The sequence below is a fragment of the Arthrobacter sp. ES3-54 genome (assembly GCF_029504395.1).
GTDB lineage: Bacteria > Actinomycetota > Actinomycetes > Actinomycetales > Micrococcaceae > Arthrobacter.
Genome location: NZ_JAQFIF010000002.1, coordinates 343,641 through 399,409 on the forward strand (window position 1 = coordinate 343,641; position 55,769 = coordinate 399,409).

Annotated in this window: 57 protein-coding genes and 3 pseudogenes (2 of these 60 cut by a window edge); 38 read left to right on the forward strand and 22 right to left on the reverse strand. The window is 63.7% G+C overall.

Annotation, left to right across the window (positions count from 1 at the left end; all coding sequences use genetic code 11):
* Together M2428_RS04675 and M2428_RS04680 are read right to left on the reverse strand one after the other, a co-directional pair.
* Positions 1-9 carry the beginning of an NAD-dependent epimerase/dehydratase family protein gene (locus M2428_RS04675; RefSeq protein WP_277524174.1) on the reverse strand. Its footprint begins 936 nt before the window's first position, so only the first 9 of its 945 coding nucleotides appear in the window; its start codon is at positions 7-9; its stop codon lies beyond the left edge, outside the window.
* Positions 6-1,412 (reverse strand): DUF4386 domain-containing protein, encoded by a 1,407-nt coding sequence (locus tag M2428_RS04680; RefSeq protein WP_277524176.1) that lies wholly within the window; start codon positions 1,410-1,412, stop codon positions 6-8. The genes M2428_RS04675 and M2428_RS04680 overlap by 4 nt, the downstream gene beginning before the upstream one ends.
* Before the next feature lie 99 nt (positions 1,413-1,511).
* Between M2428_RS04680 and M2428_RS04685 the strand changes: the two genes are divergently transcribed.
* Positions 1,512-2,231: a TetR/AcrR family transcriptional regulator gene (locus tag M2428_RS04685; RefSeq protein ID WP_277524178.1), complete on the forward strand. Its 720-nt coding sequence runs from the start codon at positions 1,512-1,514 to the stop codon at positions 2,229-2,231.
* A gap of 152 nt (positions 2,232-2,383) precedes the next feature.
* On the opposite strand, the gene M2428_RS04690 is transcribed toward M2428_RS04685, so the two are convergent.
* Positions 2,384-3,271, reverse strand: a complete 888-nt coding sequence (locus M2428_RS04690; RefSeq protein ID WP_277524181.1) for a helix-turn-helix transcriptional regulator — start codon at positions 3,269-3,271, stop codon at positions 2,384-2,386.
* A gap of 124 nt (positions 3,272-3,395) precedes the next feature.
* Here M2428_RS04690 and M2428_RS04695 point away from each other — a divergent pair, with 124 nt between their 5' ends.
* From M2428_RS04695 to M2428_RS04710, 4 genes are all read left to right on the forward strand, one after another.
* On the forward strand, positions 3,396-4,412 hold the full coding sequence (locus tag M2428_RS04695) for a zinc-dependent alcohol dehydrogenase family protein (protein ID WP_277524182.1): 1,017 nt from the start codon (positions 3,396-3,398) through the stop codon (positions 4,410-4,412).
* A 179-nt stretch (positions 4,413-4,591) separates the two neighbouring features.
* Positions 4,592-5,791, forward strand: coding sequence for an MFS transporter (locus tag M2428_RS04700; RefSeq protein WP_277524184.1), 1,200 nt, complete (start codon positions 4,592-4,594; stop codon positions 5,789-5,791).
* A gap of 560 nt (positions 5,792-6,351) precedes the next feature.
* Entirely contained in the window at positions 6,352-7,494 is a 1,143-nt protein-coding gene (locus M2428_RS04705; RefSeq protein WP_346780713.1) for a globin domain-containing protein, read from the forward strand.
* A complete protein-coding gene (locus M2428_RS04710; protein ID WP_277524188.1) occupies positions 7,481-7,996 on the forward strand; it encodes a DivIVA domain-containing protein in 516 nt (171 codons plus the stop codon). Before M2428_RS04705 ends, M2428_RS04710 begins: the two co-directional genes overlap by 14 nt.
* Before the next feature lie 64 nt (positions 7,997-8,060).
* Here M2428_RS04710 and M2428_RS04715 read toward each other — a convergent pair.
* A pseudogene (locus M2428_RS04715) lies at positions 8,061-8,234 on the reverse strand (phosphate acyltransferase); the annotation flags it as partial.
* 175 nt (positions 8,235-8,409) lie between these two features.
* Complete coding sequence (locus M2428_RS04720) at positions 8,410-8,838, reverse strand: transposase (protein ID WP_346780714.1); 429 nt, start codon at positions 8,836-8,838, stop codon at positions 8,410-8,412.
* A gap of 68 nt (positions 8,839-8,906) precedes the next feature.
* On the opposite strand from M2428_RS04720, the gene M2428_RS04725 reads away from it, so the two are divergent.
* A complete protein-coding gene (locus tag M2428_RS04725; RefSeq protein WP_277524192.1) occupies positions 8,907-9,455 on the forward strand; it encodes a hypothetical protein in 549 nt (182 codons plus the stop codon).
* A gap of 125 nt (positions 9,456-9,580) precedes the next feature.
* Entirely contained in the window at positions 9,581-9,706 is a 126-nt protein-coding gene (locus tag M2428_RS04730; protein ID WP_277524194.1) for a hypothetical protein, read from the forward strand.
* On the opposite strand, the gene M2428_RS04735 is transcribed toward M2428_RS04730, so the two are convergent.
* A complete protein-coding gene (locus tag M2428_RS04735) occupies positions 9,703-9,969 on the reverse strand; it encodes a DUF1876 domain-containing protein (protein WP_091256422.1) in 267 nt (88 codons plus the stop codon). The two genes, M2428_RS04730 and M2428_RS04735, sit on opposite strands and share 4 nt — an antisense overlap.
* A 977-nt stretch (positions 9,970-10,946) precedes the next feature.
* Between M2428_RS04735 and M2428_RS04740 the strand changes: the two genes are divergently transcribed.
* Positions 10,947-11,387, forward strand: coding sequence for a CBS domain-containing protein (locus M2428_RS04740; RefSeq protein WP_229992321.1), 441 nt, complete (start codon positions 10,947-10,949; stop codon positions 11,385-11,387).
* Positions 11,388-11,463: 76 nt separating this feature from the next.
* On the opposite strand, the gene M2428_RS04745 is transcribed toward M2428_RS04740, so the two are convergent.
* The 3 genes from M2428_RS04745 to M2428_RS04755 all read right to left on the reverse strand — a co-directional run bounded on the left by M2428_RS04745 (position 11,464) and on the right by M2428_RS04755 (position 12,786).
* Positions 11,464-11,937, reverse strand: a complete 474-nt coding sequence (locus M2428_RS04745; RefSeq protein ID WP_277524198.1) for an FAD-dependent monooxygenase — start codon at positions 11,935-11,937, stop codon at positions 11,464-11,466.
* Positions 11,934-12,152: a hypothetical protein gene (locus M2428_RS04750; RefSeq protein ID WP_277524199.1), complete on the reverse strand. Its 219-nt coding sequence runs from the start codon at positions 12,150-12,152 to the stop codon at positions 11,934-11,936. Before M2428_RS04750 ends, M2428_RS04745 begins: the two co-directional genes overlap by 4 nt.
* Before the next feature lie 202 nt (positions 12,153-12,354).
* The gene (locus tag M2428_RS04755; RefSeq protein ID WP_277524201.1) at positions 12,355-12,786 is read right to left on the reverse strand and encodes a DUF309 domain-containing protein; all 432 of its coding nucleotides are present in this window, start codon (positions 12,784-12,786) and stop codon (positions 12,355-12,357) included.
* Between the two features lie 210 nt (positions 12,787-12,996).
* On the opposite strand from M2428_RS04755, the gene M2428_RS04760 reads away from it, so the two are divergent.
* From M2428_RS04760 to M2428_RS04770, 3 genes are all read left to right on the forward strand, one after another.
* Positions 12,997-13,200 carry a hypothetical protein gene (locus M2428_RS04760; protein WP_277524203.1) on the forward strand — a complete coding sequence of 68 codons (204 nt, stop codon included), beginning with the start codon at positions 12,997-12,999 and terminating at the stop codon, positions 13,198-13,200.
* A gap of 147 nt (positions 13,201-13,347) precedes the next feature.
* A complete protein-coding gene (locus tag M2428_RS04765; protein ID WP_277524205.1) occupies positions 13,348-16,197 on the forward strand; it encodes a BTAD domain-containing putative transcriptional regulator in 2,850 nt (949 codons plus the stop codon).
* Positions 16,198-16,688: 491 nt separating this feature from the next.
* The gene (locus M2428_RS04770) at positions 16,689-18,095 is read left to right on the forward strand and encodes an FAD-binding oxidoreductase (protein ID WP_277524207.1); all 1,407 of its coding nucleotides are present in this window, start codon (positions 16,689-16,691) and stop codon (positions 18,093-18,095) included.
* A gap of 62 nt (positions 18,096-18,157) precedes the next feature.
* Here the strand turns inward: M2428_RS04770 and M2428_RS04775 are convergent, their stop codons facing one another.
* Positions 18,158-18,631, reverse strand: a complete 474-nt coding sequence (locus M2428_RS04775; protein ID WP_277524534.1) for a GNAT family N-acetyltransferase — start codon at positions 18,629-18,631, stop codon at positions 18,158-18,160.
* 265 nt (positions 18,632-18,896) lie between these two features.
* The gene (locus M2428_RS04780) at positions 18,897-21,278 is read right to left on the reverse strand and encodes an alpha-amylase family glycosyl hydrolase (RefSeq protein WP_277524209.1); all 2,382 of its coding nucleotides are present in this window, start codon (positions 21,276-21,278) and stop codon (positions 18,897-18,899) included.
* Between the two features lie 134 nt (positions 21,279-21,412).
* Between M2428_RS04780 and M2428_RS04785 the strand changes: the two genes are divergently transcribed.
* The 6 genes from M2428_RS04785 (at position 21,413) to M2428_RS04810 (ending at position 27,179) form a co-directional block, all read left to right on the forward strand.
* Complete coding sequence (locus M2428_RS04785) at positions 21,413-21,538, forward strand: hypothetical protein (protein WP_277524211.1); 126 nt, start codon at positions 21,413-21,415, stop codon at positions 21,536-21,538.
* A gap of 47 nt (positions 21,539-21,585) precedes the next feature.
* Positions 21,586-21,912, forward strand: coding sequence for a hypothetical protein (locus M2428_RS04790; RefSeq protein ID WP_277524213.1), 327 nt, complete (start codon positions 21,586-21,588; stop codon positions 21,910-21,912).
* Positions 21,905-22,207, forward strand: a complete 303-nt coding sequence (locus tag M2428_RS04795) for a hypothetical protein (RefSeq protein WP_277524215.1) — start codon at positions 21,905-21,907, stop codon at positions 22,205-22,207. Before M2428_RS04790 ends, M2428_RS04795 begins: the two co-directional genes overlap by 8 nt.
* A gap of 955 nt (positions 22,208-23,162) precedes the next feature.
* Complete coding sequence (locus M2428_RS04800) at positions 23,163-23,990, forward strand: sulfurtransferase (protein WP_277524217.1); 828 nt, start codon at positions 23,163-23,165, stop codon at positions 23,988-23,990.
* A gap of 524 nt (positions 23,991-24,514) precedes the next feature.
* Positions 24,515-24,751 carry a hypothetical protein gene (locus M2428_RS04805; protein ID WP_277524218.1) on the forward strand — a complete coding sequence of 79 codons (237 nt, stop codon included), beginning with the start codon at positions 24,515-24,517 and terminating at the stop codon, positions 24,749-24,751.
* A gap of 1,306 nt (positions 24,752-26,057) precedes the next feature.
* Positions 26,058-27,179 (forward strand): EAL domain-containing protein, encoded by a 1,122-nt coding sequence (locus M2428_RS04810; RefSeq protein WP_277524220.1) that lies wholly within the window; start codon positions 26,058-26,060, stop codon positions 27,177-27,179.
* A gap of 196 nt (positions 27,180-27,375) precedes the next feature.
* Here M2428_RS04810 and M2428_RS04815 read toward each other — a convergent pair whose 3' ends face one another.
* Both M2428_RS04815 and M2428_RS04820 read right to left on the reverse strand, forming a co-directional pair.
* On the reverse strand, positions 27,376-27,561 hold the full coding sequence (locus tag M2428_RS04815) for a hypothetical protein (RefSeq protein ID WP_277524222.1): 186 nt from the start codon (positions 27,559-27,561) through the stop codon (positions 27,376-27,378).
* Positions 27,562-27,765: 204 nt separating this feature from the next.
* Positions 27,766-28,035, reverse strand: a pseudogene (locus M2428_RS04820) (IS30 family transposase); the annotation flags it as partial.
* A 150-nt stretch (positions 28,036-28,185) separates the two neighbouring features.
* Between M2428_RS04820 and M2428_RS04825 the strand changes: the two are divergent.
* From M2428_RS04825 to M2428_RS04855, 7 genes are all read left to right on the forward strand, one after another.
* On the forward strand, positions 28,186-29,169 hold the full coding sequence (locus tag M2428_RS04825; RefSeq protein WP_277524223.1) for a LysR substrate-binding domain-containing protein: 984 nt from the start codon (positions 28,186-28,188) through the stop codon (positions 29,167-29,169).
* On the forward strand, positions 29,159-30,259 hold the full coding sequence (locus M2428_RS04830; protein ID WP_277524226.1) for an enolase C-terminal domain-like protein: 1,101 nt from the start codon (positions 29,159-29,161) through the stop codon (positions 30,257-30,259). The genes M2428_RS04825 and M2428_RS04830 overlap by 11 nt, the downstream gene beginning before the upstream one ends.
* Before the next feature lie 68 nt (positions 30,260-30,327).
* Positions 30,328-30,606, forward strand: coding sequence for a muconolactone Delta-isomerase (gene catC / locus M2428_RS04835; protein WP_277524228.1), 279 nt, complete (start codon positions 30,328-30,330; stop codon positions 30,604-30,606).
* 193 nt (positions 30,607-30,799) lie between these two features.
* A complete protein-coding gene (gene catA / locus M2428_RS04840; RefSeq protein ID WP_277524230.1) occupies positions 30,800-31,648 on the forward strand; it encodes a catechol 1,2-dioxygenase in 849 nt (282 codons plus the stop codon).
* Between the two features lie 160 nt (positions 31,649-31,808).
* Entirely contained in the window at positions 31,809-33,176 is a 1,368-nt protein-coding gene (locus tag M2428_RS04845) for an MFS transporter (RefSeq protein WP_277524232.1), read from the forward strand.
* A 74-nt stretch (positions 33,177-33,250) separates the two neighbouring features.
* Entirely contained in the window at positions 33,251-34,024 is a 774-nt protein-coding gene (locus tag M2428_RS04850) for a 1,6-dihydroxycyclohexa-2,4-diene-1-carboxylate dehydrogenase (protein WP_277524234.1), read from the forward strand.
* A gap of 38 nt (positions 34,025-34,062) precedes the next feature.
* On the forward strand, positions 34,063-34,647 hold the full coding sequence (locus M2428_RS04855; protein ID WP_277524236.1) for a flavin reductase family protein: 585 nt from the start codon (positions 34,063-34,065) through the stop codon (positions 34,645-34,647).
* Positions 34,648-34,790: 143 nt separating this feature from the next.
* On the opposite strand, the gene M2428_RS04860 is transcribed toward M2428_RS04855, so the two are convergent.
* The 3 genes from M2428_RS04860 to M2428_RS04870 all read right to left on the reverse strand — a co-directional run bounded on the left by M2428_RS04860 (position 34,791) and on the right by M2428_RS04870 (position 37,692).
* Positions 34,791-35,015: a hypothetical protein gene (locus M2428_RS04860; protein ID WP_277524237.1), complete on the reverse strand. Its 225-nt coding sequence runs from the start codon at positions 35,013-35,015 to the stop codon at positions 34,791-34,793.
* Between the two features lie 1,412 nt (positions 35,016-36,427).
* Positions 36,428-37,084 carry a hypothetical protein gene (locus tag M2428_RS04865; protein WP_277524239.1) on the reverse strand — a complete coding sequence of 219 codons (657 nt, stop codon included), beginning with the start codon at positions 37,082-37,084 and terminating at the stop codon, positions 36,428-36,430.
* Complete coding sequence (locus M2428_RS04870) at positions 37,081-37,692, reverse strand: RNA polymerase sigma factor (protein ID WP_277524241.1); 612 nt, start codon at positions 37,690-37,692, stop codon at positions 37,081-37,083. The genes M2428_RS04865 and M2428_RS04870 overlap by 4 nt, the downstream gene beginning before the upstream one ends.
* A 948-nt stretch (positions 37,693-38,640) precedes the next feature.
* On the opposite strand from M2428_RS04870, the gene M2428_RS04875 reads away from it, so the two are divergent.
* Together M2428_RS04875 and M2428_RS04880 are read left to right on the forward strand one after the other, a co-directional pair.
* Positions 38,641-38,925 carry a hypothetical protein gene (locus M2428_RS04875; protein ID WP_277524243.1) on the forward strand — a complete coding sequence of 95 codons (285 nt, stop codon included), beginning with the start codon at positions 38,641-38,643 and terminating at the stop codon, positions 38,923-38,925.
* A 101-nt stretch (positions 38,926-39,026) separates the two neighbouring features.
* On the forward strand, positions 39,027-39,269 hold the full coding sequence (locus M2428_RS04880; RefSeq protein ID WP_277524245.1) for a hypothetical protein: 243 nt from the start codon (positions 39,027-39,029) through the stop codon (positions 39,267-39,269).
* Positions 39,270-39,759: 490 nt separating this feature from the next.
* On the opposite strand, the gene M2428_RS04885 is transcribed toward M2428_RS04880, so the two are convergent.
* Entirely contained in the window at positions 39,760-40,032 is a 273-nt protein-coding gene (locus tag M2428_RS04885; RefSeq protein ID WP_277524247.1) for a DNA gyrase subunit A, read from the reverse strand.
* 165 nt (positions 40,033-40,197) lie between these two features.
* Between M2428_RS04885 and M2428_RS04890 the strand changes: the two genes are divergently transcribed.
* Complete coding sequence (locus tag M2428_RS04890) at positions 40,198-41,073, forward strand: hypothetical protein (protein WP_277524250.1); 876 nt, start codon at positions 40,198-40,200, stop codon at positions 41,071-41,073.
* A gap of 169 nt (positions 41,074-41,242) precedes the next feature.
* On the opposite strand, the gene M2428_RS04895 is transcribed toward M2428_RS04890, so the two are convergent.
* From M2428_RS04895 to M2428_RS04905, 3 genes are all read right to left on the reverse strand, one after another.
* Positions 41,243-42,496, reverse strand: coding sequence for a hypothetical protein (locus tag M2428_RS04895; protein ID WP_277524252.1), 1,254 nt, complete (start codon positions 42,494-42,496; stop codon positions 41,243-41,245).
* Between the two features lie 302 nt (positions 42,497-42,798).
* Positions 42,799-42,963 carry a hypothetical protein gene (locus M2428_RS04900; RefSeq protein ID WP_277524253.1) on the reverse strand — a complete coding sequence of 55 codons (165 nt, stop codon included), beginning with the start codon at positions 42,961-42,963 and terminating at the stop codon, positions 42,799-42,801.
* A gap of 302 nt (positions 42,964-43,265) precedes the next feature.
* Entirely contained in the window at positions 43,266-43,769 is a 504-nt protein-coding gene (locus M2428_RS04905) for a MarR family winged helix-turn-helix transcriptional regulator (protein WP_277524535.1), read from the reverse strand.
* 67 nt (positions 43,770-43,836) lie between these two features.
* Here M2428_RS04905 and M2428_RS04910 point away from each other — a divergent pair, with 67 nt between their 5' ends.
* From M2428_RS04910 to M2428_RS04945, 8 genes and pseudogenes are all read left to right on the forward strand, one after another.
* Complete coding sequence (locus M2428_RS04910; protein WP_277524255.1) at positions 43,837-44,481, forward strand: LUD domain-containing protein; 645 nt, start codon at positions 43,837-43,839, stop codon at positions 44,479-44,481.
* Positions 44,482-44,483: 2 nt separating this feature from the next.
* Positions 44,484-45,611 carry a Gfo/Idh/MocA family oxidoreductase gene (locus tag M2428_RS04915; RefSeq protein ID WP_277524257.1) on the forward strand — a complete coding sequence of 376 codons (1,128 nt, stop codon included), beginning with the start codon at positions 44,484-44,486 and terminating at the stop codon, positions 45,609-45,611.
* 25 nt (positions 45,612-45,636) lie between these two features.
* A complete protein-coding gene (locus M2428_RS04920; RefSeq protein ID WP_277524259.1) occupies positions 45,637-46,101 on the forward strand; it encodes a hypothetical protein in 465 nt (154 codons plus the stop codon).
* Positions 46,094-47,159: pseudogene (locus M2428_RS04925) on the forward strand (LLM class flavin-dependent oxidoreductase). The gene M2428_RS04920 and the pseudogene M2428_RS04925 overlap by 8 nt, the downstream one beginning before the upstream one ends.
* A gap of 219 nt (positions 47,160-47,378) precedes the next feature.
* Complete coding sequence (locus tag M2428_RS04930) at positions 47,379-48,320, forward strand: DUF5996 family protein (RefSeq protein WP_277524261.1); 942 nt, start codon at positions 47,379-47,381, stop codon at positions 48,318-48,320.
* A 125-nt stretch (positions 48,321-48,445) separates the two neighbouring features.
* The gene (locus M2428_RS04935) at positions 48,446-48,793 is read left to right on the forward strand and encodes a UBP-type zinc finger domain-containing protein (RefSeq protein ID WP_277524263.1); all 348 of its coding nucleotides are present in this window, start codon (positions 48,446-48,448) and stop codon (positions 48,791-48,793) included.
* A gap of 209 nt (positions 48,794-49,002) precedes the next feature.
* Positions 49,003-49,557 (forward strand): GAF and ANTAR domain-containing protein, encoded by a 555-nt coding sequence (locus M2428_RS04940; protein WP_277524265.1) that lies wholly within the window; start codon positions 49,003-49,005, stop codon positions 49,555-49,557.
* A 420-nt stretch (positions 49,558-49,977) separates the two neighbouring features.
* Complete coding sequence (locus M2428_RS04945) at positions 49,978-50,268, forward strand: hypothetical protein (RefSeq protein ID WP_277524266.1); 291 nt, start codon at positions 49,978-49,980, stop codon at positions 50,266-50,268.
* Positions 50,269-51,915: 1,647 nt separating this feature from the next.
* Here M2428_RS04945 and M2428_RS04950 read toward each other — a convergent pair.
* Entirely contained in the window at positions 51,916-52,440 is a 525-nt protein-coding gene (locus M2428_RS04950) for a MarR family winged helix-turn-helix transcriptional regulator (protein WP_277524268.1), read from the reverse strand.
* Between the two features lie 66 nt (positions 52,441-52,506).
* On the opposite strand from M2428_RS04950, the gene M2428_RS04955 reads away from it, so the two are divergent.
* From M2428_RS04955 to M2428_RS04965, 3 genes are all read left to right on the forward strand, one after another.
* On the forward strand, positions 52,507-53,559 hold the full coding sequence (locus M2428_RS04955) for an LLM class flavin-dependent oxidoreductase (protein ID WP_277524270.1): 1,053 nt from the start codon (positions 52,507-52,509) through the stop codon (positions 53,557-53,559).
* 46 nt (positions 53,560-53,605) lie between these two features.
* On the forward strand, positions 53,606-53,980 hold the full coding sequence (locus M2428_RS04960; RefSeq protein ID WP_277524271.1) for a DoxX family protein: 375 nt from the start codon (positions 53,606-53,608) through the stop codon (positions 53,978-53,980).
* A gap of 1,349 nt (positions 53,981-55,329) precedes the next feature.
* The gene (locus tag M2428_RS04965; protein WP_277524273.1) at positions 55,330-55,626 is read left to right on the forward strand and encodes a hypothetical protein; all 297 of its coding nucleotides are present in this window, start codon (positions 55,330-55,332) and stop codon (positions 55,624-55,626) included.
* Positions 55,627-55,703: 77 nt separating this feature from the next.
* Here M2428_RS04965 and M2428_RS04970 read toward each other — a convergent pair whose 3' ends face one another.
* Positions 55,704-55,769, reverse strand: partial view of a hypothetical protein gene (locus tag M2428_RS04970; RefSeq protein ID WP_277524275.1) — the 3' portion only. It continues 63 nt past the right edge of the window; the window shows 66 of its 129 coding nt (coding positions 64-129); its start codon lies off the right edge, out of view — the gene reads right to left on this strand; it ends in the stop codon at positions 55,704-55,706.

Here is a 55,769-nt window from a genome sequence, read left to right on the forward strand (position 1 = left end):
CGCGCTCATGCTGTTGCCTTCGCGGCAGGCTGTTCCGGGCGATGTTCCGTGGCGGGCCGGACGGGTATGAGAATCTGGAGCAGGAGGCCGGCGATTGCGGTGACGACGATTGCTCCGCTGGCGCCGAAGACGATGAATTGCTGGCCGACCTGAATCATGGCCAGGGTGGTGACAGTCCACCCCAGGGCCCATAACGCTGGCATGGCCGCGGCCCAGATCCAGCGCAGGTGCGCCCGGCGGGGCAGCGCCAGGGCCTGGTGGCAACCGAGGACGAGTCCGTTGATGGCGCCCATGAGGACAAGATCGGCGAGGGAGGTGCGGTAGCTGACGGCGGCGGCGCCGAGGAATAGTCCTGCGCTCATGCCGATGGTAGTGGCGGGGATCCATTTTCGTGCCTGCAGCCGGCGACTGCTGGTGAGTGTCTGGCCGGCACCGAGGATGAGGCCGGCGATGGCTCCACCGGCCAGGGCGGCCAGAGGGCCGTCCACGCGTCCTATGACCGCGCTTCCGGCGAACCCGGCCAGCGGCAGCGCAAGGAATCCGGCGGTCCAGAGTAGCCAACTGCGGAGGAACGTCGTTCGGGATGCTTTGATGCGGTTCATGGCGATCAATTCCTTTTCCCGGTCGTTGAACTGTCGGGGTTCTGTGGGTGCTGACGGGGAGGGAGTAGCGGAGGGGGTCGTGGCTGTGGAGCTGCGGCGGGCGGAGCGCACCAGGATGCAAACGCCCAGAGCGGCCACCCACAATCCCCAGCCCGTGCTGCCGAGGAGGCCGGCCAGGTCCCAGACGGGGAATCCAGGAACGGCGGTGGCAAGGATGTCGCCCTGATTCAGTAGGTAGACGATGCTGACGAGGAGCCCGGCGGCACCGAGCCAGCGCGGGAGGATCCCGCTGCGCAGGATGATCACGCTGAGTGTGACTGACCACGCGATGATAAGCAGCTGGCCCAGGTGTTCTCCCAGCAGCGCCCCGCCGAACTGGTGCTGGGCTGTCCAGGCGGCGTCCACCGCCGCACGTGTCGTTGCATCACCCGTCACGTAGGAGCCGGCCAGGGGCGGAACGACGAACACCCAGCGCAGGAACCCGATCAGAGACAGGAGCACCGAAGCAGCACCGACGTAGGTGGCGACCCGCAGGGCCGGATTTTCGCGGAGGCCGAGAGCTGCGGGCAGCAACAGGACCGGTACGGCAAGGAGCCCGTAGGTCCAGGCCAACGCAAACCAGGTCCATACCAACGTGGGTCCGCCGGCAGCGAAGGCCGGCAGCACAACGCTGGCCGGTTCCCGCAGGATGTCCGGCCAGTCAAACGTCACCGAGAGGGTCGTAGCTGCTGCCGCGAACGTAAGGGCGCTCAGGACGAACAATCCGCCGGTAACCCGTAGGAGGTTCCTGTCCGGGTAAGTGGTTGTCATATGTCTGTCTTTCAGAGAATGTTGCACGCCGTACAATTAGTGTACGATGTGCAAATACTGTACGGCGTACAGCAAATTGTCAAGAGAGGATCCGAAAAGATGACGTCACCAGCCAGGAAATCCAGGCCCGGACCCCGCCGCGCCCTCACGGAGGAGGAGATCCTGGAGGCCACTCTGAACCTTCTGGATGAGGGCGGCATGAAGGCGGCATCGATCCGGGGCATCGCCGCGCGGGTCGGCGTCGCCCCGAACGCGGTCTACACCTACTTTCCTGACAAAGCCGCGGTGGTCCAGGCGATTGTCGAGCACCTGCTCGGACAGGTCGACCATGCCGTCTTCGCGGACCGCGACGTGCCATGGCGCCAACGAATTGAAGCTCTCGCCCTGGAGCTGCGGGAACGTCTCACCGCGCACCCGGGCGCGGTCAACCTGACGATTGGCGGCCCCATGAACGGCCCGCACGCACTCGCCCTGAACGAGCGACTCATGGGGATTCTCGTGGATACCGGCCTCACGCCAGGGGACGCTGCCAAGGCGGCCTATCTGCTGATCGTTTACGTCTTCGGCTCGATAGCCCTGGAAGTCGCGGAGTCCGGAGAAACACACAGGTTGCCTCCGGAAGCAGAACGGATAGCAGCACGCCAAACCGGCTTTTCGGCCATCCCGACCGAAACCCACCCGCTGTCCGCCGCCGCGGCAGGCACAATGGCCGGCTACATATCTACCGAGCAATACATATGGGGACTCCGCAAAGTGCTCGACGGCATCACTGCAGGGCCCATTTCAGAGGCAGACACATCCAAGGCATTTGCCGGCTAACGGCATGGCCCTACGCAGGGCTAAATGGCGGTATCTTCGCAATGCTAAATGGCGCCGGCCGGGCATACCCCTGCCCCAGGGGTGTTGCCCATAAATAGCTCGAGAAGAGAAAATCCTTGTGCTTTCAGGGGCCAGAGCGGGTGAAACATTTGTCAGCTCGTGGTTCGGTGCCTTTCGGGGGGCGTGTGCTCGCTCGCTCCCCAGCTTGCGAGGAGGCGGAGTCGTTCCGCCGAGGGGGAACCTGGCTCTGCGGTGTAAACCATAAGCACGAGCCCCGGCTCGGCGGTGACCGCGAGTTCTTCGTACGCTAGGGTAAGTTCCCCGGCCACGGGGTGATGAAAGCGTTTGGTTCCGGAGCCATGGGTGCGTACGTTGTGCGCGCCCCATAGGGCGCGGAAGGTCTCGCTTCGTGTCGAGAGCTCTCCGACGAGGTCCTGCATTGTGCGGTCGTGAGGGTCCCGGCCCGCTTCGGCACGCATGATGCCGACGCACATCTCGCTGAACAGCTCCCAGTCAGGGTAGAAGTCCCGCGAAGCCGGGTCGAGAAATTGGAACCGCGCGAGGTTCGGGGTGCGGCCACTGTCTCCGATAACCGGCGAGTAGAAGGCACGCCCCAAGGCGTTGGTCGCGAGCAGGTTCTGGTAGGGGTCGCGGATGAATGCGACGCCCTCGGTGATCGCTTCCAGCGCCCACTGCAGGCTCAAGCGGGCCCCGGCTTGGGTGGTGGCGCGTTTGCGGGGCCTACCGGAGGTGGGGATGCCATCTGCCGCCCGGGCCAGGTCGAACAAGTGCGCACGCTCGGTGTCATCAAGGCGGAGTGCGCGGGCGACGGATTCGAGCACGGACGAGGACGCCCCCGCGATCGAACCGCGCTCGAGCTTGGCGTAGTACTCGACGCTGACGTCGGCGAGTAGCGCGACTTCGCTGCGCCTCAGCCCGGCCACTCGACGATTCGGCCCCGGAGTAATGCCGGCTTCATTTGGAGTGAGTCGTGCGCGCCGTGACATCAGGAACTCACGCACTTCAGCCCGGTTATCCATGCTTCAAGGGTAAATGGGCGGGGTCGAACGAGGGGTACCCTCTCGGTACACCCCTCAACAGTGACTCCCCCGCGCACGGAAATCGAGCTTGACTGGTTGTACCCAACCAGAAGGAGGACAAATTATGCGTGGTGTTGTCATGTACGCCCCCGGTGACGTGCGCGTCGAAGAACTTGAGGACGCGAAGATCGTCGAGCCCTCCGATGCGGTGATCCGGCTCGCTGCAGCGTGTATCTGTGGTTCTGACCTTTGGCCGTATCGCGGAATCGAGAAGCTGGATGGACCGGCCCATATGGGCCACGAGTATGTGGGCGTGGTCGAGCAGATTGGTCAGGACGTGAAGAACGTCAAGGTCGGCGACTTCGTTGTCGGCTCCTTCGTCGCCTCAGACAACACGTGTGAGGTCTGCCAGGCCGGCTACCAGTCCGGCTGCATCCACCGGGTGTTCATGACGGGCACCCAGTCCGAACTCGCTCGCATCCCCCATGCGGACGGCACGCTGGTCCCCACTCCCGGAGTACCTGAGGCGGATCTGCTGCCGTCGCTGCTGGCAGCGTCTGACGTGCTCGGCACCGGCTGGTATGCTGCAGTCGCTGCCGAGGCAGGGCCCGGAAAGACGATCGCCGTGGTCGGAGACGGTGCTGTCGGACTCTCGGCGATCTTGGCCGCCAAGCAGCTGGGCGCCGAGCGCATCATCGCCTTCAGCCGGCACCCGGAGCGGCAGGCGCTGGCCCGTGAGTTCGGCGCAACGGACATCGTCGAAGAACGCGGCGACGAGGGAGCCGCGAAGATCAAGGAGATGACCGGCGGATACGGCGCCCACGGCGTTGTCGAGGCCGTGGGAACCCAGGAATCCATGTGGCAGGCCATCCACGCCGCCCGCGGTGGCGGCCGCATCGGCTACGTCGGAGTCGGCCACGACGTCGAGCTCAACGGCCTGGACCTGTTCTTCACGGGCGTGCAGCTCGAGGGCGGCCCCGCCCCCGTGCGCCGTTTCCTGCCCGATCTAATTCAGCTGATCTGGGACCGCAAGATCAACCCCGGCAAGGTGTTCGACCTCACCTTGCCCCTGGAACAGGCCCCCGAGGGCTACAAAGCCATGGACGAGCGCCGCGCCACCAAGGTGCTGCTCACAGTCTGATCCGATTTACCTCGCCTAACGGCCCAGCAACACCCATAGAGGCTGCCCGCCCGATAGCGGGCAACACGGCGCACACCAAGACCAGGGAGGTCTATCCCACGGCCCGTGGGATAGACCTCCCGCGGCGTCCGATCTCCAAGCCCGATCCCGGCATCACCGACCCGCACGAAAGGGGCCACATGACAACCGCCGCCACACGAACACCTGCACCGGAAGCCAAGGCACAGCAAAAACTGCCTTTGGTCGCGCTCGTCGTCCTGGCCACAATGGGATTCATCCTCGTCGCTACCGAAACCATGCCAGCCGGCCTGCTCCCTGTCATCGCAGCAGGCCTCCACACCAGCGAAGGAACTGTCGGTCTGCTCGTCAGCGCCTACGCCCTTGGCACGGTCCTCGCCACCATTCCCGCGATCACCCTCACCCGCGGTATGCGACGAAAGCCGCTGCTGCTCGCGAGTATCGCCGGACTCGTGCTCGCCAACACGCTCACCACGTTCTCCCCCGAGGTTGCGCTGTCTCTCGTGTCCCGATTCTTCGCCGGCGCGTTCTCGGGAATCATCTGGGGGATGCTCGCTGCCTACGGCCGCCGCATCAGCCCGCCCCAGAACGCCGGGCTGTCCCTGGCCATCGTTTCCACGGGAGCGCCCCTCGGATTCGCCTTCGGTACCCCGCTCGGCGCCTGGATCGGAACGACCGTCGACTGGCGATGGGCCTTCGGCGCGCTCTCCGTCCTTGCGGTCGTCGTCGTCGCACTGATCATCGCATTCGTCCCTGATGCCCCCGGGCAACCGGCCACGTCGCGGCTTCCCCTGGGGCGCGTGTTCCGGATCCCCGGAGTCGCCCTCATCCTCACCGTCATCGTCGTCTGGATGCTCGCCCACAGCACCATCTACACCTACATTGCCCCCTACCTCCGCTCCACAGAAACCGGCCTCTCCGCCGACCTCGTCCTGCTGATCTACGGCATCACATCGGTCATCGGTGTGGCCATCACCGGAGCGCTGCTGGACCGCCGCCCCCGGCCCCTCCTGCACCTGAGCGTCACCGCGTTCGTCGCATCCGGAGTCATCCTGCTCATCGGACACACATCGACCCTGGCCATCGTGATCGCCGCCGCCCTCTGGGGCGTCGCCTTCGGCGGCGCGTCAGCCCAGCTGCAGGGCCCGCTGACCACCGCAGGAGGCGAAAACGCCGACGTCGCCAACGCGTTCCTCCCGGTCGCCTTCAACCTGGCAATCTTCGGCGCCGGCATCCTCGGCGCACTCCTCCTGACGCCATTCGGCGGACTGGCGCTACCGGTAGTCATGATCGCCCTCGGCATCGCCGCCCTCCTGCTCACCCTTTATGGCCGACGGTCGGCATTCCTCCGCCGCCTCTGATCAAATCCAGTTCCTACACTGAGGGCAGGCACGGTTGGGGGACTCTAGAAATAGCGCTCAGTCACGGGACGGCAAACGAGCGGCGCGAATCGGCGCAGGAGATGCCGTTGGTGCACCGCCGACGAATCAATTCACCGCGACCTGTCTGCCTCGCTCGCCCCACTAGGACCAGCAAGTCGAAACCGACCGACCACGACAGATTGCAAACCGAAAGAAGGAACATCATGACCTCGTTCAGGGTTGTGTGTCCTTTTCCGAGGACGTGGCGGGCGGGGAGCGGTGCGTAACCGGCCAGCTGCTCTTCTCCCGTTGCTGTTTTCCGGACCCCCGTTTTGGGCAGGATTGGGGTGTGCTGGCCGGTTGGTCCCAGCACGGTTGAAGTGCCGGGAGGCGGGTTCCGGTCTGCGGCATGGGCGCCCACGTCTGTTGGACCGGTGCTCAAGCAATGGGGTAGGTTGGCCGAGGTGCTGTGGGGGGCCCGCTCCGCCGGAACCGGCGGAGGACGACCCCGACAGAAGGGCCTTTCGATGGATGCCGGTGAGCTGAAAAGGACTTGGTCCATGGCGGCCGCGCTCGGGGACGAAGTCCCCCTATACTTCTACTCGCACTTGTTCCTGTCCCACCCGGAGCTACGGGAAATGTTCCCGGTCTCGATGGCCGGCCAGCGGGACAAACTCTTCGCCGCCCTCGGGCACATTGTGAGCCACGCGGATCAGATCGACGAGGTGGCCGGGTTCATCGGCCAACTCGGCCGCGACCATCGCCGCTTCTCCGTAACGCCGGAGCAGTACTCAATGGTGGGGGCTTCCTTCCTGGCGACACTGCAGAAATACCTTGGTCCGGAATGGACGGACGAGGTAGCGCAGTCGTGGGCCGAGGCGTACGGACTGATCGCCAAGGTCATGGTCATGGCCGCCGAGGAGGCCTCGGATACTACTCCGCCTTGGTGGGAAGGCGAGGTCACCGCCGTCGAGCGCCGCAGCCTGGATGTCACTGTCCTGGAGGTCCGTGTCGCGGACGGCTTCACGTACTCGCCGGGCCAGTCGGCTGCGGTAGAGGTTCCCGCACTCCCGCGGACCTGGCGCCACCTGAGTCCTGCCAACGCCCCTCGCACCGACGGCACAATCGAACTGCACGTCCAGCTGATCCCCGGCGGCCTCTTCAGCACCGCCGCCGTCCGCCGGACCAAGGTGGGCGACGCGGTGCGCATCGGCGCCCCTGTAGGGGACCAACTCGCCCTCGAGAGCACGCGAGACCTGCTCATGATTGCGGGCGGGACCGGGCTCGCCCCGATGGCCGCGATAGTCGACGCGGCGCGGCAGCAATGGGAAGAGCGCGGCAGCGGGCCGCGGGTGGATCTCTTCCACGGGGCTCGGGTCCCGTGGAACCTCTACGACCAGCAGCGGCTCGCCGAGCTAGCCTCGAGGGAGCCGTGGTTCAGCTACCACCCGGTCGTCTCCGACGACGCCACCTTCCCGGGCGCCCAAGGCTACGTGGGCACCGTGGCCGCTGCACATCCAGAGGCCCCCCGCCGACTGGCCCTCGTGGCCGGATCGACGGCGATGGTGGGGCACACCATCAGCGAACTCGTCGCGGCGGGCACACCGCGCGCCGATATACGGTACGAAGACTACGCAGGTGTCGAGGACAACTCCTCGGCCACCGGCGCAGACCAGGGAGAAGTGAACCATGAGCACCGCTAGCCCAGAAGGCCGCATCAGCCCTTCCGACATCCGCAACGCCTCGTTTGAGGTGGTGGGACGCGGGTACGACCAGCAATCTGTCCACGAGTTCCTTCGTGCAGTTGCCGAGCAAATCGAGGCGGACCAGCGCCAGCCGGGCGCAGCAAGCCCCGAAGCCAAGGACGAGATGGTCAAGGTCATCACGCAGGCGCAGATTCTCGCCGAGAAGTTCGTGGCCGAGGCCGAGCAGTACTCGAAGGACCTCGTAGCCAGCGCCCGCACGCAGTACAGCGAGATCCTGCGCCGCGCCGAGGACTCCGTGGCCACACGGGAGGCCGCTCCTGTGCCGGCGGCCACGGCGGCCGGCCACACCGACACCATTCAGGAGATCGAGTATGTCCGCACCTACACCAAGGTGGCACAGGTCCAGCTGCGCGCCGTGATCGACGCCCTGGCCGAGCAAGTGGACCGGCTCGGCGATCTCCCCATTGCCCGCGCCGACCGCAGCGACGGCAACGACTAGCACCCTACGCATCGGCGCGCCCCGCCTCCGCGGGCTGCGCGCCGGAGTCTAGCGTCTCAGCTGACTAGCCGTCAGTCACCGACTGGGCCTGGATGGCCGTGATGGCCACGGTGTTGACGATGTCCTCTACGGTGCAGCCAGAGGTCGTTCACCGGCTTGCGGAGTCCCTGCAGGACGGGCCCGACGGCGACCGCCCCGAGGACTGCTGCACCGCCTTGTAGGTGTTGAGGTCCGGGAATCCGGTGCGCTGTCGTCCGCGGGACGGTTGTGCCGGTGGAGCGGGCACGCACGATCCGCAGGACAGCAGGCAAAAATGAAGAAAATGCTTCTGCAGCCCGAGCCCAGCGAGGACCTTTGCTCCCGGCGCGGTCGCTGAATGTTGGCCGGAAGTACCCGGGCAGGCAGGAAGGGTTTTAAGGGGTGAGGCTGGCCCTGTTAGGGCGGGCCTCTGTTTTGGCGCGTTCGTGGCCGAGGTCTTCGCGGCGTTCGTCCAGCAGGCGCAGAATCGTGCTCTGGTCTTCGGCGGCCACAGGGCGCAGATTCGTCTGCCGCAGGGCGGTATTGGCGACGGCAAACGCGTCGGCCGGGTCGCTCTTGCGGCCACCGCCCGTGGAGAGGACTCTGACCTTCATGGCAAGTGTCGAAGGGACATCGACAACGGAGTCCCCGCAGGCCACAAGGATCTGGGCAATTCCGCGTCCCAGGCCGTTGGCGCCCTCGATAGCGAATCTGCGCTCGGGCCATTGCGCGGCCCAGGTGAGCAACTGTCTGGCGGTGCCTCTATCGGCTCGTCGCCGACCAGCGAAGGAATGAGAGGACATGAAATTTCGCACTAAAACCATGTCAATTCGCTTGCGCCGGACTGCCTTTTCCCGTTGAGGCGCCCGCAAATGCGGCACCTAAGAAGGACTTGGTCAATTCATCGACCGAAAAGACAACCAAACGAATTTCGCAGGAATCCCACGCGGCACAGGACAATGCGAAGGCTGCCGGCCACACCGTCAAGGGCGTGGACTGCACGCTGACGACGACGTCGACCACTACCGCGGCAAGGTCTGTGACGGCCGTAGACATCCTGGCCGATACGACAATGAAGTCCACCGACCGTACCGAACTCCTTGCAGCAGCCGCCGCCGATGCCGTCTATTCCAAGCACTTCTCCTGGTTCACGACCGGAGGCGCATACACCGTCACCCACAACGGAACTTTCTACTACAACGGGTCGAAGGCCTCGGCTCAGACTTCCTACGCCGGCTACCAGGGTTCCTACTTCTGCTTCACGAACTTTGCCGCCGGTGTGGCCATCAGTATCCAGCAGTGCTACGAGGTGGGTACAACTTTCGAGCGTGACTCCTACTCGCAGTGTCAGGTCACCTGGCCGTGGGGTCCTCCCTGCTTCGGCCTGTCCTACAGTGTTTCGCACTGGGGCTCCGTGTACGGCAACGGCACGACCAGCTAGCCGTCGTCCATAGCCATTAAATGCAGGAAGGGCGCGGTTATCCGGGCCCCTCCTTGGTGCCGCTGAAAGAAGCGACGCCGCGGCGAGCCAGGGAATGACATCCCCCCGAAGGTGCGAGGGCTCATGTGAGCACGCTCGTGCCTACCGGGAACACCAACGCTCCGGCCGTCATGATCGCCGAGTGTGCCGCCGAGTTCGTCACGGGGATTCCGGCCCGCCGGCAGGACCAACACTCGGCAGGGCAGGGCTAAGGGCGGAGATGCGCGGGTTCTTTGGTAATTTTCTCGATGTCGGCCGCGGTGACTTCGATCAGCTGATGCGCCAAGTCTGCTAGGGCGCGTGCGGTCGCCAGCTCGTCCCCGATCTCGGGGACATCGGAGTCTACCGGATTCAGCCTGGCCAGCCCGACACCTTCCAGTTCGGCCCGGTTCTCGGCCCTCAATCGCGCCGTGGCCCGCGTTTGATTTTCATGCTCGTCGATAACGATGTTCACCGACCAGCTTTTCTCTTGCATGGTGCCCGCCTCCTCGATCCGACTTCCACGATGCCAAGCCTGGGGCAAGCCGTCAAGGTCCGCAGACTTCCCCGCAGACCGTGCGCCAAAGGTCCCTAATTGCCCCGCATGACGGAGCAGGGCCCTGAACCCGCCACTCTCATAACTTCATAGGTCACCGGGGCAGCCGGGCCACCGGCCGCGACAATCGTCAGAGGGACCCGAGCAGGGTCAATTTACACACATTAAAGCCAAAACCCCCTCTGACGAGGGGGAATGCTGTGCCCGAGGTGGGACTCGAACTGCATTCCTGCCCCTGCAAATGCTGGGCTCCCCTCGGAAACATGCGGAATCCGGTCTCATCCGGCACCAGTACCACCGAGTCCGAAGCCCAAAGTGTGCACTTTTACACACCCAATTTCATCGCTTCCTGAGCCCTTAGCCAGCCCACCGCTTCCGACTCGCGGGTATGCGATTCTTGTTTGTTCTGACAAATTCTTTGTTGCAACATATCCGTCACGACCCGTGTGCGGCTGAGCCCGCCTCCTTCGTTCCGCCCGGCCCTGTCCGCGAATTGTGGGATCTGACTCGTGCCATTATCAGGTCTAGCTCGCGCTCGGCTGATTCGAGGTCCCGGCGCCCCCTCCGGATTTCTCCGACGAGCGCTGATGCCGCGGCGAGTTGGCTATAGTCAGGGTGCCAGTCACGTACAGCACGGATGATGGTGGTCGGCTCGGCGTCGCCCGGGGCCATGTAGGACACGGAAACCTGGCCCTTCCCCGGTGCCCGGAAATGCCATCCTGACCGGCCTTTCAGATGGCCGGCCCGGCCGTGCCCGAAAAACCGAAGAACTGCCCGACTCCCCGGTGGTTAACTGAAGTTCCCAAATAGGGGAGGAACCGCCGTCGACATCGGCGCTGGCCCCGGCGTAGGCTGGCAGCATCGGCGCATGTGCCCGGTGACTCTGCGTCGATACCTCAATCGATGAAGGAGGACCAATGAGTGCCGTACGTGAATTCATGAGTACGGATGCACAGTGCATTAAGGAGAACCAGTCCCTCGTAGATGCCGCACGGATGATGCTGGATCTGGACTGCGGATCGTTGCCGATCTGTGGTGACGACGGCAAGTTGAAGGGCATGATCACTGACCGGGACATCGTGCTCAAGTGCGTTGCCGTAGGCCGTGATCCACGCGAGATGATGGCCCGCGACCTCGCCACCGGTGCGCCCCACTGGATTGACGCCGATGCGAACGTTGACGCCGCCATCGAAATGATGGAGAAGTACCAGGTCCGGCGGCTCCCGGTCATTGCTGACCACAAGTTGGTCGGCATCATCAGCCAGGGTGACATCGCGCGCAACTACTCGGAGGAGCGTGTGGGCGAACTGGTGGAGCACATTTCGGAACGCAAACATATGCAGTCGAGCAGTTCATAAAGTCAAGCAATTCATCAGCAAGCAAGCGCCACGGAGAGCACTCCGTGGCGCTATTTTGTGCCCGCATGGCCTTGTGTCAATGGCCAGTAGGTTCTGCCCGCGGGCGGCCAGTCGATGTGCCCGCTGGCGGCCCGTAGAGCTGCCCGGTGATGGCCAACAGATCTGCCCACTGGTTGGTTTCGGCGGGGTTGGCCATCACGTTGTGCACACCCAGCTCGCCGACCCAGCCGGCGAGTAGGCGCTCGATGTGTTTCTGCCATAGCCCGAGTTCATAGTTGTGCCGAGTCGGAATGTCGCTGATGTCCAACTGCGTCCCGCCGAATGCCGCGACCTGCGCTTTTTGCCCCTCCGCAAGGAACCGATCGGCGATGCCACGCTGATCGAGGATCTCGATGGTGTGCGAGTGCAGTCCACCCGCGCGCGAGCCGGTGAGGTCCTGGTTCGGACGCCGCTCGACGACGGCGACGTCGACCTTTGCCAAAGCCAACTCGCCCGCCAACATCAGTCCCGTCGGAGCGCCGCCGGCGATCTTTACCGCATGGTCGTTCATTCGCTACCCCCGTGTCCGCAGGTCCTGTACCCGTCGGCTGCACCGAGGTGCTTCACGACATAAGAGAACCGGTCATCCCGGAGTGCGTCCGGGTTCCAGTCCGTGATCGAGAGCAACCGCTGCATCCGGTACGGGATCGATCGGCTGGCCTGCTCCAAGAGCGTCCAGGAGTTCTTCCGTTCCTCGGCCGAGAGCAGGCCTTTCAGGTATGCCACAGCGTTTTCCCGGGGCTCTGCCCGGGGAACCGGCCGCCGATCAGCTCCCGGATCTCCTGAAGCCCGTCCGCCCACGCCTGCACTTCAGCCACACAAATATCATCGCTAACCGCCAAGAATTAACACCGCAGCCGATGAAAGTCCGTCTAATCCCCCGGAATTAGTGCCTCCGCCGCCTGCCGCGGGGATGCCGGTCGCCGGCTCAGGGGCCGGTGCGGATCCGGTCACGTGCGCAACTCACAACGGCGGACAAGTCCAGCCCGTAGGTCGGCCCGTCGCCGGAACCGTACTCCTCGAGTCGGCCCGCACCGCGCTCGAGGAGCCGGATCGCACCAATGCTGTTCCCCCGGGCGGCGTGGGTGAGCCCGACGCAGATCTGGGCGAGACCTTGCCAAAGGCTGCGTTCTTCGGCCGGCCCGGCTTTCCACCGGGCCTCGAGTACCTCATGGGCGGCGAAGGCCCGGCCTGCTTCCACCAGACTCCGGGCCGAAACCAACGTCTGCGCCGGCGGCAGCGGCTCCTCCGAGACCGGCTCGACGCCAGCGCTCCCGTACGGCAGCGGCCGGCCAAGAGCGTCACGCGGCCGGGCCTGCCGCGGGCGCCTTGTAGCATCCCTATCCCTGTCACCCGTCATTGCAGTCTCCCTGAGCATGCCCGGACGTTACAAGCCTTCATACGCCCAATGCTAAGACCCGGCCCTTCGAACATCCGTTCCGCCGCAAGGATCCCGTCGGGACAGCGGCCGGGAGAGAAGAAATGATCACCGCTGGTCGCGTGCGCTGTGCGCCGGCGGCAATGGCTCCATTGTGGGAAGGCACCCATACGGTTGGCCGCGCAAACCTGAATGGAGCGGACCAATGTCAAGGCACATGGTGGAACGGAAGTCCAGCGGCGGGCCGTGGTCGCCGGGCACGACGGCGGCGCGGTTCACCTGACGGACGATCAACTGGAGGGACTGGCCTCCGGCATTGGACGGCCGCTCCTGCGGCCCGGCGTTGACGGCTGGGCGGCGGCGGTCATGCTCACTACAGTCGACCCAAACTGCTGAATCCAGCCGGACGGGGGCGATTGGCTGCTGTGGTTCTGGTGGTTTGCTTGCTAGTGATGGGCCGCTCACAAAGTGCGCCAAGGCAGCGAGCGTGTGGGAAATTTCGTTGTTCGACAACGCCGATTGGCGAGCGGATACTGAAGAACCATGAAGCCTACCCAAAGCGGGTTGCGCATCCAGCTTCTCGGCTCGTTCATCGTGTACGTCAACGGGAACGCCGTCGAGAACAGCCACTGGCGGCTGCAGAAGGCAAAGGCCGTGGTGGCGATGCTGGCGTTGGCGCGTGGTCAGCGTGGCCGTCGCGAGCAGGTACTGGACCGCCTGTGGCCCGACATGGAGCCGGGGGCCGCCGCACGGAATCTGCATCAGACCCTGTACGTCGCTCGCCGTACGCTCACTAGCGCTGGAGCCGTCAGCGACGGGCTGCTCACCATCCGCGGTGAAGTGGTCGTGCTGGATGACACTGGCCCGGTCGATGTCGATGTCCTGCAGTTCGAGCGTTCGGCCGTGGCAGCGTTGGCTGCAGGCGTCGAGGCAAGCCTGCGCGATGCGGCCGACTTGTACAGTGGTGATCTTCTGCCGGAGCTGCCGGATGCGGATTGGCTGACGACACGCCGCGATGAGCTCCGGGAAATCCATCGCGAGGTACTGGTGAAACTGGCGTCCACGGTGGCGCAGCGCGCGCCGGAGGAAGCGTTGATCATCCTCACCCATGCGCTCGAATCCGATCCCATCCACGAGGGGGCCGTGCGCGCGCAGATGGTGGTGCTGGCTGGGATGGGCCGGCGGTCGGAAGCATTGGCACGATATGAGCGGCTGGTCGACGAACTCCTCGACGCGTTCGGGACCGACCCGGACACCCGGACGATGGGACTGTTTCGCGAGTTGTTGACCGGCTCGCCGCCCGAGGAGCGCCTCCACCAGCCCGCCGGCGTGACCGGCAAAGACGATGCCATCGGTTATCTGCCATCCCCGCTGACAAGCTTCATCGGGCGCGAGCGTGAGCTCGTTGACGTCGAGCGGCTGATGGGCCATGCTCGCCTGCTCACCCTCACCGGGGCTGGCGGCAGCGGCAAAACCAGACTGGCATTGGAGGCCGCGAAGACAGTTCGTCCTGAGTACGTGGACGGAGTCTGGTTCGTCGACCTCGCGGCCGTTGGGGAGTCGCTGCTGGTGGCCGATGCCGTAGCCGAGGTCCTCGGGTTGGATTCCGGCGCGGCACCAAGCCGCGTGCAAGCGCTGGTCGACCAACTGCGGCGACGCTCGCTGCTCCTCGTGCTGGACAACTGCGAACACCTGCTCGCGGCCTGTGCGCAACTCGTCGTCGCGCTACTCGACGGATCCCCTGGGGTTAAAGTGCTGGCCACCAGCCGGGAGCCACTCCATGCCGACGGAGAGTACACCTACCGGGTCCCGTCATTGCCCCTGCCCTCGCCCCTGCGGACCGACGCTCTCGACCTGGCCGAGCTGGGCCGTCTGCCCTCTGTCCGGCTTTTCGTTGAGCGGGCAGCGCAGGTCCGGCCGGGTTTCGCGCTCGACGCCGACAACGCGCAGGGGGTGACAGAGTTGTGCCGACGGCTCGACGGGATGCCGCTGGCCCTGGAATTGGCCGCGGCCAGAACCGCCGTACTCGAACCCGCCGAGATCGTCCAGAGATTGGGCGATGCTTTGTCCATGCTCGGCGGGGGAACCAGCGGCGTCACGCGGCACCAGACGCTGCGTGGCACCTTGGAATGGAGCCACGAACTGCTCACCAAACCGGAGCAGGTTCTGCTGCGCCGGCTGTCTGTGTTCGCGGGTGGTTTCACCCTCGACGCTGTGGTAGCAGTCTGCGCTGACGCGCCCCTCCAGCAAGTCGAACTGCTCGACCTGTTGGCCAAGCTGGTGGACAAGTCTTTGGTGGTCACCGAAAGGAGGGGCGCCGGGACCCGATACCGGCAATTGGAGACGGTCCGCCAGTTTGGCCACGAGAATCTCGATCATGCAGGTGAGGCGGCTCAACTGGCGGCTGCGCATTGCACCTACTTCCTTGCCGTCGCCGAATCCCACAATCCCGAACGGGCCACCGGGGTGGTCATCGAACAGCCGAAGGTGCTCGACCGCGAGCACGACAACCTGCGCGCTGCGCTGCGCTGGTCGTGCGCACACGAGCCCGAGACCGCGCTCCGGCTCGTCGCCAGCCTGTGGCGGTTCTGGTTCGTCCGCGGTCACGCGGTCGAGGGAGCACGTTGGGTCGAGCGTGCCTTGGCGGTGGCTCCCGACTCGACCCGGCCTCGCGCGGCCGCTCTGATCGGCCTGACCGGGCTGGACAGCCGGCAGGGCCGCGGCGATCGGCATCGGGCGCTCGGCGCGGAGGCCCTGGCAATCATGCGGGAGATCGGCAACCCCGACGAGGTGGCGATGGCCCGGCTCATTGAGACCTCGCTCGCCTGGAGCACTTTCGACTTGGACGAGGCCGAACAGCTGGCAGCCGACGTGCACACCGAGGCAGTCGAGGGTGGCAGACCCGAACATTGCGCTGCCAGCAGTTGGCTGCTCGGCCAGTGCGCGTTGTCCCGGGAGGACGGACCACTCGCCGCCCGTCACCTAAACACCTGCCTGAGCGAACTCGCACAGTCTGAGACCAGCACTCCACCCTTCCTGCCGGTGATCACGCCCAGCCTGCAACTGGTCCCGATCGCCGGACGGTTGGTCCCTGCGTCGAGGAGACCCTGCTGTTGGGCCGGCGGGTTGGCGTCATCCAAGCCAAAGGCTACGTGCTGTCCGCGATCGGCTACGCGGCCAGGCTTTCGAGGGACACGCAGTCTGCGATATCCGTCATCACGGACGCAGCCGAACATTTCGCCGAGTTGGGAGATGACCTGGCTAGGGCGCAAACACTTCACCAACTTGGCTGCATCCTGCGCGACTGTGGCGACCACAGCGCGGCCGATGAGGCCCTGTCCTTGGCGCGGGAGCTTCGGCTCGGCCTGGGCGACCGACGCGGCGAGCTGCTGACCGAGATTAATATCGCCCTGCTCCGCGCCATGGGTGGTGATATCGACCGCGGCCTGACAGACGCTCGGCGTTGCCTTTCAGGGTTCGAGTCCGCGGGAGATCAGGTGGGGATGGGCGCCACGCTGACCATTCTCGGTGCCGCCGAACTGATCTCCGGGGAGGTCCGGGCAGCGCGAGAAATGTACAGGCAGGCAGCGGAAAGGGTCGCCCCATGGCGGCGACACACTGGCTGGCAACGGTTGATGGTGGCAGAACTATCCAACGAGCTCGGCGACCCGCATCGGGCGGCCCGCGAAATTGACAGGGCTGGGGCGATTTTCGACCGAACGAGATGCCTCATCGCTGGTCAGCGGCTGGCCGCACTGCGTAGGCGGGACTCGGATGATGATGTTGAAACGGCGTTGAGTGCTCGTTGAGGACGGTTCACTAGCGTTATTCCTGGATCTGACAAATGGATCTGACAAACAAACAGCAATCAGGAGGAACGCATCGTGACAACGACGCAGACTGGGCCGACCCGCATCGGCGAGGCCACCATCGCCGAGTTCGCCGCCGGCCTGCGCGGCACGGTCGTTCGCCCAGGGGACGCGGACTACGACCACGAACGCAGCATCTGGAACGGGGCCCACGACCGCCGCCCGACGCTCATCGCACGCTGTGCGGGTGTGGCAGATGTGATCCGCACGGTCGATCTCGCGCGCAGCGAGGGGTTGCCATTGTCGGTTCGCGGCGGTGGCCATTCGATCCCCGGGTTTTCCACCGTCGACGACGGTATCGTGCTGGACCTTTCGCTGATGAAGGGGGTCCAGGTGGACCCTGCCCGCCGCCGCGTGGCGGCACAGGCAGGGTGTACCTGGAAGGACGTGGATGCAGAGACCCAGCAATTCGGGCTTGCGGTGACCGGTGGCCTGGTGTCCTCGACCGGCATCGCCGGCTTCACCACCGGCGGCGGCATCGGCTGGCTCGTGCGCAAGCACGGGCTGGCCAGCGACAACCTGGTCGGCGCCGACGTCGTCACCGCCGACGGGCAGTTTATTCACGCCAATGTCGACGAGCACCCCGATTTGTTCTGGGGACTGCGCGGCGGCGGTGGCAATTTCGGTGTGGTGACGTCCTTCGACTATCAATTGCACGAAGTGGGGCCCATCGTCCTTTCCGGCCTGGTTTTCTACCCCGCAGAAGAGGCGGCGCAGGTGTTGCGCGGCTATCGGGCGGCCTGCGCGGCGGCCCCCGATGAGCTGACCACGCTGGTCAACATGGCCACGGCGCCGCCGGTCCCGTTCCTGCCAGAATCAGTGCACGGCAAGCCGGTCATCGCTGTGGGAGGGTGCTGGTCCGGCGATCTCGATGCCGGCGAGGCCGCCACCGCGCCCTTCCGGTCATTGGGCACGGTCATCGCCGATGTGTTCGCGGCCAACCCGTACGCGGGGTGGCAGCAGGCGCTCGATCCGCTGTACCCGCGGGGCGTGCACAACTATTTCCGCTCGGCATTTCTGCGCGCCGCCGACGACGCGTCCGTGCGCGTGCTGCTGGACTCGTTTGCGGCATTGCCCAACGCCATGACGCAGATTCACCTGCACCACCTTGGCGGCGCGGTCGGCCGGGTTCCTGCCGAAGCAACGGCCTTCGCACTCCGCGACCAAGAATTCATCGTCAATGTTATTGCGCGCACGCCGACGGCGGAAGGCTTCGCGGATGTCGTCGAATGGGCCCGGGGCGTGACGTCCGCGCTCGGTCCGGATGTGGCGGCCTACGTGAATTTCACAGGTGAAGCGAATACGACGCTCGTCCGGGCGTCGTACCCGGCGGATACATACCGGCGGCTCGTGGAACTGAAGAACGAATACGACCCCACCAATCTATTCCGGTTGAACCAGAACATCGCCCCCGCGGTGTGACAGCACTGCCTGCGTGAGTGAGCTGAGTCTTCGGCCATTGAAGTGTCCCGTTAGCGGAACATTCAGAGGGAGCAGGTTCCACTGGGAACGACCTTCTGGTCCGTTTCGGCGACGAGGAACACATCGATCGAATCCTCGTGCTCGTGGACGAATCCGTTGCGTTCGTAGAGGCGTCTCGCCGGGCTGCCCTGAAGAACGTTTAGCCGGAAAGGCCGGTGATCGTGCTGCGCCATCAATACATGGCGCAGCACTGCGCTCCCCAGACCCTGCCCTTGGTACTCGGGAGCTAGGTAGAAGTGTTCAATCCATTGCTCATCCGATTCGGGGCGGACCGCAATGGCACCCACTGCGGAGGCCTCAACTTCGATAACAAACGTATGCGCAGGGTGAAAGCCCGTGAGGAAGCGCTGTTTGACGCGCACCGGATCCCAGCGTCCGAGGCGCTCGAGATCGGGACGCATGACCTGAGCGCGGAGCTCGGCAATCCATGAAGCGTCAGAAGGAAGGCTTTGGCGCAAAGACCAGACTGGAGGCATGTAGTCATTGAAGCTGAAACTACTCGACACGACGAAATCGAGCAGAATCCCCGCCCCGTAGATGTGGGCCACACAGTGGACAACCAAACTCATACTGCGTGAGGCAGCGTCCCTCCCGACCATTCTGAAAGAACGCGTTTACGGGACGTGTCCGGGCTCTGACACCGGCTCTCGCGTTCGACCCTTCGATGCCCTTGCTGTTAGCGGTGAGGGCATCACCGCGTTCGCCGGCAGTCAGGACCGCCAACCGGAGAACCACCCGGCTTCACATCTTGCTCAGCACGAGAAGAGCGTTGGCCGGCAAGCGCACCTCGATCCGTCCGTCCTGGCTAGGCAGCGCGGCACCGAAGTTCCCAAGGTCCGATCCACCATAGAACCTCGAGTCGCTGTTGAAGACCTCGCGCCACTGCCCGGGGCTCAGCCGGTCCGCCGAACTCGGGATGATGTAGCCCGTATCAAACGGCCGGGTATTCAGGGATACGACAACCAGCTCATGCGCGGCCCCATCAGTCCGCGTGAAGGCGATGACCCTGTTGTCATCGGCGGCATGAATGATGTCGATGTTTCGTGATCGGAGGCCCGGGCTGGTCCGGCGGAGCTTGATCAGGTCCTGGTAGTAGCGGAAGAGGTTCGCGCCCAGACTGTGGCGTTCACCCAGGATGTCTTCCCGGTTCGGCAGGATTTCGTTGTGGATAAACGCTTCCCAGGCGCCGATCTCCTCGCCCATGAGAAACATGGGCGTGCCGGCCGACAGGACGCTGATACCGGCGACTACCCGTGCCCGCGCCTCCGCAGCGTCCCTTGTCGGCCCGGCCAGGTAGGCACCATTGACGGCCACCAGGATTGTGCGCCTGGTGCCGTCGGAGTTTCCGGCCTCATCGTGGGACTCGTGGTAGGCGATCTTTGCATCCCCTGTCTTGGCAAGTGATCCGGAGAGTTGGCTCAGCGGGATCGGGTCGTCCGTCCCGAATCCGGCGCGGTGAAGCACCCTGGCCTTGTCCTGTTGGTTGTCCGCATCGCCGATCAGGTCGTGGTAAAACGTGGCGAACCAGGCCGCGTTGAATCCCATCCCCTCCATGTCCGTTGGCTGTGTCACCTTGGGCCACTCCGAATGGTCTTCGGCGATGCGGATGGCGGCAGGCCGGATGAGATTCAACGTCCGGCTCCACTCCCGCAGCAGCTTTTGGCCGAAGATCCTTGCCGAGTTCACCTGCGACCATGGTCCGTCGATTTCGTGGTAGTGGTTGAAGTGGATGGCCTGGGTGAGGTCCACGCGGAAGCCGTCAACGTGGAATTCCTCGGCAAACTCGGCGGCGCTGCTCGTGAACAGCTTCCGCACGTTCTCTTCCCACAGGCGAGGGGTGCGATCCGATGACCCGTTCTGCAGGTACCCGTTGTTTGGGTTCGCGTAGTCGGTGGAGCGCCCCTCATACCAGTAGTAGATGTTTTCCTCAGGCAGCTCCGAGTCGTACTGCGATTCCGCCCGTTCGGCTTTGTCGTCAAAGTGGTTGTAGACGACGTCCTGAATGACTGCGATCCCGTTGCGGTGGCACTCCCGCACGAAGTGCTTGTACTTGTCGCGCCCGCCGGCGCTGGACTCGATGACGAAATGGTGTGTGTCCCCGTAGCCCCAGCCGACGTTTCCATGGAATTCGGACACCGGCAGCAGCTCGACGGCGTTGACGCCGAGGGACACCAGATGAGGGATGAAGTCCATGGCGTCCTGCAGGTTGCCCGGGCCGGTTTTGCCGAATCCCAGTGATCCGATGTGGAGTTCGTAGATCACCAGTTCTGTGAGCCGTGTCGGCACCGGCAAGCCGGCGGTGAACTCCTTGGACCAGAACTCGTCGTCGGTGATCTGCTTCGGCGGGTTGGTGGTCGGTTCGAACTCTTCGCGGACCCCGTCCTGGTCGATGACGACGCTGCAGCTGACACCGCCGTCCAGGGTATCCGGGCTCCCGTCCCACGCGTTGTACTTCGGGTTTACGTCACCGCGACCGATCTGCCAGCGGGAGTGGATGTCGGTGCGCATCCTCCTCACGCCTTGGGCGTTTTGGATGCGGTACATGTAGGGCAAGCCCACGTGGGATTGGAAGTCTGTCAGCGGGTCGCTGGCCCAGATGTCGCCACCACCGACTTTCTTGAGCGGCACAACGGGACGGTTCGCGTCGATGCCGGTGCCGTCGTCGTAGATGTAGCCGTTGTCCTGCGATCCGAAGACAACCTCAACGTTCTGCGCGTTCGGCGCCCAGACTGCGAACTTGAGCAGCTCCGCGCCGCCCTGGTAGAACTTCTGGGCTCCCAGGAACCGGCTGAGCGTCAGATAGTAGCGGGCTGCCACCTGCCCTCCGGCCGGCGGCAGGATGGTGTGGCATTCCGGTCTGATCACGGCCAAGTCCGGGTCCTCAGTAACAATCCCCCATTGGTTCGCGCCCGGTGGCCCGTCCAGGCGGACGCCCCACCTGACCTCCTGGCTGGCCATGGTGTCGTCGAAATTCAGGGTCAATTCGAAAGCCGGGCAACCGTCATCTCCGACGATTTCCTGCATGGGAATATCGCCCCAGCTGTTCCAGGTGCCCGACAGTTTGGCATTACGGAAAAGGCCACGCTTGATGCCTGTAATGTAAGTGAACCGGACAGTGATCATGGGGTCCCCCATCGTCTTTGATTCTCCGGCGCCCCGGCCCAACAGGCACTAGGTTGCTCCGTCACCGTCCGGACTGTCAATGCATACTGGTTGATCCGGTGAGGGCGCTGCCTCGTTCCGCACACATCACGGGCATGACCCGTGAACCTGATCCCCGCGCCGACGGCCTCCCGACGATCGACTACTGCTCGATGCTCCCCCGCCGCCGCTACTCGCACAAGGCGCGTGGACTGGTCCTGCTGAGCCGCGCACCGGCCTGACTGTCGTCCCGTTCGAGGAGTTCAAGGGCGGCGGATGGTATGTCGTCGTGGTCGACGGCCACGGCCCATACCCGATCGGCGGCTACCACCTCGACGCCTGCAAGGATGAGATCGAAACCGCGGTCGAGCTGACCCTCGGCGTCCCGGCTCCCGTCCGCTGGGTGGGCACCTGCGAGGAAGCCGGCGCAATGGAGGACGGGACGTACATCCTGACCCGCGCCCACGGTGGTCTCCGCAAGGCCACTATCGACGGCGAAGCTGTGTGGACCCGCACTCTCCTCAAGAAGGTGGCGTTGCGGACGCAGGAGCTCGCCGACCAGCTCCCCGCCGTTGTCCGTGGCTCCGCACCCGTGAAGGAGAACGCCGATGTTTGAGAAGTTCAACGACGTAGCCCGCCGCGCCGTTGCCGGGTACCTGGACGCCGCCAGAATGTTCCAGAGGGACACCATCGGCACCGGCCACCTGCTCCTCGCCACCGCGGGCGTAGCGGGCACCGGCAACGCCCCGGTGCTGGACCGGGTATTCACTTCCCCGGGCACCACACCGGAAAACGTGCGGACCCAGTGCCACTACCGGGGACTCTGTCGGCGTCGGACACTTGCCGTTCACCCCGAACTCGCAGAACGTGCCAGTGCGAGACCACAGCAGCAAGGTCCAGGGCGGCTATGACTCTCCAATACCTCGTGCCACCCAACAAGAGGCTGCAGCCGTGTCGCTGAAATTGGGTTGGACTTCGCCGGCCGCCTGAAGAGACGGAGAAGCGCATCAGCTGGGGGCTGGTCGAAGGCCAGTCCAGGGGCGCAGCGGATCCCGGCATCCAGCTAAGCTGGCCCGCCTGCCCGGGCATGGTCCTTCAAAACCTACGCGAAAATTCATGTCACACAGGACTCGTGGCTGCATGAACTCCAGTCAGCAGAAAGAGGGCAAGGAGGGTCACCGATGAGCCCTGGCATCACGCATACGCGGTGTGTACATTGTGCACCCCGCCTTTGGACGGACAAACGTCCGACCACCCTCTCCCCACGCCACTATGAAGCAGCGAATCGTGGCGAAAAATCTTCAAGAAATTTCCTTCAGGTCATGTCGTCACCACAACCCCACGGCATGAATGGGTACACGACCAACCACGCCCACCAGAACAACCCAGAAAGGAGACCCGAATGAACCCCACATCCCAGCACGCGGAGAGCCCACCAGCCAGGGCTCTGACCCCGCCACCCACACAACCGAACAGGCCACGCGGCGCCAGGCCACAGGCCGCGGACCAGCGTCAGAGGGACCCAGCAGGCTCAACGTCCACACGTTAAGGCAAAAACCCCCTCTGACGAGGGGGAATGCTGTGCCCGAGGTGGGACTCAAACTTCATTCCCTCCCCCGCAATCACTGGACTCCCTCGGAACATGCGGAATCCGGCCCGATCCGCCCTACATACGACCCGATCCCAAGCCCAGAGTGTGTACTTTGTACACACCCCGAATAGCCGTGATTAGGTCAGGCTGGCACCCAGAGGGGACTGGCTCTCGGGGCCGTTTCTGACGAATCTCGCAACGCGCCTGAACCCCACGCGTGTCCATTTTATGAGATCGACATCTCAACATGTGAATTTCGCCTTAGACTCCATCCCATGAGCAATAGGGATTCGATCTTGCAGCCTTTTGTCGACTGGACCTGGTGCGTCGGCAACTGGGGACGATTCGTTCTGGTGGATACCCGCTGGTATCTGGACGGGTCCTCGGGAAAGGACGCTTACATCGCTGGCCATATCCCCGATGCCGTCTTCATCGACCTGGACGAGTCGCTTTCCGGGCCAGCTTCGAAGGAAGCCGGGAGGAACCCCCTGCCCGATCCCGGAGTGTTTGCCCAAGGGATGCGGGAAGCCGGAATTAGTGACGCTGACACCGTGATCGCCTATGACGACGCAGGTGGAGTCATCGCGGCCCGACTTGTCTGGATGCTCCGATCGACGGGCCGCAGCGCCGCGATCCTGGACGGAGGCATCGCCAGCTACCCGGGAGAACTCGCTACGGAGGCCCCGCAAAGACGGGAAGGAGACTTCTCGGCCCAATCCTGGCCCAGCACCCTGCTCGCAGATATCTCGGACGCGTCCTCTGAACAATACAAAGTCGTGGACGCGAGGAATCGTGACCGCTTCGAGGGGCACCAAGACCCTATCGACCCCCGCCCGGGCCACATACCCAGCGCCGTCAATGTCCCCTGCCGCGAGAACCTCGACTCCTCAGGAAGGTTGATCCCGGAAGTGCAGCTACGCGAGAATTTCGCGCGCGCCGGCATCGTCTCCGCGGAGAACATCATTGCCTACTGCGGATCGGGAGTGACTGCCTGCCACAATCTGTTGGTTCTGGAGCAACTGGGAGTTGGGAAAGGCAGACTGTTCGTCGGCGGCTGGTCCCAGTATGGACACGCCACCGATAGGCCTGTCGAAACTACCTAGCCGGGCATCGTCCCTCACGTAAGGCTTTCTCCACTACGGTTCTTGTGAAGCCGTTCGGTCAGTGTTGCGACGTTCGTCAGAAACCGCCGCCCACGAAGTGGTTCAGATTTTCCACCGGCACCGACAGAAAGCCAACGGCGCCTGCCTAAAATGACGTGCTACGGTTCCCCAGCCAACCGCAGGAACCGATAGCGGCCGTTACGTCGAGCTAGTGCTCAAAAAAGAACTAGTAGGCGGGATGGTCTGGACGCTGCTGGCGGAGAAGTCGGACAGCTCCGCCACAACCGACTTTTCGGACTTTGTATTGCGCCGGGCCCACCAATGATCCACACTGGCGACAGATCCGCAGGAGATTGCTTCCGCCGATCCAGCCCGCCGAATACTACGGCCCGGCCCCGCCCCATCAGAGAATGCCGGGCACCGCATCTAGAACCACCGCTTTCCGCCTCTCCGGCTGTGCCCGGCTGCGGAAGCCGGTGGCCACTGAGAGTCCCGGCACATCCCGTCGAGAAAGAGAGATCACGATGATCAAGCGCCACTCGGACGTCGTCCTGGAAGTCACTGGCCACGATCCGGCCACCGTCGAGAACGACCTGAATGCCGCCGTAGAGATCGCCCGCGAACACGCCATGAAGGAATGCCGACACGGCATCCTTGTTACCCAGCACGGTTACACGACCTACACCGTCGCGGTAAGTCGCGATGTCCCCTACGGGCAGACACACGAAAGGCGCGAAGATACGGCGGCTCACAGACGGTGACCGGCCCGGGCCGCTAAAGATTGGCAACCGGCTCTCGCCTGACCGTGCCATCGTTCACTACTTATTATCAGAGGACGGGCACGACTAGAACCGGTCGGGCGAAGGTCCTTGCCAGGCGCGCAGAGCCCACCGTCAGCGGCCTTGTCTCACAACTGTGCTTGATGACCAACAATACGGGCAGTACCTGAGACACAGAGCGACGCGACGCCCAACGCTATGAAGCATCTGGAGAAGCATGGGTCTCACGCATCCCTCTTGCAACACACCGCCTTTGCAAGACCCTGCCCAACGCGCCGCAGCCAAGGAAAGGCGAACAGAACATCGATATCGGCGTTTAGGGATCAGCCAGACGAGTTGATCTGGGCGGTGCACGCCCGATACTTCATGATTGCGTTTCCCCCGGTTCCGCCTCTTGAACCCATCGGAGAGACTGCGGAAGTCATCGGATTCGTAGCCTCACTTCGCGCCAGCTACGGTACCCACGCCTTCAACGGCGTCGACGGTGGCCGAACCGCGGTCTAAGTCGCCCCGGCGCGCCGCGCTCACCGGGTCAGCGAATTCCTGGCCCGATTGGACGACCATGAAGCCTCCCGCCGCCAACCTGAACTACTTGCCCCGTGGATCGAGGCAGCGGACGGCTTCCCGGGCAACCCCGAATTTCTCCGCCTCAACCCGCTGTATTCACGCGGCCCCGGCGGCCGGCGACAATCGGAACCCGGATCGGTGAGAAAACCGCTCGCGCGCCAGCTGTGACTGGAAGAACAGCGTCAGCACCAATAAGCGACCCCGGCATCAGCGGCTCGCCTACAGACAGGTCCCGGATCAGTCCCGTCCCCGCGTACTCACGCACGTGTCGGATCCCTGACACCGCCGACAGCTTGTCATCAAAGGCTTTCGAAACGGCCATGACCGTCCGTCAGGAGCCTTTAGCCGGAGCCTGTACCGTGAGTGCGCGTCAACAAAAAGTTCAAATAGTCCAGCCATCAGGCCTCCCCAAGTCAAGGGCGACGGTAGTTCTCCCGAAGCACGAGTTCTCGGACCGTTTGGTCGTCGTCGCGACAGGCGCCGCCCGAATGATTTGAATGACAAATATAGTGAACAAACGTCACATGATTTGTCATTCAGTTTGAATTATCTGTCATTTCGAGGTCTCCGGCAAACATGCGGGTCCCTTCCTGCCATATCGGCACCGTGGTACAGTCCGTTTACGGCCTGCCGCCTCCGGAATCCCAGGATGCTGGATTCCGGAAGAGGCGGGGCGGTTCCGGGCTCAGCCGGAACGTGGAACAAAGGAATAGCCATGTGTATGGACCCGTCGTCCTGGCCAGGATTCCCCGAAAGCCAACTTCCCGCAGACCCGGCACCCGGCGGCCCTTCCCGCAACGACACTGCGGGGGTACGCCGGCAGGCCTCAGCCATTATCGACACAGTGCTCTCAGACCCCGCTCCGGAGCAAGGCCGTATCCGGGATCAGCTTCGCGAGCACCTTGCCGCCCACCCCGGGCACCCGGAAACAGCTCTAAAGGAACACCTGATATCCCTCAGGTCCCTGACCAGGCTCCCCACCGGCACCTCGAAAGTGGCACCCCCGGCCGCCGGGGCCGCCATTCAGCCGCAGGCCGGAACCCCGGCTCCGACAGCGGCGGAGCGCGCCTCGCGGATCCAGGCGGTCCTGAAAGGCAGGATGCTGCTCACCGCTTTTCAGCCGATCTACGATCTCTCCACCGGCTCCGCCGTCGGCGTCGAAGCGTTCACACGATTCGTCACCGACGGGGGCGACAGCGCGGGCTACTGGTTCGCTGAAGCCGCCGAAGCACGGCTCGGGAGCGAACTCGAATTCGCGGCGCTGGAGTCCGCCCTCGCCGCCGCGCAGCAGCTCCCGCCACACCTGTACGTGGCGCTGAAACTGTCCCCTGCCACCTGCTTGGACCCCCTGCTGCCGGGCTTGCTTGAGGAAGCCCGGCTGGCCCCTGGCCGCATGGTCCTCGAACTCACCGAGGCTCTGGCCGCCGAGCAGGCCGCCGCCCTGGTCGCCGCGCTGGCACCCCTGCGACAGCGCGGCGTCCGGCTCGCGATCGACCACGCCGGCTCGTACTTCGACTCGCTCCGCCACATCAGGCAGCTCCAACCCGACATCATCAAACTGGACCGCACCATCATCGCCGGAATCCATACCGACACCCTCCGCCATGCCTTCAGCGAGGCCATGGTCGGCCTCGCCGAGCAGCTCGGAGCAGCGCTCATCGCCGCCGGGATCGAGACCCATGACGAACTGGCAACTGTCGCCGTTCTCGGCGTGCCGGCCGTGCAAGGCTACTTCCTCGGCCGGCCTACCACCCGCCCCCAGGACTGGGCCCACTGGAACCTCCCGACTCCTTCCAAGTCGGGATCGGACATTTCTCCGCCAATAGCTTCGATTTGGTTTTGACCACGGCGGGGCATTTTCATTTAGCAGGCCCGACCAAGCTGGCAGAAATCCCGGCAACCGTAGGCAATACCTGATTCCACGTCGATCTTCGTGAGTCGCGTTGGATGGGGACTGCTGAACCTCGAGATTTTGCCCGACCCGGATCTCAGCCTTGCGAGTCTCCGGGGACCTCGGCGGGGCGGGCTTGCCGGGGTCCTCAATCGAAATAGCGGCGGACGGCTTCCAGGGCTTCTGCCCACCGTTCGTTGTTCACGTCGAGTGTTCTCGGGTCCTCATCGTCTCCGTCAGGCTCGGCGGTGAAGCCGCTCTCCCTGACTTTTGGCAGCACACTGCCGGCGCCCTGTTTAGTGATCCAGAACTTGATCAGCGTGCGTTCGAGCACATCGCCGGATCACTCATCGTAAGCCGGTCCCCCACCGCGAGAACTCCCGGGCTGTTCCCCCGTCGCGGAAAATCCCATACGGATGCTGGAATCGTCGATTCGCGCATCCCCTGCCCGCAAAACTGTCCCGTTTGGGTAGGGCGGATTCGAAGGATCGACGCAACGCTGGGGTTAATCCGGCGGGTCAGCCGGGTGTGTTCGAGTCTACCCAGGGGTGGTCGGCGCGGCGTTTTTCTCGGCCTGAAACTTCGCTTCCGGAGTAAGGTAGCCGAGTCCCTTGCGGGGCCTTTTGTTCAGTTCTTCGCAGACGCGATCGACGTGTTCGCGGGAGTGCCGGGACAGGTCCGTGCTCTTCGGAAAGTACTGCCGGGCCAGTCCGTTGAAGTTCTCGTTGGCTCCGCGCTGCCAGGGACTGGAACGCTCCGCGAAGAAGATCCGCAGCCCCGTCGCAGCGGCCAGTTCCTGGTGCCGGGCGCGCCTGGCCGCGCCCGGCCGCCACAGGCGGAGATTGGTATGCGAAACGTCCCAATAGCTCCGAAATAGGTATTTCCCCTAACTAATCCGCCCTCCTAAGCTGGTCGGAGTACGGCATATCGCCTGCTTCGAGCTGCCCGGGAGCTTCTAATGGAGACGCGCCACCTCAAGTACTTCATTGCAGTAGCCGAGGAACGTCACTTCGGCCGCGCAGCCCAGCGGCTGCACATGGCCCAGCCGCCATTGTCCCAACAGATCCGGCAGCTGGAGGAACAGCTCGGCACACCCTTGCTGCTGCGTACTACGCGCAAGGTGGATCTCACCCCAGCCGGACAGGTCCTGTTGGATCGAGGACGGCTGCTGATGCAGGAACTGGAAGCTCTGGAGGAGGACGTCCGGCAGGTCGGCGCAGGTGCCACTGGCGTCCTCCGTGTCGGCTTCACCGGAACAGCCACCTACCGGCTGATGCCCAGCATCGTGCAGGCCGCCCGACGCACTTTTCCCGGGCTCCGCATCACCGTGCAGGGCGAAATGCTGACGCCGCAGATGGAGTCCGCACTCGAGGACGGAAGGCTCGACGTCGCCGTCCTCCGACCCCCAGTCCGCTCCGGAACTGTGGCCCTCAAACTGCTCGAACAGGATCAGCTGGTCGCGGCACTCCCGGCGGATTCGCCGCTGGCGGAAAAGGGCACCGTGGAACTGGCGGAGCTCGCCGGCCAGGACTTCGTCGGTTATCCGAGCTACTCCGCGGTCAGCAGCATCGTCGTGGACGCCTGCCGCAAAGCCGGGTTCCAGCCGCGACTCGTCCAGGAGGCCAGGGAAACCTCCACCCTGCTCTCGCTCGTCGCGGCGGGGATGGGGATCGCCCTAGTGCCGATGACTTCCCGAATGTTTTCCTTTCAGGGTGTCGTCTTCCGTCCGTTGCATAACCCGCCGCCGGTCGACCTCGCCGTTGCCTGGATCCGCGACGCTGAGACACCCCTGCTGCGCAGCTTCCTGCAGCTCTTCGATTTACCTCCCACGTCGGGCCCTGGCCAGCAACAGCCCCCGCTACGCCCCGCGGAGTCGCCGGCCCAGTCCCTGCCACAGTCACAACCCGCATCCGCAACAAAGGAACCACCCCGTGAAAATTGACCGCATTGAGGCCATTCCCTACGCCATTCCTTACGCGCGGCCGCTGAAGTTCGCCAGCGGCGAGGTGACTTCCGCGGAACACGTGCTGGTCCGGATCTACACGGACACCGGCATCTGCGGTATCGCGGACACCCCGCCGCGGCCCTACACCTACGGCGAAACCCAGGATTCGATCGTCTCGGTGGTGACCAAGGTCTTTGCCCCGCAACTCATCGGGCTGGACCCGCTGGACCGCTCCAAGGTCCAGCAGCTGCTCCGGCGCACGGTCAACAACCCCACGGCCAAGGGGGCCCTGGACATCGCGCTCTGGGATGTCATCGGGATCTCGCTGGGCACCCCGGTGCACAAACTGCTGGGCGGCTTCACCGACAGCATGCGGGTCTCGCACATGTTGGGCTTCAAGCCCGCCGCCGAGCTTCTGGAAGAAGCGCTGCGGTTCCGTGAAACGTTCGGCATCAACACCTTCAAGCTCAAGACCGGGCGGCGGCCCCTCTCCCTCGACGTCGAGGCCTGCCATGTTTTGCGGGAGGGCCTTGGCGAGGACGCCGAGATCTACCTCGACGCCAACCGTGGCTGGACGGCGAACGAGGCCATGGAGGTCCTGCGCAGGACCGAAGGCCTGGGCCTGTCCATGCTGGAGGAGCCGTGCGATGCCGGCGAGGCGATGGGACGGCGCCGGCTGGTGCAGAGTTCCAGCATCCCGATCGTGGGCGACGAAAGTGTCCCCACCCTAGGCGATGTCTCACGCGAATTGCTTTCCGGCGGCAGCACCGCGATCTGCATTAAGACTGCGCGCAGCGGTTTCACCGAAGCCCAGCAGATCCTCGGCCTCTGCGTGGGCCTCGGCGTGGACGTCACTATGGGCAACCAGATCGACACCCAGATCGGCAGCCTCGCCACGGTCACCTTTGGTGCGGCGTTCGAGGCCAGCTCCCGGCGGGCCGGGGAGCTCTCCAACTACCTGGACATGACGGACGACCTGCTCGCGGAGCCGCTAAAAATCATGAACGGCGCCATTCGGGTCCGCGAGGTCCCCGGCGTCGGCGCGGCCATCGACGCCGACAAGCTGCAGAAATACCGGCAGGACTAGCCCGGCCCGGCCCGCATCCTGACCTCAGAACGCCCGCACACCGCTCCCCACCCCGCAAGGAGAACCACATGCTGTACCTGGTCCGCATGGACGTCAATATTCCGCTGGACATGCCCAAAGAACGCGCCGACGCCATCAAGGCGGAAGAGCGGGAGTATTCCCAGCATCTGCAGCGCGACGGACGCTGGGCGCATTTGTGGCGGGTCGTGGGCGAATACTCCAACTACTCGGTGTTCGACGTCGCGGACAACGACGAGTTGCACACCCTGCTCTCCGGACTGCCGCTCTTCCCCTACATGGACATCAAGGTGACGCCGCTGGCCAAGCACCCGTCCACTGTCGAATAGCCCGGCCCCTCACTCGAGCATTCATATCCAAAAGCTTTCAATGGGCCGGAAATAGGTATTTCCCCTCGATCAATTACGGGCCTACCGTTGAATCAACACCGGATGTGATGTGCGGCACGGCACTGAGCGAAATTTGCCACTCCGGAACCGCCGACCGTTTTTACCATCGTTCTTTTTTGACAAGGGAGTCACCATGACAATGGAAACCGAAGCCACAGCAGCCTCCTCGGGCGCAGGGGCAACCGCCCGCTTCCGGGAGAACAAGCACCTCGCCGCCGGCACCAGCCAGGAGCGGGTCAGCACGCTTGCCGGCCGCGTCATCAAGGCGATCAACGACACCGTCCTGGACGAGAAGGTCACCTACGACGAGTACAACGCCTTCAAGGCCTGGCTAATCCAGGTCGGCGAGGACGGCGAGTGGCCGCTGTTCCTGGACGTATGGGTGGAGCATTCCGTCGAGGAGGTCGCCAACTCCAGCCGCCACGGTTCCAAGGGCAGCATCGAGGGACCGTACTACATCCCGAACGCCCCCACGCTCAACACCCCGGCCACCCTGCCGATGCGCGACGACGAACCCGGCACACCGCTGCTGTTCCAGGGCCAGGTCACGAACGTCGCCGGCCAGCCGCTCGCCGGGGCACTGATCGAACTGTGGCACGCCGATGACCTCGGTTTCTACTCTCAGTTCGCTCCCGGACTGCCCGATTGGAACCTCCGCGGCTCCATCATTGCCGACGCTCAGGGCAACTTCCAGATCAACACCATGCAGCCCGCGCCGTACCAGATCCCCACCGACGGTGCCTGCGGTGCCCTCATCGCCGCGGCCGGCTGGCACGCCTGGCGGCCGGCCCACCTGCACCTGAAGGTTTCAGCCCCGGAGCACGAGCTCATCACCACCCAGCTCTACTTCGAAGGCGACGAGCACGTGGCCGACGACATCGCCTCGGCCGTGAAGCCCGAACTCGTCCTGGCCCCCACCGAGCGCGCCGACGGCAAGGGCCGCGAAGTCACCTATAACTTCGTGCTCGACCCCCGGGGCTAAGCCCCCTTTTCAGCGCCGGGGCCGGAACCACCCGGCCCGGGCCCAACCCCAATATCATCCCCACCACCCGCCGTAATGCCGCGTGCCCAAAATGAAGTGGCCGCAGCCGCCCGGCCCCCGGATCAGTCGGGTCAGAACATCACACGAAAGTGAGTTACCGGTGACTAAACTCGCCTATAACGTCCAGGACGTTATCGACAGCACGCCCATGGGAATCAAACGATGGTCCATCGTCGTCCTCTGTTTCGTGATCGCACTGCTGGACGGATTCGACACCCAGTCGATTGCCTTCATCGGACCGGCAATCGCCGAAGACTTCGGCCTGCAGGCCACTGACATGACCTGGGTGATCACCGCCAGCACCGTTGGCATGTGCGTGGGCGCGATGTCCCTTGGCACCTTCGGGGACAGGATCGGTCGGAAGAAGACCATCCTGCTCGCCCTGACCCTTTTTGGTGTGTTCTCCCTTGCCGGTGCTTTTGCTCAATCCCTGGAGCAGATTGTCATTCTGCGCTTCCTCATTGGCCTCGGCATGGGCGGGGCCACCCCGGCGCTGCTGGCCCTGACTGCCGAGTACAGTCCCAAATCGCGCCGCGGCACGTTCATGACATTGGTGTTGCTTGGCCTGCCCGGTGGCGCGCTACTCGGTGGGCTTGTGGCGGCGGCATGGCTGCCAGTGATGGGCTGGCGTGGCATCTTCCTGGCCGGCGGCGTGCTGCCACTTGCCATGGTGTTGGTCTGCAGCAAGATTCTCTCCGAATCGCCGATCTTCCTGGCGGCCAAGGGCACCTCCGCAGCCGACGCACAGGCGCGTCAGATCATGGCCTCAATTTCCGGGAGCCCAGTCAGCCCGGACGCCGTGCTCGCAACAAACGACAAAATGGAGGAGCGCAGCTCCGTCGCCGCACTTTTCTCCGCTAAGTACCGGATGGTCACCATCGCAGTCTTCGCCACCTACCTGCTCAATTGGATCGCGTGGTTCCTGCTGCTGCTCTGGATGCCAACCGCGCTCAAGATGTTGGGGCTGGCCGGTTCGCAGGCCGCGATGGGAACCGTGACCGTCAACGGCGCCTTTATCCTCTTCGCCATCCCTCTGTCCATCATCCTGCCCAAGGTCAACCCCAGAAAATTGCTGCTGGTCATGTTTGCGGCGGGGATCGTCATCGCGCTGGGCCTGGGCCTGGCCGGTTCCAACTTTGCGCTGGTCTTCGTGCTGATCGGGCTGGCGGGCTTCGGCATTGGCGGCCAGCAGTTGGCCCTGAACTACCTGATCGCCAACGCCTACCCCACCCAGCTTCGTGCCACGGCTACCGGCTGGGGCATCGGAATTGGTCGCCTCGGTTCCATCGTTGGCTCTGCCCTCGGCGGGGTCATTCTCACTGGACTCGGCGTCTCCGGCTACTTCATGGCACTCGCGGTACCCCTGGTTCTGGCCGGACTGGCCACCCTGATGGTGCGAAGCTCGACAGCTAAAGCCGAGATTGCTTCGACGGAGCCGGCGCCACTGGAACGTGAAGCCATCAGCTGACGCGGGGGCACCTACGCAGAATATCGAACTGGCCTCAACGGCTGAAAAATCCCAATAAGAGAGGACGCACAGCAATGCGTTTTACCGACAAGGTTGTTGTGGTGACCGGCGCTGCCCAAGGGATTGGTGCCGTCGTCGCCCGTAGGATTGCCGCCGAGGGAGGCACCTTAGTGCTGGCGGACCGGTCCGAGCTGGTCATTGAAGTGTGTGCTGAGCTGACGGCCAGTGATGCACCTGCACGATATTTCCTTTGCGATCTGGAAACTTATGCGGGCGCCGTGAAGCTGATGGCCTACGCCGTGGCAGAGTTCGGACGCATCGACATCCTGATCAACAATGTCGGCGGTACGATCTGGACCAAGCCCTACGAGCACTACGAGGAGGACGAGATCGAGGCCGAAGTGCGGCGCTCCCTCTTCCCCACGCTGTGGTGCTGCCGCGCAGTGCTGCCGCATATGGTCGAACGGACGGCCGGGGTCATCGTGAACGTCTCCTCGATAGCCACCCGAAGCATCAATCGCGTTCCATACGCGTCGTCCAAGGGTGGGGTCAACGCTCTGACCGCGTCGCTGGCGTTCGAAGCCGCTCCGAAGGGTATCCGGGTAGTGGCCACCGCGCCCGGCGGCACGGAAGCTCCGCCGCGGAAGGTCCCGCGCAACCCGAACGCGCAGTCCGCCCAGGAAGAGACGTGGTACCAGCAGATCGTGGACCAGACCACCGAAAGCACCCTCTTCAAGCGGTACGGCACGCTGGAAGAGCAGGCAGCTCCGATCTTGTTCATGGCCTCTGACGACGCCAGCTACATCACTGGCGCGGTGCTGCCGGTGGGCGGCGGGGACCTTGGGTAATTCAGCTCGGCCTGAACAACAGCAGAAAGGAGAAGTCGATGACTCAGGAAGTCATGGGATGCATTGAAGAACGAGAATTGCGCCACGCCTTTGGCATGTTCGCCGCCGGTGTCACGGTGGTCACCACCCGGACGGACGACGGCGTTCCGCACGGCGCCACCGTCAGCGCCTTCACCGCGGTATCCCTCGACCCGCCGCTTGCCCAGGTCACACTGACCCGGGCCTCGCGCGGCGCCCGGTATCTGGAAGCTGCGCCGTTCGCTATCAACATCCTGTCGGTAGAACAAAAGGATGTCGCCCTGCACTTCGCTGGCAAAGTCCTTGACGCGGAACCGGAATGGACGCTGGACGGCAACGTCCCGGTGCTGACGGGGAACGCCGCGACGCTTGAGTGCCGGCCGTGGAATATCTACGACGGCGGCGATCACATCATCGTTGTCGGCGAGGTCATCGCACTGGACATCACGAAGCGGGAACCCCTCGTGTTGTTCGGCGGTGAGTTCCACAATCCAGGAGGACGGATCGAGGGTGCCCGGCGGGATAACTCCGGCGATGCTCCCGAATCGGACTGGTTCGCCGGCTCCAGCTCCTTCAGGCCGCTTCACGACCGGACACCTCTCTAATCTGGCCGGCCCTGCAGGGCGCAGCGATCTACATGTCGGGCTATGCGACTCAGTCTCCCGAGTACGCGTTCAGGACCTGACCCAGGGTGGGTCGCCGCCCAGGGTCAGATCCTCCGGCGTGTGGTCGGCCAGCGCGGCAAACATCACCTCGCTTCGCTCTGGTACAGCTCACCGTAAGTCTCGATCTGGCCACGCCATTCGTCGTCGCACAGATCGGCGGACACCAGCATCTGGTTCAGCGTCGGCGGGCGCAGGGGGACCGCGACGTCAGGCAGTAAACGGCGTTGCAGATGGCCCGGGACGAGGTAGATCCGATCCGCCGGCCGGGGGCAATGATCTTCGAGAAGGAGTCCCGAAGATGACGTCATCCGGGTTGGCTTCCCGCAAGGGGTCAGTGGCTTGGCGTCCAAGCGGAGGCAGGCCGTAGGCGTTGTCCTCCAGACCAACCTGTTTGCCCGGCGGCATCGACCACCCCCTGCCGGCGTTCCGCATGCCGAGCGGGCGCTCGATGACGTCGCCACGCTATCTTCGGAGATTGCCGCGGCCGCGATAGCATCGCTCCCACAGGATCTGACTTTCAACGCACCCGTCGTTCTCCAGTCGATCTACGACACAGAACCGTGTTGCGTTTCTCTGCATTCAGCGGAGTGGTTCTACGCGGAAGTTTCGTCCAGCAAGCCGGTCCCCACCGCGACACCATCCGCCCGCACTGGCGCTGCGAAAAATCCGATACAGATATTGGAATCGCGCATACCCCCGGCCGCAAAACTGTCCCGCTCGGGTTGGATAATCGCGACAGTTGCACCCGCCCGCGCAGATCATTGGCTGCGTCCGGGTCTGCACCAACGAACAGGACCTGGCAGCGCCGCGCAAGGCGCTTACTTGTCTGGGCGTCCTCGAGGGCCTGCAATGGTAGAACGGCGTGACCGGCAGGAACGGGAACGGCCGGGACTGAACGAAGCCTGGCTGCTGTCCGGGCCGGCGGCACCCTGGTCGGCACCAAACTCGATCGGTTCGCCCGGCCCCTACCCGATGCTCGATGCTCGATGCTCGATCCCGGAAACATAGGGACTCCGGCCCGACCCGACCCACATATGACCCGATCCGAAGCCCGAAATGTGGACAATGTACACACGCCAAATTGGCCAGCTCCAAGCAGCAATGGTGAGTCCACGGCCCCCTTTCACCCGTCAGTTTGATCTGATTCAACGAAACATGTCCGGCACCCACGGCGAATACGGATGGGCGTCGCCCGATTGACTCGAATGACAAATATCGTGAACATTCGTCAACGAGCTTTGTCATTAAGTTGAACTATCTGTCATTTTGAGGCTCCCGGCGAACATGCAGGTCCCTTCCTGCCATGTCGGCACCGTGGTAGAGTCCGTTCACAGTCTGCCGCCTCCGGGTTCCCGGATCCTGGATTCCGGAAGAGGCGGGGCGGTTCCGGGCTCAGCTGGAACGTGGAACAAAGGAATAGCCCATGTGTATGGACCCGTCGTCCTGGCCAGGATTCCCCGAAAGCCAACCTCCCGCGGACCCGGCACCCGGCGGCCCTTCCCGCAATGACACTGCGGGGGTACGCCGGCAGGCCTCGGCAACCCGTTCTTTGTCGCCCCCTCCCGCATACTTAAACCAGCGGCCGAGAGGGTGTCGGTAATCTGCGGAGTAGCTTTTGTACGAATAGCCCCCGAGAACGCAGGACGATGGGCCGCCGTGACGGCCGATCTCTGCGGAATGCCCACACTGGTACTCCGCCCTAGTGCCCAGATTGCTTCAGCTATTTCTCCAGGGCGGGGATTCCGAGCCGGGCGCAGACCTCGGCCGGGCCGGGGATGACGGCGACAGTATTGTCCACAACGCATGCGGTCAGGAACGGTATGTAATTTCCGAAAGCCTTGATGGCGGGATCCGGGAAAAGGGGCTTGCCGTTTTGGTCGTTAACTGCTTCTACAGTGGGCATAGCCCCCGGAGTAGGGGAGATGAAACCCTTGGGGATGAGGTCGTCATTAATGCCGGTTTGGTTCATGTTCCCCATGTCCCACGCACGGCTGCACTGATTTATGGGATCTACGACCTGTTTCATTCCGGCGTTCCTATTTTCAGGATTGGGGTTGTTCTGCGTGTCGAATCCTGCGATGAAGATCCCGGTCGTGATGTAGGGGTTTTTAGTTTCCCCGGGCACCCCGACAACAGGAGGTCTGGTAGTGAGATCGGCGCGGTAGTAGCAGCGGATGTCGCGTTTGTCCTCCACCGGTGCCAAGGCCACGTAGACACCGCCGGCGGTGGTGCCGGCCAGTGCCAGCCCGGCGAAGGTCAGCATTGCCGGTTTGCGCCACCGCGGGATTAGTTTGGGCGTCCGGCGGGCTTCCTGGACCAGGAGGTTCTGGACTCGATTCTTCGTGTCCTTCGGGTAGGTCACTTCAGACAGGTTCATGACAGCCTCGCTTCAACGATCGTCTTTTCGAGTTGTTCGATGGGCTCTAGTGCCCCGTTCATGGCGGCCAACTTGGCCCGTGCACGATGCAGTCTCGATTTCACTGTCCCGATCCGTACGCCGAGGGTCTTGGCGGCCTCTTCCTGGCCGACTCCGTTCATCAGGCACAGGATCACAACGTCCCGTTCCCCGTCGTTCAACCCCGCCGTCGTGTCCAGCAGTTCGCGGACGGCACGCTCCGCGTCGAGCCTCGAGGCGACCGCTTCAGCGTGGTCTGCTTCAGGTTGACCGTGCCGGGCATCGGAGTGCGGCAGCCTGGCAAGGAAATTGGCGTGCCGCCGGGATCCCCTGGCGCGGTTGCGGTTCGCGTTCGTGGCTACCCCGAGCAGCCACGGGAGAACCGTGTCCCTCTCCGGTCTGAGTCTGTTCCGCTGCCGCCACGCCTCCAAAAAGGTGATCGAGACGAGTTCCTCCGCGTCGTGCCAAGAACCGCACCGGGACAGGCAGTACCGAAAGACCGCATCGGCGTGCCTGTCGAACAGGACCCCGAAGGCATCAGCATCGCCTGCAATGCACTTACGCCACAGGTCTTCGTCGGTTTCCCCCATTAGCCTCATGCCTTGTAGTGTCCGCAGGACTCGAAAAGGTTCCCAATCCGCCAAAATAGATTTCGCCGTTCCCGGGCCGGACTCCGAGTCCCTCCCCCTGCCAGCACTGAGAGTCAAAGCTACGGCAGCCAGGACACTTAAGACGGAAGGCGGAAGCTGCGCCGCCGCGCGGATCTGATCATCAGATGCAACATGTTGAGGAACGCCGACTGTCGTAGCCACCGTCCATACTCAGGTCTGCGTGGATCATGCATCAGGTGCAATACCGCATGGTTTTATCGGTAACTCGTTGAGTAGCTTCTCAACGAAAAGCCCTCCGAAATCGACAGGTCAGCGGTCCTCGGCGTCAGGCGAGTTCTGGTCCAATCCCGGTTTCGCTGGGTTAGTCAGGAAGACACCAAGTCGCCTACCGACATCCTCCGTCGTCCAAAACGACAGCCGTTGCGGACCGTCCGCGGCGTCAACTTCCAAATCCACGGTGAAGCCTGGCTCGTCGCCTATCGTGTGGCTAACGCCGAAGCCCGTCAGCCGGTGGTCCGGGAGATCTCCTCCCATAAGAATGCTGATTCCAGCTGACCCTTCGGCGCCGTTTTCCGCCGGCAAGCCGGTTCCGCCATGTACCATCCAACGAACACCGCTCTCCAAGACCGCCTTGTGCCCGTCACAGACAGGCACTTCCAGGTTGGAACCGGGCACCAGCATAAATACCGCTGTCGGAGTCTCGGGACAGCGCAGCACAGAGCACGTAGTCATGCTGGCGATACTACCGAAGAGGAGGACGATCTGGGTCCGGATCCCCTCCGTTAGCCCTGCAATTCCGCAAAGCCCGCGGACTGTCGTAGCCGCCTTCCATACTTGGGTCTGCGTGGATCATGCATCAGATGCAACTGGGCGTGGTCTCGCTTTTCTTTGGCGTGCCTATTCGAACACATGTTCCAAAGTGGTGGTGTGGGACCGGAGCAGGCGAGCAGGCTGCAGGCGCAGTATGCGCGTCGTGCGGGCCCTATAGGGCTGACGGTGGAAGAGCTCGACTTCGAGAACTTTCCCGCCAAGAACGGCTTCCCCGGGATCCCGGTGAAGGCGTGGATCCGGTTTCCGAACTGCGCCGAGCTGGTGGACGGCGAAGTGTACGCGTGGACGGCCAAGGCCGTGGAAGTGACGTGGAAGGACGGTCCGGTGACCTACCGGACCTGGGTGTGGAGTTCGGCGGTCACACCCGCCGGGAAAGAATGATGACCAGGAACTTGGGAGAGCGCGCAGAACGTGACAGCAGTAGCGAATGAAACAACCCTGGACGTCGCCGGGACGTCCGGTTCACCCCCGCCGGCACACCGTTGGCCGTCCGCCATGACGGCCGCATCTGGGCCGTGGCCGCCGACCCGGTGCACTGGTTCGCCCGGGACGCCTGGTGGGACACCCGGCGCACGGCGGCCGTCGGTAGCGGCGACCTGGTCAGCATCGAATACTGGCGCGTGCAGGTCCGCCTCGGATCCAGCTCCGCGCTGCGCACTTTCACGCTGCGCCGGAACCCGCTGTCCACTCAGTGGCTTCTGGACGAAAACAGCGACGGCGGCTAGGCACCGGTGATCCCAACCAGTCAGCCGATCAGCGATCAGATCTGGGAACGGATCAGGACGGAATTTACGCTGCCGGACTTGGAGCAGGTGCGCCGCCGGCTCTCGGAGCTGATGGGAGCTGATGGGAGCTGATGGAAGACCCGGAACCCGTGATGCAGCAGCTCGTGCGTGTCTTCATCGACGACGGCACCTTCTGCCCGGGGTTCCAGTCCTGCCGGGCGGGCAACTCCGCCCGCTGGTCGCTGAGCTCTTTGACCGTGCGATGGAGCTGCAGATCCCGCACAACTAATTCACGGTCTGGATTGCCACCCCGTCCAGGGACCTGGCCGGGTCCGCCCCGTTGACCTGCTCAAGACCAAGCCCTCTCCCCTGCTTCGTGCCCTGGACGCGGACTAATCGCCGCCACGGAGTTCATAATGCACTTCATGGCGCTGAAAGCTGGGGAGCGAGGCCAGGACGATCAACCGTAAGCGGATCGCACGCGACCAGTTCAGCGCCCATCGGGCAACTTTGATCTAAGTTCTGCGACACGGGAAGCGAGGGCCTGACGCTGGTCCCGGGCGAATCTTCTGACCTGCAGGTCGAGGACTGCCCGGCTGCCCAGCTCTCCCACACCCAACAGCTGACCCACCCGACGCCTTGCTTCGTCCGCGTCCTCTGAATCCTCAATCATCTGGAAGACCTCGTCACGCCGATCCATCGCCTGCACCAGGGCATCGAGGATCATCAGTTCATCCCTCGTCTGCCGCTCATCCTCATCCATGCCGCGATTCTTGCACGACCGGCAGTCTTTGAGGCATTTTCGTCCAGTTTGGGATCCCTCAGCGGGCATCTCAACGCTCGGCTCAGTAGCATGGCGGGTAATGCCTCGCTCGCGGGGTCAAGCCTGATTGAGAGGTCGTCGGAAGTTCACATGGGAGGGCGGAGGATGGCGTTTAGGGCGGAAGAAGAGCACGCGAGAATCGTGCTCGAAGGCGAGCTCGGAGTGGAATTCCAACACCACGACGACGGATCCAAACCGAGAATGCCCGACCTTCTATCTCTGGACGGGGACCACGTGGCGGAAGTAATTACGACCACTCCGCCTGCCGTCCGTGAAGCACAAAAAAGCCTGAACCCGATGCCGGATGCGACACTGCCCCACTGCGTACGGGTGATGATTCCGTACACGATCGTGGGAGGCGCCACCAAAGCCGTGCGCCACAAAATCGAGGCAGATGTCCTACGGTGGACGGCGAAGCCCGGATGTAAGTATCACTGGTCATCGCGCGACGAACGGCAGTTGCGCCCGGGCGTCGATCCCGACCCGATCCTCGGCCTTCGGGCTTACGACGACGGGGTCAAAGTGCTGTGCGTTCAACGCTGTCAGCATTCGGACGTTGAGTCTCATCAGATCGAGTGGTCTATCGTGCACGAACCCTCACCTGATGATCCATGGGAGTTGATTCGGCAATCGCTGCACATCGTCGACAAGGAGCAGCATGGCGGAGTGCAGGCCCTGGCCAAGAAGTTGAACGGGTATCCGAACAAGCACCTGGTGATGTACCCGTTCGGTCCGCCAGGGAATCTGACAGCAGCGTTCAGCCGCTATGTGCCCCCGTCGAATTCGTGCGACCTCATGCCGCCGCAATTGAACCCGCCACTGGCCGACATTCACGTTTGGCTCTTATACCGGTACGGGAACCGCGATGTCGTAGAGGGACTTCACGTCTGCAGCGGCCACTGGGCGAAATTCGGGACGACGTTCCCAAAGCCGGACGACCCGTCCTCCCCACACCGGCGCCTCCACTACCGGGATGCCTAGGCTCGCATCATCCCGCGCGACTGCCCGCTAGCTGGTCGGCCATCATGCACGAATAGGTATCCCTCACCGGACATGGTGAGTGTGAAGGGTGCCCCGTTGCGGTCACTCGAACGGATCTGCCGGCCCCGTTAAGTGACGCATCGATGCGACTCCAGATCTCCCCCATAAGCTATCTGTTGTTTCCCTGTCCAGGATCCCGCACGAACCGCCCAAGGCCGTAGTAGAGCCGGTTCTGTTCCCGGAACAGCGGAAAGTTGTATGGGTCTCCGATTGGGTCGTCGAGCCGCGGACGATCAGGGCGTTCGTTAGTGACCGGCCAAGGAGTAGCGCTGACAATTCCTTCGAACAGACCCACGGCGAAGGGCACAATTGTCTCAACAACTTGGACGGGGTCAAGAGCGATCCCTAGATTGCCCAGATCGGTGACGCCCAGCTCGATGTCTGGCCTCAGTATCGGCAGGATCTGCCGGAGCTCGTCGGCCTCTGCGCTGACTAGAACGAGAAGACGCTCAACCGCTCCTCGGTCGTCACCGCGTGCCGCTGCCCCCAACGGTTCGCCGTGGATCGTGTTGCGGAGCAGTGATATTGCGGTAAGGAACCTGAGCGCGCGCTGATTGATGACCAGCCGGATATCGTGCGGCAGCATCCGACGATAGGAGCGGTTTGAAAAACGTGCAGACTGACCGCTGACATCGAGCGCGAGGACTTCCCCCACTGCGACCGCAAGGGAATCAAACATTCCGCTGATCTGAAGTGCCAGGCCTTCGACGAGCGCATCCGGCGAATCGAACGGTAGCGTGCCTTCCGGGTTGATGGCGCGCACGAGGATGCGGTCGCGGATGCGTAAGCAGCGCTGAACTCGGGCGAATCCGACTCGAAGGCGGGATAGCCACTTCTCAGAGTCATTGGATTTAGCGGCGCCAAAAAGGTCGTGGGTCCGTGGAAGCAGGCGCCAGCTTTCCATGATCTCGAGAGATTGCAGCCCCAACGGCATGCTTATTTCCCTGCTCCAAAGTAGGCCCGATCCTGACAGTCGTTGACGCAATCCGACAACAGCCAGAGCATCTCGAGCGTTGGTCGCATGCGTCTCCCTTGTTCCGCGGTTAGTGAGCGCGAAGGGCTCGTCGGTGACCAGCAGTTCCGCACCCATCGCTTCTGCCGCCTGCACGAAATCATGAACCGTTGCCGCCCTTGTCCCGTCGAAGTGCAGTTCCTCGGCTAATCGCCCAGCGCCTTGGGAGTTCTCCTCAGCCCAGAATATTGCGTGGTGTGAAGAGCCTCGTTCCTGGACCTCGCGTGCACCTCGGAGGCGTCCCTCAGCCGTGTAAAGCAGGGAAAAGTCGCCGGGCCGCGTTGCTTCGCCGGGTTGGCAGGGTGTCAGGACCTGCACATTATCGTCGCGCGTCGATATCAGATCCCACATGGCTTTAATGTCAGGGTCGACTGCAATGTCGACGAGGAGAATCCTCAGGGCACCCCAACTCGCTCCCGGGGAAAACGCGGCCCCACCCTGACTTCTCCCTCGGCCTTGATACCTGTAATCATGCAGCACCCATACATTGTCCCTGCGCCTGGTCGCCCTATCCGTACTCGACTCTCCGGTGTCCGCAAGCCGGTCCCCCACCGCGACACCCTCGAACCGCTCCCCCGCCGCGAAAAATCCCATACAGATGCTGTGTGACTGTTCGTTGTGAATGGCGGTTTTTCACTGTTCGATTGGGGGTTTTAGCTGAGGCCGATGACGAGGGTCGAGCGGGCCGCTTCGATGACGTCGCCCGTGAAGAGCCGGTCGACGAGGCGGAAGTTGCCGCGGGTAATCCGTGCGAGGGCGGCATTTGCCTGGGCGGCGGTGAAGTCTATCGGGTTCAGGTCTGACCGAGTCTGTGCCACCGGCGCGCGGTCGGCATTCGTGGGTGAAGTGGACCCTGCTGTAGGCGCGGGGCACATGCGGAGCACGACTGGTCGATGGGGAACGACGGCCGATTGTGGTGTTGGTGGCGTTCAGTTGTTTCTGACCCGGTTGTGCCTCCCGCTCCAAACCGTCTTCAGGGCGCTGTACGCGTCGCCGTGGTAGCCAACGGCTTCGGCGAACGCTGTCGCGCGCCTGCCAGTTCGTTGAACGCCTCCGACTAAGAGAGCAACGTGAGTCCCGCCAACGCAGGCAGCCGGGCAAGGCTCTCCCGGGCCTATCCTCAGCCGAACGTGCAGTCGACGATCACTTTTCCCAGGGCGGTCTCGAGGACGGCGAGTTCCTGATCGTCGAGCCGCTCGACGAACAGTTTCGACACACCCTGAAGATGGACCGGCACTGTTTCGGTCAGACGGGCGACACCGGAGTCGGTCAGGGCGACAAGCACGCCGCGCCCGTCCCCGGCGGCGTTCGCCCGGCGTACCAGGCCCTCATCAACCAACCTGGCGACTCGGCGGGTCAACCCCGAGCGGGAGAGGAGCGTGCGGGCGGCGAGCTCCGTCATTCGCAGTTCGCCGCCAGCGCCGGCGAGCTGGGCCAATACGTCGAAGTCGGCCAGGCGCAGGCCGGCGGCCTCCCTGAGGTCGGTGTCCAGCCAGCGCATGAGCGTGGCGTGTGCCTGCAGCAAAGCGCGCCACGCCAACTCTCCGCGCCGACCCGGCAGCGACTCCTCGACAAGCCTGCCGAAGACAGCAGTTACGTCACCCGGTGAGGAATTTTTGTGCATAACCACCAGTTAACTCCATAGGTATTTGCGATCGCAAGTACCTCGGAGCGGTGAGGAGGACCGTCTTATGAGTGAAGTCCGGCCCGTCAACAGCACACTCGGCCGTGGATTTGCGGCCCCGGCGGAGGATGCCCGGGTAATGCGAACCGCGGCGGCGTTGGAAGCGAACGGGATCACCGTCCTTCGCGCCGCGAATGCCGCAGAGGCCAACCGGATGGTCCTGGATCTGATCCCGGTGGGGTCGCAGGTGCACCACGGCGCGTCGCAGTCCCTCGAGGCTTCCGGTATCGCCGAGGAGATAGGGAGCTCCGGTCGGTACGAGTCCCTCCGGTCACGGGTCTTCGGCCTGGACCGTGCGACGCAGGCCGACGAGATCCGCCGCCTCACTGCCTCGCCCGACGTCATGCTCGGCAGTGTCCACGCCGTCACCGAGACCGGGTCCCTGGTCACCGCGTCCGCGAGTGGCAGCCAACTCGGCCCCTACGCCTCCGGCGCCGGGAAGGTGATCCTCGTGGTGGGGACGCAGAAGATCGTGCCCGACCTCGAGGACGCACTCCGGCGCATCGACGAATACGCCTTCCCGCTCGAAGACGCCCGTGCTCAGGCCGCGTACGGCGTGCACAGCGGCGTGAACAAAGTTCTCATCATCAATCGCGAGTGGACACCCGGCCGCATCACCGTCGTCCTCTGCGATGAGGTCCTGGGGTTCTAGTCATGCCTGAATCGACGCTGGGTGTGGGGATCGTCGGGGTCAGCCCCGTCCGGGGCTGGGCCGCCACCGCCCACATCCCGGCACTGCGCGCACTGCCGAACTTCGAGATTCGGGCACTCAGCGCGCACAGCGCGGAATCCGCCCTTGCCGTGGGCGAAGCATTCGGGGTACGTGCGGTGTTCACTGACCACGCACAGCTGTTGACCCAACCAGATATCGACCTGGTCGCGGTGACGGTCAAGGTCCCGCACCATCGCGAGCTCGTCTCCGCCGCACTTGCCGCCGGCAAAGCCGTCTATTGCGAGTGGCCACTTGGCCGCGACATCGCCGACGCCAGGGCGATGGCCGCACTCGCCGGGCACGGAGCGCGCACGGCCGTCGGGCTGCAGGCCCGCCAGGCCCCCGCGATCCAGTTCCTCCAGGAGCTGCTCAGCGACGGATACGTCGGCGAGGTCCTGTCAACGACCATGGTCGGGCTGTCGGTCCCGGGCAACGTCGTGACCCAGCCCAACGCCTACATGCTCGAGAAGACCAACGGGGCCAACGTGCTCACCATCGCGGCCGGGCACAGCCTGGACACCCTGAACTACGTCCTGGGCGAGTTCGCCGACCTGTCTGCCGTGACGGATCTTCGCCGACCGCTGATCACCATCGAAGAGACCGGGGAACAGGTCGTGAAAACGGCGGCCGACCAAATCGCGGTGATCGGCACCCTCACCTCCGGAGCGACCGCCAGTGTCCACATCCGGGAGGCCGTGGCCGGCGGCACCGGGTTCCTGTGGGAAATCAACGGAACCGACGGAACGCTCCGGATTACCGCCGGCGCCGCATACCCCGAAATCTATCCCCTGACCGTCCGGGGAGCGCGCGGGCGGAACGAGACCGCCCAACTTGCTGTCCCTCCGGCGCTGAGGCAGAAGTGGCCCGCGCTCACCAGCCTGGAAGGATCACCGGCCTACAACGTCGGGCGTGCCTACGCGGCGTTCGCGGCAGACATCGCCAACGGCACCCACACCGTCCCGGACTTCACCGACGCCGTCGCACGCCACGAGGTCCTAGCCGCAATCGAGAGGTCCGCGGCATCAGGCGAACGTGTGAAGGCCTTGCACCGGGCCGGGGCCGAATTATGACCAGATTTCATGAAAGGAGTCGACCATGAGACTCAGCCACATCCCTCTCCGCCTGACCACGGGAGCATTCGTCCTGAATGCCGGTTGGGGAAAACGCCACCTGGACAAGGACGGCGCGGCCGGGCTTCAGGCCATGGCAGCCAGGGTCATTCCGCCGGTCAACAAAATCGACGCCGAGAAGTTCGGCAAAATGCTCAGCTACGCGGAAATGACGCTGGGGGCGGCACTGCTGACACCCTTCCTGCCCAGCCGCCTCGCCGGGATCGGTCTCGGGATCTTCTCCGGGTCCCTGTTCGCCATGTACCTGAAGACACCCGGCATGACGCTGAAGGACGGCATCCGCCCCAGCCCGCAGGGAACCGCGCTGGCCAAGGACATCTGGATGCTCGGCATCGCCGCCGCCCTCGTACTGGACCGCAAGCCCACACGTGGAGACGCAACCCGGCAACCCGCGGCCATCCTGGGCCGAGAGCGGCACAACAATGACTGAACACCCGGTGGACCCCGGGGCACTCAACCCGGCCATCACCCTCGGGCTCGATACCTTTGGGGACGTCCACACCGACAGCTCCGGGACGCGGCTTTCGGACGCCCAGACCATCCGGAATCTCGTCGAGGAGGGCGTGCTCGCCGAGGAAACCGGGGTGGACTACTTCGGGATCGGCGAACACCATACCCAAAGCTTTCCCCTCTCAGCCGGCGACGTCGTTCTCGCCGCGATCGCGGCCCGCACCTCACGCATCCACCTTGGATCCGCCGTCACGGTCATCAGTTCCGATGACCCCGTCCGGGTATTCCAGCGCTATTCAACCCTGGACTCACTCTCCAACGGCCGCGCCGAAGTCATCCTCGGACGAGGATCCAGCACCGAGTCCTTCCCGCTGTTCGGGTACGACCTGCGAGACTATGACGAACTGTTTGAAGAGAAAGTCAACCTGTTCGCCGAGCTCCTCAAGGAAAAACCCGTCACCTGGAGCGGCAATACCCGGGCGGCCCTGCACGGACAGACCGTCTATCCCCGCACGCAATCGGGACACCTCTCGACCTGGATCGGCGTGGGCGGCAGCCCGGAGTCGGTCGTGCGCGCCGCACGGTACGGCTTCGCCCTCATGATTGCCATCATCGGCGGGGAAACAGCACGCTTCGCACCTTTCGCGGGACTGTTCCACCGGGCCCTGGCCGAGTTCGGCCAGCCCGGGCTCCCCGTCGGCGTGCACTCGCCCGGGCACGTTGCCGCCACCGATGAACGCGCTATCGAAGAGTTCTGGCCCCACTACGAAACCGCGTTCGCTGAAGCCGCCCGGGTGCGCGGATTCAGGCCCCCGACGAAGCAGAACTTCCTCCGGGACGTCGGCCCCGGGGGGTGCACTGTATGTGGGCTCGCCCGAGACCGTGGCCCGAAAGATCACCGAGACGCTCAAGACACTCGGGGCGAGCCGCTTCGACCTGAAGTACGGCATGCCCGGGGTGCCCCAGAGCCAAATAATGAAGAGCATCGAGCTCTTCGGCTCCCGCGTGGCTCCAATAGTGCGCGACATGGCGGCGTAGACGCCATGGCAGCGGACAGGTGCATCCGTTCAGCATTCGGGGCCGGGGTCATGGACAGCACGTCTCCAGCCAAGAGACGTCCGTTGTCGAGAGCGGGCGGGCTGGAATACTCGAATCACGGGACGCCCTGCCAAGGGTCGCTCCAGCCCCGACCCGAAGTGCTGCCAAATGGCATGCGCTGCTCGACAGGCCGGTGTCCGGACAGCGGAAGGACCTGCGATGGACCAGATTGTCGCTCCTGGCTCTGACAACGGGTGGCCCCGGCTTCGGGTTGATGACTGGACTCAGAGCCGGGAGACCGTGCACATGTGGACGCAGATTGTTGGCAAGATCCGCATGGCGCTCACTCCGATGCTGAACCACTGGTGGCACGTGACGCTGTACGTGACGCCGCGCGGACTGACGACATCAAAGATCCCCTATGGGCGCGGGGCCTTCGACATCGAATTCGATTTCCGTGCCCACCGGTTGCACCTACGCGCCAGCAATGGTGCGGCCGGGAGCGTCATCCTCGAAGCCAAGTCGGTCGCCGAATTCCATGCAGAGGTGTCCGAGGCGTTGGGCAGGCTCGGCATCGAGACGTCCATCCGTGCGGTCCCGAACGAGGTGGATCCGGCGATACCCTTTGCCGAGGACTATCAGCATGCCTCCTACGACGCGGAGGCTGTCCGGCTGTTCTGGCAGCAATTAGTCCAGGCGGACCGTGTCCTGAACGAATTCAGGTCCTACTTCAGAGGCAAGGCGAGTCCCGTTCACTTCTTCTGGGGGGCCATGGACCTGGCCTGCACGAGGTTCTCCGGCCGGGGCGCGCCGGCCCACCCCGGCGGCGTGCCGAACTGCGCCGACTGGGTGATGGTGGAAGCCTACTCCCATGAACTCAGCAGCTGCGGGTTTTGGCCGGGCGGAGGAGATGAGGGCGCCTTCTATTCTTACGCTTATCCCGAGCCGGCAGGCTACGCCGAGTACCTGACGGAAGCCGACGGCGCCATCTACAGCCAAAGCGGCAGGCTCTACCTCCTTCCCTATGAGAACGTCCGCACGGCGCCGGACCCCGACAGGATGCTCTTGCGTTTTCTGCAGGCCACCTACGGGGCGGCCGCGGAGACAGGACACTGGGACCGCGCCGCGCTTGAGGCGGATCCGGCCCGTTGGCGGCGGTAACGACACGGACAAAGCTGTGATCACCGGACGGTCCACCGCTCCGCAACCATTCCTTCGGCGCGGAATACCTGTGGGCGTAAAGTAGTGGGTGGTCGAAGGGCACTCCAATCCGAGGGGAAGCCGCAATGAATGCCACACCCGGAATCGACGTTTCGGTTCCACCCAGCGGGACTGGTTGCGTTGAATGCCAGGCCAGCGGAGGCTGGTGGCTGCATCTGCGCCGATGCGCCCAGTGCGGTCACATCGGCTGTTGCGACAACTCGCCGGCGCAACACGCCACAGCACATGCACAAGCCACCGGCCACCCCGTCATCCGCAGCTTCGAACCGGACGAGGACTGGTTCTTCAACTATCACAGCTCCACTTTTTTCGCCGGACCGGACCTTGAACCGCCGGCGCATCACCCGCTCGATCAAAGCGTTCCGGGCCCAGCCTCACGCATCCCGGCTGATTGGCAGCAGCACCTGCGCTGACGGGGGTGCCAGGCCTGTCGTTTTTCGAAGTCGTCTGCACTGGCATCCGTGGTAGCTCGGGGGTTGTGCAGGCGGGTTTGAACACGCGTCTGTTCAAACCCGCCTGCACAACAGGCATTCTGTCTCAAAGCCGCCTGCACTACCTTTAACTATGGCCTTGAGGCGCGCCGACACCGTCGTTGCCAATTCAGCGAAAGAAACCAGTGACCGTGGCCAGCAGCGAAGACCGCGCGGTCCGTCTGGACGAAACGCAATACAGTGCTGGCGATGGGCCCTGCCTGTCAGCGATCCGCCAGCAGCTCGTCGTGCATGTATCTGATTTGACTAACGAGGACCGCTGGCCCGCCTACACTGCGGCCGCGCTGGAGGCCGGAGTAGGATCCAGCCTCTCCGTGCCGCTGGTCCTTGAGGGGGAAGCGGAAGCGGGCCTTAACTTGTACTCCACCCGGTCCCATGGCTTCGCCGGTGAAGACATCAGCATGGTCGAAACGTATTCATATCATGCGTCTAAAGCACTTCGCCTAGCCGTACGAATCAGCCAGCTGACCGAGGCGAAAGCCCACCTCATCGCTGCTATGGAATCCCGGACCATCGACCTGGCCACTGGCGCCATCATGGCGCAGAACCGCTGCAGCCAGGAGACGGCCATGAAGATCCTGAGAATCGCTTCCAACACCCGGAACGTCAAACTCCGGGACATCGCCGCGTCGGTGGTCGCGTCAATATCACAGGACCCGAGAGTCCGGACGCACTTCGACGCGTAAGGATGTTCTTTATCCGGCCTGAAGAGCACCCGCGCGGGTGCGACGCAGCGGTGTCGACAGTGGGACGCGCCAGCGCCGGATCTGCGGCTTCGATGTAGGTGGCGATCGAGTCCGCAAGCCCAAGGGGAGGCTTCCCCGCTAAGGTGTCCCGCACGTGTCAGGCAGCAAACTGCCCTGATGGGATCGGCGCAGGGCTGTAAGTGGTGCCGTCACGGAGGAATGACCACTACCTTCCCTCGCCCATTAATCTGGTCCCGGACTTCCGGTCATCGAATACCCCGATGACGTCACCATTCTGGCTCTGGTCTTGCGCCCAGTCACCCGTATAGCGGGCAATGTGTCTCTGGAGCAGCACCGGCCGGGAACACCGGCCAGCTTACGAATATGATGGTAGGTCCCTTCGTGCGTAAACTCAGCTTCATGGAAGAAACCGGGACGCTTTTCGGATGGGCCTTTGGCGACGCCGCCCGCGCGGATGAAACCGGATACTTGGATGAGCTCCGCCGCGAGGCTCTGGAGAACGCAACCCAGGACGCCGCTAGAAGGGGATTCAAGGTGGAAGCCGGCGAGGAGAGCTATGCGATCCTGCAGGCCGGAGGAACACTGGTTGACGTGGAAAACGCCCCGGACCGGCTTGTTGTCCGGTGCACGGTTAAGCTCACGGGTCCGGGGTCGGAAACCGTTCACGCCGTGGGACCCATGAACGGCTAGGGCATCAGCAATTGACTGGCAACTAGAGCCGACCCCATGGCAGGGACCCGTGACACCGCTAGACGAAGCTGCCGACACCGCAGACACCATCTCCAATACCAAGGCGCTCGGCGTCGTCGAGGCCCAGGGTTTGCTGTCCTGACGCTCCCCCACGCTGTCATCGGCGCCATCGCCCTCGCCTTCGGCCACCAGGGCCAAGCTGAGCCGAGGGCGCTATTGGGCAAGTCGCAGCCAACGACAGCCAAGACGTCCTAGTGTGGATTTGGAAGAATAGTCTTCACTCCGCTTCGATCCCGCCCCTAGCCTCGCCATTCTGGCGCCCGATGTCGCAGAGCGCCGATAACAGCGCCTCTGTCGCGTGTCAGGTTAAGCTCTAAGACCGCTGGCGACGGGCGTCAACAAATACGGCATGCCACCCCCAAACCTGACATGAGAGCTGGCCCTGCCTGACGTCCGTTTGGGGGATGCCCCCATTGGACAGCCCCCGTTGGGCTCTTGGCGCTCAAGGTGGGGTTCTGAGAACCGGACTGCGGATGCGGCTGGTGCGCGGGGCGGCTGCTACTGGCTCAAACATGATCCGCCATGATGGCTACTGCACAGCGGCCAGGGGAGCGCTATGCCGGCCTGTTGCGCAGCAAACCTGTCCGCTGCGCTGGTCCAACCGAGGACAGTTCGGGGCGGGGCCTGTGTACGGGTGTGGACAATGTACGCACCACCTTTTGCCCGACAAAGCGGCACCAACCGCTCCCCCAGGCCCCCAGTAAACAAGGAATCCGGAGAAATAAATCTTCAAGGAATCGCCGCTAGTCATGTCTTCACCTGCACCCCGCGGCATGAATAGGTACAAGACCAACCACGCCCACCTGAACAAGCCAGAAACGAGACCCGCATGACCTCAAATGCCAGCAGGCGGAGAGCCCAGCAGCCAAGGCTCTGACCCCGCCACCCACACAACTTCACAGGCCACCGCGGCGGCCAGGCCACAGGCCACGATAAGCGTCAGAGGGACCCGAGCAGGGTCAATGTCCACACGTTAAAGCAAAAACCCCTCTGACGAGGGGGAATGCTGTGCCCGAGGTGGGACTCGAACCGGACTCCGGGCCTTGAAAACACTGGGAACTCTCGAAAACCTCTGCAATCCGGCACAGTCCGGCACCGGTACGGCCGAGTCCGAACCCCCGGGTGTGCACATTGTGCACACCCGGGGGTTCGTCATTCCCTACCTCGAAGTCTGGTCAAGCTGGTAGGCCCCCGGGCGGCCAATCCAAGGATTTCAGCTCCCGGCGATGGTCCAAGAGTCAGTTTCAACGCCTTGGTCGGATTCACCGATTTTCATCACAGTAGTCACCTCGGGAGTGTCCGTTTAGCGATGGATTCGGGGTTGGCATTTGGTTCATTCGTCCTTCGAAGCTGATGGCGAAGGCGTTCAGGGCCGGCTTCCATCGTGTGGTCCATCGTGCCCTGCATCCAGAGAATCGTTGACTGCGGGACTCGCAGTGCCTGACGGACGACGGCTGGATCCTTGTGTCCATCCTCCGGGACACAACAGACGACTCCACGAAAGAGCCGAGTTTTACGAAGCCTGGGGCACCGAGGACCGCACCGGTTTCCACTACACGGTGCCGCGCGGATAGGGCTCCACGACGGCTAAGCCTGGGCGTTGTCCTGTTCAAGAGCGATTTCTTCCAGGTGGCGGCGCAAGCTCTTTGCGACCCTGCCAACGGCTTCGAGGTCTTCCGGCGCAAGGGCATCGATAAAGAAGCGGCGGACAAGCCGGAGATGCGGCGCTGAAGAAGCACGGAAAGTCCGCGCTCCATCGTCGGTGAGTTCCACCTCTGCGCCACGGCTGTCGTTGCCCGACTTACGCCTTCGAATGAGGCCCCTGCTTTCCATGCGACCAAGGTGATGAGACAGGCGGCTGCGTTCCCATCCGATACCCTCGGCGAGCACCGACGACCGCAAACGGTGCCCTTCAGACTCGCTGAGCGCCAGGAGCACGGCATAGTCACCAGGGGAAACGCCTGACGTGGCCTGCAGCCCCGCCGCCAAAGCCTGGCGTATAGCCTCTGCCGTCTCGACATACTCGCGCCATACGGCCAGTTCATCCGGAGTGGGACTCTGCCGGGCGCTCTTACCGCTTTGTTCCATAACCGCCTCATCTTCGCTTGACATGTCAACCATACGGGGCGATGATTGATGCGTCAATTAAGTAATTGACATATCAATCAAAGGAGCCCCATGAGCGAAGTGATCTTTGGATTGGACACCTTCGGCGACGTCCCTGTTGACGACCGGGGCACACCAGTCAGCCACGCCCGTGCGATCCGGCAATTGGTAGATGAGGCCGTTCTCGCCGACCAGTTGGGTGTGGATGTCTTTACTGTCGGAGAGCACCACCGTCCGGAATATTCGGTATCGGCCCCGGAGACCGTCCTCGCCGGCATGGCCACGCGCACCTCACGCATCCGCCTTGGATCCGGCGTGACGGTGCTCAGCTCCGATGACCCCGTGCGCGTCTTCCAGCGATTCGCCACGGTGGACGCGCTGTCCAACGGCCGCGCCGAGGTCATACTGGGGCGCGGTTCCTTCACCGAGTCCTTCCCGCTCTTCGGCTACGACCTCAAAGACTACGATGTGCTCTTTGAGGAGAAGATCGAGCTGTTCGCACGCCTCCTTGAAGAGAAGCCGGTGACCTGGAAAGGCACCATGCGTGCACCGCTGGTTGATGCCGATGTCTACCCCAAGACAGAGCACGGGCTCAAGACCTGGGTCGGCGTCGGCGGCACACCCCAGTCAGTGGTCCGCACCGCGAAATACGGGTTCCCCCTGATGCTCGCCATCATCGGCGGACAACCGGAACGGTTCACCCCGTTCATCGATCTCTACAAGCGGGCCGCCGCAAAGTTCGATACAACCGCATGGCCCGTAGGAATGCACTCCCCCGGGTTCATCGCAGACACCGACGACGAAGCCAAAGAGATCTTCTGGCCCCACTACAAGGTAGTCAGGGACCGCATCGGAGCCCTCCGCGGCTGGCCGCCCGTCCGCCGTGAAGAATTCGAGGCCGAAACCCGGAACGGCTCGATGTACATCGGCTCACCGGAGACCGTAGCCCGGAGAATCGCGCGTGCCGTGGCCTCGCTGGACGTCGGTCGCTTCGACCTCATCTTCACTTCCGGAGCCCAGCCGATCAGCGCACGCCTCAAAGCCGTCGAACTCTACGGGAGCAAAGTCGTGCCGATGGTCCGCGAAATACTCGCCGCGAACGGCAATGCAGGGGCAGCCGCATGACCGCCCACGTCTCGAACAACCCAGCCCTTCACGAAAGAAGAACAGCATGAACATCGTCCTCTGGATCATCACCGCCGTACTCGCCCTTGCCTTCCTTGCAGCAGGAACCATGAAACTCGCCCAGCCAAAAGCGAAGCTCGCGGCTACCGGCCAAGGATGGGTGGAAGACTTCTCCGACGCCGCGGTCAAGCGCATCGGCGGCCTCGAAATCCTCGCCGCCCTAGGCCTCATCCTGCCGGCAGTACTGGGTATCGCCACCGTGCTCGTGCCCGCTGCGGCCGTCGGGCTTGTCTTCCTCATGGTTGGTGCGGCAATTACTCACGGCCGACGCCACGAAACGCCCAATGTCATCATCAACCTCGTTTTGGGCATCCTTGCCGCTGGTGTCGCCATTGCCAGGTTTGGCCCGTACGGTCTCTGAGCGGGAGGGTAAGAAGACCTTCAATGGAAAATTCACGTTCGTCGAGCACCGGCTCACCCGACGGACGAGAAACAGTCCTTCTCCCCCGGCCTGATCAAGGGGTTGTAGGACAAAACGTGTGTAAATCACGGGCGTGTCACGTACGTCCTGCCCAGCCATTTCGGGCCCAGAGGCCTTCTTCGGCGCTGGCTCCGTGACCGTATTCTGCGGGGCCTTGTGGTTGGGGTGGCTCCGGCGATTGTTTGTAGCGTGATGGCTAATGCCAGCAGGGAGGAGTCGCCGCCGAGTTCCTGGTCCATTGCGTAGCGGAGGACGCGGTGGACAGTCCCCCGGAACAGGCGTGCGGTGGTGCTGGCAGTACGAAGAACTCTTCGATAGCTGAGCTCTGCCGGCGGCACCGTCAAACAGTTGCCCCACTGTAGCAATGCGGGAGGCGGGCCCGTCGTCGTCCGTCCGCGCGGTTAGGTACGGCGCAGGGGCAGCGGAGGGTCGCTGGGTATCGCTGATGAAATCTTCCGTCCCAGTACGCATCAGGCTCAACAAATACAGAAAATTGGACCTGGCAGCGCCGCGCAGGGCGCTTACGGGTCTGGGCCTCCCCGAGGGCCGGACCAATGGTGGCCAAGAGCGTGACCGGAAGGAACGGGAACGGCCGGGCCTGAACGAAGCCCTGGCGCCTCCGGGCCGGCGGCACCCTGTTCGTCACCAAACTCCATCGGTTCGCTCGGCCCCTACCCGATGCTCGAAAACATCATCGAGGACATGACGAGAGTTTCCCAGGAGTTCCGCCGGCCGACAGGGATAACCATGAGCACTTGGTCCCAAGTCATGCAGTTCCAAGCGCTCCCGGCCATGAAGAAGTACACAGCAACACCGCTGTCCAAGCCAAGAGAAGGAGCCGCCAGAGCGCAACGGCCACCAACAAAAATGGGCCCCCGCAGGGGCCCATAAAGGAGATTTGTACACAGTCAGAGGCCCACAAGCCCCTGAACAGGGAAAACACGTGCCCGAGGTGGGACTCGAACCGCATTCACTCCCCCGCAAACACTGGACTCCCGCGGAAACATGCGGAATCCGGGCCAGTCCGACACCAGTACGACCCGATCCGAAGCCCAGAGTGTGCACAATGTACACACCCCTCTTTGATCGCCCGGAGTCCTCGGCAGAACACCGCCTCCGGTTCGAAAGGATACGGCGCTAACGGGTGCTGAAACAGGGAGCACCGTTTGTCCGCGGCACTGCGTGAGTTCGACCTGTTGACGTAGCTGGCGAGCCAGGCGTAGACAGGGGCGTATTCATCCATTCGCAGGCCGTCCTTTGCGAGCCTGCACACCCGCAGGGAGCTTGTCATGGCGGTTGCAGTTATCTTGGAATTCGACGGAACGACTCTCGAGCAGTACGACGAGATCAACAGGCTGATGGGGCTCACTCCGGGCGGACCGGGCCCTGTCGGGTCCATTTCCCATTGGGCCACGATGACGGACAAGGGTCTGCAAGTGACCGATGTCTGGGAGAGCCGAGAGCAGTTCGATGCCTTCGCTCAGGAAAAGATCATGCCCCTCAGCGTGCAGGCCGGTTTCGCAGGGCCTCCCAAGCTGACCTTCCACGACGTGCACAATTACTACACTCCCGGGAACAGTGCCTGAAGCCTGGTATTGCAGGGCAACGCCGGCCACTCAGTTCAGGGACTCCTTGGTGTCGAAGTTGGCAGCCGCAACCGCTGTCACTGGCGGCGCGTCAGGCAGGTCTTGAGGACCTGCTTCTTCTTGTGGAGGTAGGTCACCGGCCG

Coding starts and splice junctions, on each gene's coding strand:
- M2428_RS04905 (WP_277524535.1), bottom strand. CDS start 43,769: ATGCACAAAAATTCCTCACCGGGTGACGTAACTGCTGTCTTCGGCAGG.
- M2428_RS04795 (WP_277524215.1), top strand. CDS start 21,905: ATGTTTGAGAAGTTCAACGACGTAGCCCGCCGCGCCGTTGCCGGGTAC.
- M2428_RS04765 (WP_277524205.1), top strand. CDS start 13,348: ATGAAGCCTACCCAAAGCGGGTTGCGCATCCAGCTTCTCGGCTCGTTC.
- M2428_RS04805 (WP_277524218.1), top strand. CDS start 24,515: ATGATCAAGCGCCACTCGGACGTCGTCCTGGAAGTCACTGGCCACGAT.
- M2428_RS04945 (WP_277524266.1), top strand. CDS start 49,978: ATGGAAGAAACCGGGACGCTTTTCGGATGGGCCTTTGGCGACGCCGCC.
- M2428_RS04710 (WP_277524188.1), top strand. CDS start 7,481: ATGAGCACCGCTAGCCCAGAAGGCCGCATCAGCCCTTCCGACATCCGC.
- M2428_RS04950 (WP_277524268.1), bottom strand. CDS start 52,440: ATGTCAAGCGAAGATGAGGCGGTTATGGAACAAAGCGGTAAGAGCGCC.
- M2428_RS04705 (WP_346780713.1), top strand. CDS start 6,352: ATGGCGGCCGCGCTCGGGGACGAAGTCCCCCTATACTTCTACTCGCAC.
- M2428_RS04890 (WP_277524250.1), top strand. CDS start 40,198: ATGGCGTTTAGGGCGGAAGAAGAGCACGCGAGAATCGTGCTCGAAGGC.
- M2428_RS04685 (WP_277524178.1), top strand. CDS start 1,512: ATGACGTCACCAGCCAGGAAATCCAGGCCCGGACCCCGCCGCGCCCTC.
- M2428_RS04680 (WP_277524176.1), bottom strand. CDS start 1,412: ATGACAACCACTTACCCGGACAGGAACCTCCTACGGGTTACCGGCGGA.
- M2428_RS04785 (WP_277524211.1), top strand. CDS start 21,413: ATGACCCGTGAACCTGATCCCCGCGCCGACGGCCTCCCGACGATCGAC.
- M2428_RS04810 (WP_277524220.1), top strand. CDS start 26,058: ATGGACCCGTCGTCCTGGCCAGGATTCCCCGAAAGCCAACTTCCCGCA.
- M2428_RS04870 (WP_277524241.1), bottom strand. CDS start 37,692: ATGGGGGAAACCGACGAAGACCTGTGGCGTAAGTGCATTGCAGGCGAT.
- M2428_RS04885 (WP_277524247.1), bottom strand. CDS start 40,032: ATGGATGAGGATGAGCGGCAGACGAGGGATGAACTGATGATCCTCGAT.
- M2428_RS04775 (WP_277524534.1), bottom strand. CDS start 18,631: ATGCCTCCAGTCTGGTCTTTGCGCCAAAGCCTTCCTTCTGACGCTTCA.
- M2428_RS04915 (WP_277524257.1), top strand. CDS start 44,484: ATGCCTGAATCGACGCTGGGTGTGGGGATCGTCGGGGTCAGCCCCGTC.
- M2428_RS04930 (WP_277524261.1), top strand. CDS start 47,379: ATGGACCAGATTGTCGCTCCTGGCTCTGACAACGGGTGGCCCCGGCTT.
- M2428_RS04910 (WP_277524255.1), top strand. CDS start 43,837: ATGAGTGAAGTCCGGCCCGTCAACAGCACACTCGGCCGTGGATTTGCG.
- M2428_RS04850 (WP_277524234.1), top strand. CDS start 33,251: ATGCGTTTTACCGACAAGGTTGTTGTGGTGACCGGCGCTGCCCAAGGG.
- M2428_RS04695 (WP_277524182.1), top strand. CDS start 3,396: ATGCGTGGTGTTGTCATGTACGCCCCCGGTGACGTGCGCGTCGAAGAA.
- catC (WP_277524228.1), top strand. CDS start 30,328: ATGCTGTACCTGGTCCGCATGGACGTCAATATTCCGCTGGACATGCCC.
- M2428_RS04865 (WP_277524239.1), bottom strand. CDS start 37,084: ATGAACCTGTCTGAAGTGACCTACCCGAAGGACACGAAGAATCGAGTC.
- M2428_RS04855 (WP_277524236.1), top strand. CDS start 34,063: ATGACTCAGGAAGTCATGGGATGCATTGAAGAACGAGAATTGCGCCAC.
- M2428_RS04780 (WP_277524209.1), bottom strand. CDS start 21,278: ATGATCACTGTCCGGTTCACTTACATTACAGGCATCAAGCGTGGCCTT.
- M2428_RS04960 (WP_277524271.1), top strand. CDS start 53,606: ATGAACATCGTCCTCTGGATCATCACCGCCGTACTCGCCCTTGCCTTC.
- M2428_RS04825 (WP_277524223.1), top strand. CDS start 28,186: ATGGAGACGCGCCACCTCAAGTACTTCATTGCAGTAGCCGAGGAACGT.
- M2428_RS04935 (WP_277524263.1), top strand. CDS start 48,446: ATGAATGCCACACCCGGAATCGACGTTTCGGTTCCACCCAGCGGGACT.
- M2428_RS04690 (WP_277524181.1), bottom strand. CDS start 3,271: ATGGATAACCGGGCTGAAGTGCGTGAGTTCCTGATGTCACGGCGCGCA.
- M2428_RS04895 (WP_277524252.1), bottom strand. CDS start 42,496: ATGTGGGATCTGATATCGACGCGCGACGATAATGTGCAGGTCCTGACA.
- M2428_RS04760 (WP_277524203.1), top strand. CDS start 12,997: ATGGAGCGGACCAATGTCAAGGCACATGGTGGAACGGAAGTCCAGCGG.
- M2428_RS04740 (WP_229992321.1), top strand. CDS start 10,947: ATGAGTGCCGTACGTGAATTCATGAGTACGGATGCACAGTGCATTAAG.
- M2428_RS04700 (WP_277524184.1), top strand. CDS start 4,592: ATGACAACCGCCGCCACACGAACACCTGCACCGGAAGCCAAGGCACAG.
- M2428_RS04860 (WP_277524237.1), bottom strand. CDS start 35,015: ATGACGTCATCTTCGGGACTCCTTCTCGAAGATCATTGCCCCCGGCCG.
- M2428_RS04800 (WP_277524217.1), top strand. CDS start 23,163: ATGAGCAATAGGGATTCGATCTTGCAGCCTTTTGTCGACTGGACCTGG.
- M2428_RS04965 (WP_277524273.1), top strand. CDS start 55,330: ATGGCGGTTGCAGTTATCTTGGAATTCGACGGAACGACTCTCGAGCAG.
- M2428_RS04735 (WP_091256422.1), bottom strand. CDS start 9,969: ATGCAAGAGAAAAGCTGGTCGGTGAACATCGTTATCGACGAGCATGAA.
- M2428_RS04720 (WP_346780714.1), bottom strand. CDS start 8,838: ATGGTTTTAGTGCGAAATTTCATGTCCTCTCATTCCTTCGCTGGTCGG.
- M2428_RS04955 (WP_277524270.1), top strand. CDS start 52,507: ATGAGCGAAGTGATCTTTGGATTGGACACCTTCGGCGACGTCCCTGTT.
- M2428_RS04745 (WP_277524198.1), bottom strand. CDS start 11,937: ATGAACGACCATGCGGTAAAGATCGCCGGCGGCGCTCCGACGGGACTG.
- M2428_RS04755 (WP_277524201.1), bottom strand. CDS start 12,786: ATGACGGGTGACAGGGATAGGGATGCTACAAGGCGCCCGCGGCAGGCC.
- M2428_RS04920 (WP_277524259.1), top strand. CDS start 45,637: ATGAGACTCAGCCACATCCCTCTCCGCCTGACCACGGGAGCATTCGTC.
- catA (WP_277524230.1), top strand. CDS start 30,800: ATGACAATGGAAACCGAAGCCACAGCAGCCTCCTCGGGCGCAGGGGCA.